Annotated in this window: 49 protein-coding genes and 1 tRNA gene (2 of these 50 cut by a window edge); 27 read left to right on the top strand and 23 right to left on the bottom strand. The window is 56.1% G+C overall.

Translation table 11 applies throughout. The features are described from left to right. Nucleotides 1–609: the end of an NADH-quinone oxidoreductase subunit NuoN gene (gene nuoN / locus AB1287_RS14750; RefSeq protein ID WP_312627125.1), read on the top strand. It extends 849 nt beyond the left edge of the window; the window shows 609 of its 1,458 coding nt (coding positions 850–1,458); its start codon lies off the left edge, out of view; the stop codon is at nucleotides 607–609. Nucleotides 610–793: 184 nt separating this feature from the next. On the opposite strand, the gene AB1287_RS14745 is transcribed toward nuoN, so the two are convergent. From AB1287_RS14745 to rnz, 4 genes are all read right to left on the bottom strand, one after another. Further along, the gene (locus tag AB1287_RS14745; protein WP_435618258.1) at nucleotides 794–1,132 is read right to left on the bottom strand and encodes a DUF1869 domain-containing protein; all 339 of its coding nucleotides are present in this window, start codon (nucleotides 1,130–1,132) and stop codon (nucleotides 794–796) included. Nucleotides 1,133–1,142: 10 nt separating this feature from the next. Next, a complete protein-coding gene (locus tag AB1287_RS14740) occupies nucleotides 1,143–1,475 on the bottom strand; it encodes a DUF1971 domain-containing protein (RefSeq protein ID WP_097161770.1) in 333 nt (110 codons plus the stop codon). A gap of 309 nt (nucleotides 1,476–1,784) precedes the next feature. After that, nucleotides 1,785–2,789 carry a chemotaxis protein gene (locus AB1287_RS14735; RefSeq protein ID WP_435618257.1) on the bottom strand — a complete coding sequence of 335 codons (1,005 nt, stop codon included), beginning with the start codon at nucleotides 2,787–2,789 and terminating at the stop codon, nucleotides 1,785–1,787. A 63-nt stretch (nucleotides 2,790–2,852) separates the two neighbouring features. Next, complete coding sequence (rnz, locus tag AB1287_RS14730; RefSeq protein WP_435618256.1) at nucleotides 2,853–3,773, bottom strand: ribonuclease Z; 921 nt, start codon at nucleotides 3,771–3,773, stop codon at nucleotides 2,853–2,855. 48 nt (nucleotides 3,774–3,821) lie between these two features. Here rnz and AB1287_RS14725 point away from each other — a divergent pair, with 48 nt between their 5' ends. From AB1287_RS14725 to AB1287_RS14680, 10 genes are all read left to right on the top strand, one after another. Next, entirely contained in the window at nucleotides 3,822–4,280 is a 459-nt protein-coding gene (locus AB1287_RS14725) for a GNAT family N-acetyltransferase (protein WP_312627116.1), read from the top strand. A 46-nt stretch (nucleotides 4,281–4,326) separates the two neighbouring features. Beyond that, a complete protein-coding gene (gene elaB, locus AB1287_RS14720; protein ID WP_312627114.1) occupies nucleotides 4,327–4,632 on the top strand; it encodes a stress response protein ElaB in 306 nt (101 codons plus the stop codon). A 96-nt stretch (nucleotides 4,633–4,728) separates the two neighbouring features. After that, nucleotides 4,729–6,018 carry an isochorismate synthase MenF gene (gene menF / locus AB1287_RS14715; RefSeq protein ID WP_435618255.1) on the top strand — a complete coding sequence of 430 codons (1,290 nt, stop codon included), beginning with the start codon at nucleotides 4,729–4,731 and terminating at the stop codon, nucleotides 6,016–6,018. A 78-nt stretch (nucleotides 6,019–6,096) separates the two neighbouring features. Then, nucleotides 6,097–7,767: a 2-succinyl-5-enolpyruvyl-6-hydroxy-3-cyclohexene-1-carboxylic-acid synthase gene (gene menD / locus AB1287_RS14710; RefSeq protein WP_435618254.1), complete on the top strand. Its 1,671-nt coding sequence runs from the start codon at nucleotides 6,097–6,099 to the stop codon at nucleotides 7,765–7,767. Further along, nucleotides 7,764–8,525 carry a 2-succinyl-6-hydroxy-2,4-cyclohexadiene-1-carboxylate synthase gene (menH, locus tag AB1287_RS14705; protein WP_435618253.1) on the top strand — a complete coding sequence of 254 codons (762 nt, stop codon included), beginning with the start codon at nucleotides 7,764–7,766 and terminating at the stop codon, nucleotides 8,523–8,525. Before menD ends, menH begins: the two co-directional genes overlap by 4 nt. A 15-nt stretch (nucleotides 8,526–8,540) precedes the next feature. Next, nucleotides 8,541–9,398 (top strand): 1,4-dihydroxy-2-naphthoyl-CoA synthase, encoded by an 858-nt coding sequence (menB, locus tag AB1287_RS14700; protein ID WP_435618252.1) that lies wholly within the window; start codon nucleotides 8,541–8,543, stop codon nucleotides 9,396–9,398. After that, entirely contained in the window at nucleotides 9,398–10,363 is a 966-nt protein-coding gene (menC, locus tag AB1287_RS14695; protein ID WP_435618251.1) for an o-succinylbenzoate synthase, read from the top strand. The genes menB and menC overlap by 1 nt, the downstream gene beginning before the upstream one ends. Continuing rightward, a complete protein-coding gene (gene menE / locus AB1287_RS14690) occupies nucleotides 10,360–11,727 on the top strand; it encodes an o-succinylbenzoate--CoA ligase (protein WP_435618250.1) in 1,368 nt (455 codons plus the stop codon). The genes menC and menE overlap by 4 nt, the downstream gene beginning before the upstream one ends. A 240-nt stretch (nucleotides 11,728–11,967) precedes the next feature. Further along, on the top strand, nucleotides 11,968–12,510 hold the full coding sequence (locus AB1287_RS14685; protein ID WP_312627105.1) for a YfaZ family outer membrane protein: 543 nt from the start codon (nucleotides 11,968–11,970) through the stop codon (nucleotides 12,508–12,510). Between the two features lie 88 nt (nucleotides 12,511–12,598). Further along, complete coding sequence (locus tag AB1287_RS14680; RefSeq protein WP_435618249.1) at nucleotides 12,599–13,801, top strand: nicotinamide mononucleotide deamidase-related protein YfaY; 1,203 nt, start codon at nucleotides 12,599–12,601, stop codon at nucleotides 13,799–13,801. Here the strand turns inward: AB1287_RS14680 and glpC are convergent, their stop codons facing one another. The 3 genes from glpC to glpA are packed head-to-tail and all read right to left on the bottom strand — an operon-like array spanning nucleotide 13,802 to nucleotide 17,863. After that, complete coding sequence (gene glpC / locus AB1287_RS14675) at nucleotides 13,802–15,001, bottom strand: anaerobic glycerol-3-phosphate dehydrogenase subunit GlpC (protein ID WP_435618248.1); 1,200 nt, start codon at nucleotides 14,999–15,001, stop codon at nucleotides 13,802–13,804. Continuing rightward, entirely contained in the window at nucleotides 14,998–16,245 is a 1,248-nt protein-coding gene (gene glpB / locus AB1287_RS14670; protein WP_435618247.1) for a glycerol-3-phosphate dehydrogenase subunit GlpB, read from the bottom strand. Before glpB ends, glpC begins: the two co-directional genes overlap by 4 nt. Continuing rightward, a complete protein-coding gene (gene glpA, locus AB1287_RS14665; protein ID WP_435618246.1) occupies nucleotides 16,235–17,863 on the bottom strand; it encodes an anaerobic glycerol-3-phosphate dehydrogenase subunit A in 1,629 nt (542 codons plus the stop codon). The genes glpB and glpA overlap by 11 nt, the downstream gene beginning before the upstream one ends. 267 nt (nucleotides 17,864–18,130) lie before the next feature. Here glpA and glpT point away from each other — a divergent pair, with 267 nt between their 5' ends. Both glpT and glpQ read left to right on the top strand, forming a co-directional pair. Next, on the top strand, nucleotides 18,131–19,483 hold the full coding sequence (gene glpT, locus AB1287_RS14660; RefSeq protein WP_312627101.1) for a glycerol-3-phosphate transporter: 1,353 nt from the start codon (nucleotides 18,131–18,133) through the stop codon (nucleotides 19,481–19,483). An 11-nt stretch (nucleotides 19,484–19,494) separates the two neighbouring features. After that, entirely contained in the window at nucleotides 19,495–20,556 is a 1,062-nt protein-coding gene (gene glpQ, locus AB1287_RS14655; RefSeq protein WP_435618245.1) for a glycerophosphodiester phosphodiesterase, read from the top strand. A gap of 83 nt (nucleotides 20,557–20,639) precedes the next feature. On the opposite strand, the gene yfaE is transcribed toward glpQ, so the two are convergent. From yfaE to ubiG, 4 genes are all read right to left on the bottom strand, one after another. Next, nucleotides 20,640–20,894, bottom strand: a complete 255-nt coding sequence (yfaE, locus tag AB1287_RS14650) for a class I ribonucleotide reductase maintenance protein YfaE (RefSeq protein ID WP_312627098.1) — start codon at nucleotides 20,892–20,894, stop codon at nucleotides 20,640–20,642. Beyond that, nucleotides 20,894–22,024, bottom strand: coding sequence for a class Ia ribonucleoside-diphosphate reductase subunit beta (nrdB, locus tag AB1287_RS14645; RefSeq protein WP_435618244.1), 1,131 nt, complete (start codon nucleotides 22,022–22,024; stop codon nucleotides 20,894–20,896). The genes yfaE and nrdB overlap by 1 nt, the downstream gene beginning before the upstream one ends. Nucleotides 22,025–22,126: 102 nt before the next feature. Further along, complete coding sequence (gene nrdA, locus AB1287_RS14640; RefSeq protein ID WP_435618243.1) at nucleotides 22,127–24,412, bottom strand: class 1a ribonucleoside-diphosphate reductase subunit alpha; 2,286 nt, start codon at nucleotides 24,410–24,412, stop codon at nucleotides 22,127–22,129. 346 nt (nucleotides 24,413–24,758) lie between these two features. After that, nucleotides 24,759–25,484 (bottom strand): bifunctional 2-polyprenyl-6-hydroxyphenol methylase/3-demethylubiquinol 3-O-methyltransferase UbiG, encoded by a 726-nt coding sequence (gene ubiG, locus AB1287_RS14635; protein ID WP_312627093.1) that lies wholly within the window; start codon nucleotides 25,482–25,484, stop codon nucleotides 24,759–24,761. A gap of 159 nt (nucleotides 25,485–25,643) precedes the next feature. On the opposite strand from ubiG, the gene gyrA reads away from it, so the two are divergent. Together gyrA and rcsC are read left to right on the top strand one after the other, a co-directional pair. Further along, nucleotides 25,644–28,283: a DNA topoisomerase (ATP-hydrolyzing) subunit A gene (gene gyrA / locus AB1287_RS14630; RefSeq protein WP_312627092.1), complete on the top strand. Its 2,640-nt coding sequence runs from the start codon at nucleotides 25,644–25,646 to the stop codon at nucleotides 28,281–28,283. Between the two features lie 117 nt (nucleotides 28,284–28,400). Continuing rightward, on the top strand, nucleotides 28,401–31,250 hold the full coding sequence (rcsC, locus tag AB1287_RS14625) for a two-component system sensor histidine kinase RcsC (protein ID WP_435618242.1): 2,850 nt from the start codon (nucleotides 28,401–28,403) through the stop codon (nucleotides 31,248–31,250). Nucleotides 31,251–31,324: 74 nt separating this feature from the next. Here the strand turns inward: rcsC and rcsB are convergent, their stop codons facing one another. Together rcsB and rcsD are read right to left on the bottom strand one after the other, a co-directional pair. Next, entirely contained in the window at nucleotides 31,325–31,975 is a 651-nt protein-coding gene (rcsB, locus tag AB1287_RS14620; protein ID WP_001061913.1) for a response regulator transcription factor RcsB, read from the bottom strand. A gap of 16 nt (nucleotides 31,976–31,991) precedes the next feature. Continuing rightward, nucleotides 31,992–34,670, bottom strand: coding sequence for a phosphotransferase RcsD (gene rcsD / locus AB1287_RS14615; RefSeq protein WP_435618241.1), 2,679 nt, complete (start codon nucleotides 34,668–34,670; stop codon nucleotides 31,992–31,994). Nucleotides 34,671–35,476: 806 nt separating this feature from the next. Here rcsD and AB1287_RS14610 point away from each other — a divergent pair. The 6 genes from AB1287_RS14610 (at nucleotide 35,477) to mgtE (ending at nucleotide 42,818) form a co-directional block, all read left to right on the top strand. Further along, entirely contained in the window at nucleotides 35,477–36,583 is a 1,107-nt protein-coding gene (locus tag AB1287_RS14610; RefSeq protein WP_312627086.1) for a porin OmpC, read from the top strand. Between the two features lie 100 nt (nucleotides 36,584–36,683). Further along, on the top strand, nucleotides 36,684–37,739 hold the full coding sequence (gene apbE, locus AB1287_RS14605) for an FAD:protein FMN transferase ApbE (protein WP_435618240.1): 1,056 nt from the start codon (nucleotides 36,684–36,686) through the stop codon (nucleotides 37,737–37,739). A gap of 76 nt (nucleotides 37,740–37,815) precedes the next feature. Further along, nucleotides 37,816–38,877, top strand: coding sequence for a bifunctional DNA-binding transcriptional regulator/O6-methylguanine-DNA methyltransferase Ada (gene ada / locus AB1287_RS14600; protein WP_435618239.1), 1,062 nt, complete (start codon nucleotides 37,816–37,818; stop codon nucleotides 38,875–38,877). A gap of 2 nt (nucleotides 38,878–38,879) precedes the next feature. Further along, nucleotides 38,880–39,518 carry a DNA oxidative demethylase AlkB gene (alkB, locus tag AB1287_RS14595; protein ID WP_435618238.1) on the top strand — a complete coding sequence of 213 codons (639 nt, stop codon included), beginning with the start codon at nucleotides 38,880–38,882 and terminating at the stop codon, nucleotides 39,516–39,518. A gap of 86 nt (nucleotides 39,519–39,604) precedes the next feature. After that, nucleotides 39,605–41,248: a multidrug ABC transporter permease/ATP-binding protein gene (locus tag AB1287_RS14590; protein ID WP_435618237.1), complete on the top strand. Its 1,644-nt coding sequence runs from the start codon at nucleotides 39,605–39,607 to the stop codon at nucleotides 41,246–41,248. A gap of 133 nt (nucleotides 41,249–41,381) precedes the next feature. Beyond that, nucleotides 41,382–42,818 (top strand): magnesium transporter, encoded by a 1,437-nt coding sequence (gene mgtE / locus AB1287_RS14585; protein WP_312627079.1) that lies wholly within the window; start codon nucleotides 41,382–41,384, stop codon nucleotides 42,816–42,818. On the opposite strand, the gene AB1287_RS14580 is transcribed toward mgtE, so the two are convergent. Next, nucleotides 42,781–44,028, bottom strand: coding sequence for a SulP family inorganic anion transporter (locus AB1287_RS14580; protein WP_435618236.1), 1,248 nt, complete (start codon nucleotides 44,026–44,028; stop codon nucleotides 42,781–42,783). The two genes, mgtE and AB1287_RS14580, sit on opposite strands and share 38 nt — an antisense overlap. Nucleotides 44,029–44,302: 274 nt before the next feature. Between AB1287_RS14580 and mqo the strand changes: the two genes are divergently transcribed. Next, a complete protein-coding gene (gene mqo, locus AB1287_RS14575) occupies nucleotides 44,303–45,955 on the top strand; it encodes a malate dehydrogenase (quinone) (RefSeq protein ID WP_435618235.1) in 1,653 nt (550 codons plus the stop codon). A gap of 116 nt (nucleotides 45,956–46,071) precedes the next feature. Here the strand turns inward: mqo and eco are convergent, their stop codons facing one another. From eco to AB1287_RS14550, 5 genes are all read right to left on the bottom strand, one after another. Continuing rightward, nucleotides 46,072–46,563: a serine protease inhibitor ecotin gene (eco, locus tag AB1287_RS14570; protein ID WP_435618234.1), complete on the bottom strand. Its 492-nt coding sequence runs from the start codon at nucleotides 46,561–46,563 to the stop codon at nucleotides 46,072–46,074. A gap of 190 nt (nucleotides 46,564–46,753) precedes the next feature. After that, nucleotides 46,754–46,852: a YoaK family small membrane protein gene (locus AB1287_RS14565; RefSeq protein WP_312627073.1), complete on the bottom strand. Its 99-nt coding sequence runs from the start codon at nucleotides 46,850–46,852 to the stop codon at nucleotides 46,754–46,756. 65 nt (nucleotides 46,853–46,917) lie between these two features. Further along, nucleotides 46,918–46,994, bottom strand: a tRNA-Pro gene (locus AB1287_RS14560). A 75-nt stretch (nucleotides 46,995–47,069) separates the two neighbouring features. Then, nucleotides 47,070–48,830, bottom strand: a complete 1,761-nt coding sequence (gene yejM, locus AB1287_RS14555) for an LPS biosynthesis-modulating metalloenzyme YejM (protein ID WP_312627072.1) — start codon at nucleotides 48,828–48,830, stop codon at nucleotides 47,070–47,072. Nucleotides 48,831–48,856: 26 nt separating this feature from the next. Continuing rightward, on the bottom strand, nucleotides 48,857–49,084 hold the full coding sequence (locus AB1287_RS14550; protein ID WP_312627070.1) for a YejL family protein: 228 nt from the start codon (nucleotides 49,082–49,084) through the stop codon (nucleotides 48,857–48,859). A 133-nt stretch (nucleotides 49,085–49,217) separates the two neighbouring features. Here AB1287_RS14550 and yejK point away from each other — a divergent pair, with 133 nt between their 5' ends. Next, a complete protein-coding gene (yejK, locus tag AB1287_RS14545) occupies nucleotides 49,218–50,222 on the top strand; it encodes a nucleoid-associated protein YejK (RefSeq protein ID WP_312627068.1) in 1,005 nt (334 codons plus the stop codon). 141 nt (nucleotides 50,223–50,363) lie between these two features. On the opposite strand, the gene rplY is transcribed toward yejK, so the two are convergent. Then, nucleotides 50,364–50,648, bottom strand: coding sequence for a 50S ribosomal protein L25 (gene rplY / locus AB1287_RS14540; protein ID WP_435618233.1), 285 nt, complete (start codon nucleotides 50,646–50,648; stop codon nucleotides 50,364–50,366). A 235-nt stretch (nucleotides 50,649–50,883) separates the two neighbouring features. Between rplY and AB1287_RS14535 the strand changes: the two genes are divergently transcribed. Continuing rightward, complete coding sequence (locus AB1287_RS14535; protein ID WP_312627140.1) at nucleotides 50,884–51,108, top strand: DUF7661 family protein; 225 nt, start codon at nucleotides 50,884–50,886, stop codon at nucleotides 51,106–51,108. A 5-nt stretch (nucleotides 51,109–51,113) separates the two neighbouring features. Here the strand turns inward: AB1287_RS14535 and AB1287_RS14530 are convergent, their stop codons facing one another. Continuing rightward, nucleotides 51,114–52,871: a DEAD/DEAH box helicase gene (locus tag AB1287_RS14530; RefSeq protein ID WP_435618302.1), complete on the bottom strand. Its 1,758-nt coding sequence runs from the start codon at nucleotides 52,869–52,871 to the stop codon at nucleotides 51,114–51,116. A 146-nt stretch (nucleotides 52,872–53,017) separates the two neighbouring features. On the opposite strand from AB1287_RS14530, the gene rsuA reads away from it, so the two are divergent. The 3 genes from rsuA to AB1287_RS14515 all read left to right on the top strand — a co-directional run bounded on the left by rsuA (nucleotide 53,018) and on the right by AB1287_RS14515 (nucleotide 55,595). Then, entirely contained in the window at nucleotides 53,018–53,725 is a 708-nt protein-coding gene (rsuA, locus tag AB1287_RS14525; protein ID WP_312627065.1) for a 16S rRNA pseudouridine(516) synthase RsuA, read from the top strand. 16 nt (nucleotides 53,726–53,741) lie between these two features. Next, a complete protein-coding gene (locus AB1287_RS14520; protein ID WP_312627064.1) occupies nucleotides 53,742–54,938 on the top strand; it encodes a Bcr/CflA family multidrug efflux MFS transporter in 1,197 nt (398 codons plus the stop codon). Nucleotides 54,939–55,250: 312 nt separating this feature from the next. Then, nucleotides 55,251–55,595, top strand: coding sequence for a YejG family protein (locus AB1287_RS14515; protein ID WP_312627062.1), 345 nt, complete (start codon nucleotides 55,251–55,253; stop codon nucleotides 55,593–55,595). A gap of 3 nt (nucleotides 55,596–55,598) precedes the next feature. Here AB1287_RS14515 and yejF read toward each other — a convergent pair whose 3' ends face one another. Continuing rightward, nucleotides 55,599–57,188, bottom strand: a complete 1,590-nt coding sequence (yejF, locus tag AB1287_RS14510) for a microcin C ABC transporter ATP-binding protein YejF (RefSeq protein WP_435618232.1) — start codon at nucleotides 57,186–57,188, stop codon at nucleotides 55,599–55,601. 1 nt (nucleotide 57,189) lies between these two features. Beyond that, nucleotides 57,190–57,524: the end of a microcin C ABC transporter permease gene (locus AB1287_RS14505; protein ID WP_312627059.1), read on the bottom strand. Its footprint extends 691 nt past the window's final position; the window shows 335 of its 1,026 coding nt (coding positions 692–1,026); its start codon lies off the right edge, out of view; it ends in the stop codon at nucleotides 57,190–57,192.

The following is a 57,524-nucleotide window of genomic DNA, read 5'->3' as shown; positions in this document are numbered from 1 at the left end:
GGTAACCTGATGGCTCTGAGCCAGACCAATATCAAGCGTCTGCTCGGTTACTCCTCCATCTCTCACCTGGGTTATCTGCTGGTGGCGCTGATTGCGATGCACAGCGGCCAGATGTCCATGGAAACCGTTGGCGTGTACCTGGCCGGTTATCTGTTCAGCAGCCTCGGCGCGTTCGGTGTCGTCAGCCTGATGTCCAGCCCTTACCGTGGCCCGGATGCAGACTCTCTGTACTCTTACCGTGGTCTGTTCTGGCACCGTCCGATTCTGTCGGCGGTCATGACCGTGATGATGCTCTCCCTGGCGGGTATCCCGATGACGCTTGGCTTTATCGGTAAATTCTACGTGCTGGCCGTGGGCGTTCAGGCGCACCTGTGGTGGCTGACTGCCGCGGTAGTTATCGGTTCCGCGATTGGTCTTTACTACTACCTGCGCGTAGCGGTGAGCCTGTATCTGGAAGCGCCGCAGCAGCTGAACCGTGATGCGCCGTCGAACTGGCAGTACAGCGCCGGTGGTATCGTGGTGCTGATTTCTGCGCTGCTGGTGCTGATCCTCGGTATTTATCCGCAGCCGCTGATTAGCATTGTTCAGCTCGCGATGCCGATGATGTAATCACGCGAAAGCCTGATAAAAGCCGCCGACTTGTTCGGCGGTTTTTTTTCGCCTGAACAAAAGCTAATCGTTGACGGTGAGCGTAGGGAGAAAGTGCTGTGAAAAGGCAGGGACAGGAAGATAGTGCGGATTAAGAGGCAGGGCACTGGCGCACAAACCAGTGCTCCCTGTCACAGAGAAGAGATCACCAGCCGCAGACGTTAACTTCTTCGTCAGTGTCGTAACCACGAACGATGTTGATCAAATCCTTCACGGTATCCGCCGCGGTGGTCGCATCATGCAGTTCAGCCAGCGTAGCCAGGTTTTTATCGACGGAAACGCCATTATTGTTGTTGGTAACCGTCACGACAAAACCTTTCGGGGCATTTTCTTTGCTCGCCAGATTTTCAACCAGCTCGTTGAGCGCTTGCACAGCAATGTCAGGGACATAGAGCGACATCGGTTTCAAATAAACTTTAGCCTGTTTCTCTTTGCTGGCGTAGTTAACGACTTCAAGCGTGTAGCCTTTGTTTTCGATATCCATTACGGACTCCTTAATCTTCGGTAAGGATTTTCGGGTCAACATAAAAGTCGACGTTAAAAACAGTGTCTTCGGTCAGCGCTTCAATACGGTGCCATTTTTCTGGAGGGAAAACACCAAACTGACCCGCTTCGATAGTTAATGTTTCTACGGGATCCGGGCTGGTCTCATCCGCATAGCCCAAATAACGGATGCACCCCTGCATGACGCTCAGGCGAGGGTAGACACCCTGACGGGTGCCTTTGTCCAGATGTCGTTGCCAGATAGCGGCCGGTGCTGTTTCTTTCGTCCAGAGTGGGGTTGCTCTGACATGAACATAATGAGTAGGGATAATGATTCTTTCCACAATTTATCCTCGGATTGTCAGGGTGATATTCGAAAGTGATACCTGTAACTATGGTACGCCTGTTCTATTGTGTTGAAAGCGCTTTGGAGGGAGCGTTAGGGGTAGCGAGGCGGTAACTCTTAGGGGGTGGTTAATTAGACAACTGATTGTTATTTAATGATAAAAGTTAAATTCGCCAGTTCCAGATTAAGTAAAAGAGGTGCTGCTTATGTGGGGAACGGTCCTGCTATTAAAAAAGAAAGGGCCAGACGAGAGTGCTTTCTCATCATGGCCCTGTCGTCGCTTAGCGCAGCTTCAGTCGTACCTGAATCATACGGACTGTAAGCGGCTAATCAGCGGTCCGTCTTCACGACGCTCCGCGCGCTCCAGCACTTCCTTAATCACCGACGACAGTTCGTTAATTTCGAATTTCGCCACGTAGCCGTCGGCTTTGACTTTGCGGATATGGTCTTCGTTGGCGTTCCCGGAGAGCGAGGAGTGGATCACCACAGGAATGGCCTTCAGGCGTGGGTCGGATTTGATTTTTCGGGTCAGGGTAAAGCCGTCCATCTCCGGCATTTCGAGGTCCGTCAGCACCAGCGCGATTTTATCGGTAACCGGCACGCCTTCCGTTTGTGCTTCCTTCGCCAGCTTTTCGATAGTTTCCCAGGCCTGCTGGCCGGTGACATGCATCTTCGCCGGGATTTCCATAGCGTGCAGGCCTTTCTCCAGCATCGCGCGCGCCACTTTTGAATCCTCCGCCACAATCGCCGTTGCGCCAGGCCTGATGCTTTGCTTCGGCGCGGTCAGACGAGTGGCGTGCAGATCGTGATCGGCCGGCACGATGTCATACAGAATCTGCTCAACGTCGATCACCATCGCCAGGTTGTTGCTGTCTTTGTCGTTGTCGAGACAGGCGATACTGGTGATGTACTGGCCGTTCACGGCTTTTTCCGCCGTATGTACCTGAGTCCAGTCGAGACGAATAATGTTTTCCACCGATTCGACTGCAAACGCCTGAACGCTGCGGGCGTACTCGGTGATCAGCAGAATGTTTAACCCGCTTTCCGCTTTGCAGCCGAGCACGGAAGGCAGATCGATGACCGGGATAATCTGGTCGCGAATGTTGACCATGCCCATCACCGGAGCCTTAATGCCCGCGGGTTTGGTGAACGCGGGCATCGGAACGATTTCGCGCAGTTTAAATACATTAATGCCGAAAAGTTCTGACTTGCCGCCCTCCGCCGATGCGCCCAGGCGGAACAGCAGCAGTTCAAAGCGGTTAGACAGGGTCAGATTGGCCCTGTCGTCGATATCTTTCTGGAAATTGTCCATTTTGCCCTCAAAGTGAAGAGAATGCTGAGCCTTTATTCTGTTATCGGCATTTGTGGGCAAAAGTTAAACCAGAGGGAATACGCTGAAATCTTCCGCCAGTTCGCAGGCTTCAAATACGCTGCGGCACTCAGCCAGCAGGTGCTGACAGCCTTGCCAGTCATAGCGGGAGCTCACGTGGGTGATGATGAGCTTGCCAGCGTTCGCCTCGCGGGCCAGCTCTGCTGCCTGCACGGATGATGAATGCCCACGACTGTTGGCTTTTTCCGCCATCGCATGTTCGAGAGTAGTTTCATGCACCATTACGTCTACGTTTTTGGCGAGTTCCAGCGCTGCAGGGCAGGGCGCCGTATCGCCGAAAATGGCAAGCTTAATACCCGGCGTGCTCGGGCCGAGATAATCCTTCCCATTGACGATACGCCCGTCCGGCATGGTGACCGTAAGGCCTTTTTTTAACTGCTGGAAAAGCGGACCGGCTTTAATGCCGTCAGCCAGCAATCGTGCGGCATCAAGGGGACCAGGCTTATCATGCTGTTCGATACGGTAGCCAAAGCATTCCACCGGATGGCTGAGCGGATATGCCGTCACGCGGAAAGCGCCGTCGTCAAAAACTTCACCCTCGCTGATTTCTTCAATCGTGAGCGGGTAGTCCGTCCAGGAGCCGCTCAGGCGCAGGGCAGTTTCAACAAACTCTCTGATGCCCTTTGGCCCGTAAATCGTAAGCGGTGAAGGATTGCCCTGCATCGAGCGGCTGCACAGCAGCCCCGGCAGACCGAAAAGGTGATCGCCGTGCAGATGAGTGATAAAGATTTTATCGAGCTTGCCGGGGTGGTGGCTGGTTCGCAGAAACTGATGCTGGGTCCCTTCTCCGCAGTCGAACAGCCACATCTGCGACAGCGTCGGTTGTTGCAAATTAAGCACTATCGACGTCATATTACGGTGACGGGTCGGAACGCCTGCCGATGTCCCGAGAAAAATCAATTCCATAACGCATTTTCCTTCTTGGCCAGAACACAGAGTATAACGGAGCGCACAATGATCCAGTGGCACGATCTTCACCACAGCCAGTTAACCGTCCAACAACTGTACGCCTTGTTGCAGCTACGCTGTGAGGTCTTTGTCGTCGAGCAGGCCTGTCCGTACCAGGATGTAGACGGCGACGATCTTGTCGGCGAGAACCGGCACATCCTCGGCTGGCGCGACGGTAAGCTGGTGGCGTATGCGAGGATTCTGAAAAGTGGCGATGAATTTGAGCCCGTGGTGATAGGCCGGGTGATTGTCAGCCAGGCCGTTCGCGGGGAAAAACTCGGCGTGAAGCTGATGGAGCAAACCCTCGCCAGCTGCGAGCAACACTGGCCGCAGAAGGCGCTGTATCTGGGGGCACAGGCGCATCTTCAGGCGTTTTATGCCCACTTCGGTTTTACTCCCGTTACCGACGTCTATGACGAAGACGGCATTCCGCACATCGGTATGGCGCGGGAAGCGAGATCCTGAAGCATTGTCTATAGTTAGCGGACAGGTTTAACCATGGAGAAAACTGATGGCATATCGTTCTTATGAATCACACATTGATGATGACCTGGCCCTGCTGAGTGACACTCTGGAAGAGGTCTTAAGCTTTTCCGGCGATCCCGCTGACCAGAAGTATATCGAGCTTAAGCTGCGTGCCGAAAGAGCACTGCAGGACGTTCAGTCCCGCGTAAGTCAGGCTTCTGACACCTATTACTACCGGGCGAAACAGGCCGTGACCCGTGCCGATGACTACGTACACGAAAAACCCTGGCAAGGTATTGGCGTGGGTGCCGCCGTTGGGCTGGTGTTAGGGCTGCTGCTGGCACGGCGTTAGGCTGCAAACTGCAAAAATCCGCTCCCTCGTCATGGGTACTGCTTTTTTAGGGCAGTACCCTTTATAATGCATGGTTTATATCAAAGGGAGATTCGCGTGCATTCCATTACCGCTGCGCTGGAAGGCCTGCTGGCTTTTCTGACTGACGACTTACCTGATGCGCCCGGCTCGCGAATTTTTGACACTCCCTTCCCTCTGAATGACGCCTTTGACCCGCTGAGCTGGTTAAGCAGTCAGTCTGCTTTCCCCCAATTTTACTGGCAACACCGCAACGGTCAGGAAGAAGCGGCGGCGCTGGGCGCCGTCTGTCACTTTTCTTCTCTTTCTGATGCCGCTGACTGTTTGCAGGAAGCCCAGGCCGATCTGCGAATCTGGGGGCTGAATGCCTTTGAACCTCGCGACGGGCAGCTGTTTCTTCCCCGGGTAGAGTGGCGTCGTCATGCGGGCAAAGCCTCGTTGCGGCTGACGCTCAGTAGTGACGTTTCCTTACGTGACGATGCCGCCGCGGCGCGGGAATTTTTGACCACTCTTCAGCCTTCACGTCCGCTGCCGTTGCTCAGCGGCGAGCTCAAAAATGAACGCCACTATCCCGATCGCGCAGGCTGGGTGCGTTTGATTCAAACGGCCACCGAGACAATCGCCAACGGCGTGCTGGACAAAGTTGTTCTCGCTCGCGCCACCGATTTACGTTTCGCTGCGCCCCTGCATGCGGGGGCGATGATGGCGGCCAGCCGCCGCGTGAACCTCAACTGTTACCATTTCCTGATGGCCTTTGACGCGCAAAACGCCTTTCTTGGCTCCACGCCGGAGAGACTCTGGCAGCGGCAGGGCACCCAGCTTCTCACGGAGGCGCTGGCGGGCACCGTAGCCAGCCATCCAGACGACAAGCAGGCAGATCATCTGGCAGATTGGCTCATGCAGGATGACAAAAATCAGCGGGAAAATTTGCTGGTCGTTGAGGACATCTGCCAGCGTCTCCAGCAGGACGTCAGCGCGCTGGAGGTGCTGCCGCCGCAGGTGATTCGCCTGCGTAAGGTCCAGCATCTGCGCCGTCGCATTCAGGCCGAACTCCAGGCACCGGACGACGCGCGCTGCCTGGTCCAGCTACAGCCTACTGCCGCCGTGGCCGGATTGCCGCGCGAGCAGGCTCGGCAGTTTCTCGAACAGCATGAGCCCTTTACGCGTGAGTGGTATGCGGGCTCTGCCGGGTATCTTAGCCTGCACCAGAGCGAATTTTGCGTTGCGCTGCGCTCTGCAAAAGTGAGTGGCGACGTCGTTCGGCTGTACGCCGGGGCGGGAATTGTTCGCGGATCGGACCCTGAGCAGGAGTGGCAGGAGATCACGCAAAAAGCGGCGGGGTTACGATCGCTGCTGCTGCCTGAATAACAGATAACCGACGCATATCAATAACCTGTCGTCATCGCTCATCTATAATTATTTGCAAAATTGATACCGGACAATCTCATGTCAGTAAGCGCATTTAACCGACGCTGGGCGGCGGTGATCCTCGAAGCTTTAACCCGCCACGGCGTGCAGCACGTCTGTATTGCGCCGGGTTCGCGTTCCACGCCGTTGACGCTGGCGGCGGCAGAAAATCGCGCACTGATTGCTCACACCCATTTTGACGAGCGTGGCCTGGGTCACCTGGCGCTGGGGCTGGCAAAAAGCAGCCGACAGCCCGTGGCGGTGATCGTCACCTCCGGTACGGCGGTTGCGAATCTCTATCCTGCGCTGATTGAAGCGGGTCTGACCGGTGAAAAACTGATCCTGCTGACGGCGGACAGGCCGCCGGAGCTTATCGACTGCGGCGCCAATCAGGCGATTCGCCAGCCGGGCATGTTCAGCTCTCATCCTTCTCAAACCCTTTCTTTGCCGCGCCCGAGCCAGGATATTCCCGCCCGCTGGCTGGTGTCGTCGATTGATAATGCGCTGGGGCAGCTGCACGGCGGTGGTGTACACATCAACTGTCCTTTCGCGGAGCCGCTATATGGCGAAATGGACGAAACCGGGCTTGAGTGGCAGCGGGCGCTTGGCAACTGGTGGCAGAGCGACAAACCCTGGCTGCGCGAAGGCCTGCTGCTGGAAAGCGAAAAGCAGCGCGACTGGTTCTTCTGGCGGCAAAAGCGCGGCGTTGTCGTGGCCGGGCGCATGAGCGCGGCGGAAGGTAAAAAGGTGGTCGAGTGGGCGAAAACCCTCGGCTGGCCGCTGATTGGCGACGTGCTGTCGCAAACCGGGCAGCCGCTGCCGTGTGCGGATTTATGGCTGGGCAATGCCAAAGCGGTCAGTGAACTGGCTCAGGCGCAGATTGTCATCCAGTTCGGCAGCAGCCTGACGGGCAAGCGCCTCCTGCAATGGCAGGCTACCTGCGAGCCGGATGAATACTGGCTGGTGGATAATCTCCCAGGCAGGCTGGATCCGGCTCATCATCGCGGGCGCAGGCTGGTCTGCGAAATAGATAAATGGCTCGACCAGCACCCGGCGGAGCACCGTCAGGGCTGGAGTGCGGCTATCCCGCGGCTTTCAGAGCAGGCGTGGAAAATGACGGTGGCGCAGCGCGAAACCTTCGGTGAAGCGCAGCTTGCGCACCGCATCAGTGACTATCTGCCGGAGCAAGGCCAGCTGTTCGTTGGCAACAGCCTGGTGGTGCGCCTGATTGACGCGCTGGGACAGCTTCCGGCGGGTTATCCGGTGTACAGCAACCGTGGTGCCAGCGGCATCGACGGGCTGATTTCCACCGCCGCTGGCGTACAGCGCGGCAGCGCCAAATCCACACTCGCGATAGTGGGCGACCTCTCCGCGCTTTACGATCTCAACGGTCTGGCGCTGCTGCGGCAGGTTTCCGCGCCGCTGGTGCTGATTGTGGTGAACAACAACGGTGGACAGATTTTCTCCCTGTTGCCGACGCCCGCCGAAGAGCGCGAGCGCTTCTACCTGATGCCGCAAAACGTCAACTTCGGGCACGCGGCGAAGCTGTTTGGCCTGCGTTATCACCGCCCCGAAAGCTGGGCTGAGCTGGAAGATGCCCTGAGCGGCGCGTGGCGACAGCCGGTGACGACGGTTATCGAACTGGTCGTCAATGACACAGACGGCGCGCAAACCCTGCAACATCTGCTCGCGCAGGTCAGCCAGCTATGACGCTAAACGCCGTTGCCCGTGGAGGTGAGAAAGAGCGGCCCTGGCTGGTTTTTCTGCACGGCTTTTCCGGCGATAACCGGGAGTGGCAAGCGGTCGGTGAATCGCTGAGTCAATTTCCCCGGTTGTATCTCGATTTGCCTGGCCATCACGGCAGCGCTGATGTTCCGGTGACGGGGTTTGACGATGTATCTCGGGAAATACAGGAAACATTGGCAAGCTACAACGTTGCGGCGTGCTGGCTGATTGGCTATTCGTTGGGTGGCCGCGTGGCGATGTATGCTGCTTCTCAGGGAGCGTTGCCTGGCCTGAAAGGCATTATTGTTGAGGGCGGTCATCCCGGCCTTCAGGATGAGGAAGCCCGCAAAATGCGCCTGGCTTCCGATGTACAATGGGATAAACGTTTTCGCACCGAACCGCTCACCCGAGTTTTTGATGCCTGGTACCGCCAGCCGGTGTTTGCTTCGCTGAATGAAAGCCAGCGTCAGGCTCTGGTGGGGCTACGTGCCAGCAACAACGGTTCACGGCTGGCTGACATGCTGATGGCAACGTCGCTTGCGGTACAGCCAGATTTACGCGCGGCGCTAAGCCAGCGTGACTATGCTTTCTGGTACTTATGCGGCGAGCGCGATGCAAAATTCCGCGCCATTGCGCAGGCGCTGGCCGCGCCGTATCACCTTATTCCTCACGCCGGACATAACGCCCACCGGGAAAATCCCGCAGCGGTCGCACACTGTCTGGCACAGATTCTGAACGACTGACGACAGGACAAACTGATGATTTACCCTGATGAAAAAATGCTCTACGCCCCGGTGGAATGGCAGGACTGCTCCGAAGGTTTTACCGACATCCGCTATCAGAAATCCGCTGACGGTATCGCTAAAATCACCATCAATCGTCCACAGGTGCGTAACGCGTTCCGTCCGCTGACCGTCAAAGAGATGATTCAGGCGCTGGCCGACGCTCGCTACGACGATAACGTTGGTGTGATCGTGCTTACCGGTGAAGGCGACAAAGCCTTCTGCGCGGGCGGCGATCAGAAAGTGCGCGGCGACTACGGCGGATATCAGGACGATGCCGGCACGCATCACCTGAACGTGCTGGACTTCCAGCGTCAGATTCGCACCTGCCCGAAACCGGTCGTGGCGATGGTGGCGGGTTACTCCATCGGCGGCGGCCACGTGCTGCACATGATGTGCGATCTGACCATCGCAGCTGAAAACGCGATCTTCGGCCAGACCGGCCCGAAAGTCGGCTCGTTTGACGGCGGCTGGGGTGCAGCCTACATGGCCCGCATCGTGGGGCAGAAAAAAGCGCGTGAAATCTGGTTCCTGTGCCGTCAGTACGACGCAAAAGCCGCGCTGGATATGGGCCTGGTCAACACCGTTGTTCCGCTGGCCGATCTGGAAAAAGAGACCGTTCGCTGGTGCCGTGAAATGCTGCAAAACAGCCCGATGGCTCTGCGTTGCCTGAAAGCAGCACTTAATGCCGACTGCGATGGTCAGGCAGGTCTTCAGGAGCTGGCCGGTAACGCTACTATGCTGTTCTACATGACCGAAGAAGGCCAGGAAGGCCGCAACGCCTTCAACCAGAAGCGTCAGTCTGATTTCAGCAAATTCAAACGGAATCCATAATGCGCAACGCCCAGGTATACCGCTGGCAGATCCCCATGGATGCGGGAGTGGTTCTGCGCGAGCGGCGACTGAAAACCCGCGATGGGCTCTTCGTGCGGCTGCGCCTGGGCGAAGCCGAAGGCTGGGGAGAGATCTCACCCTTGCCGGGATTCAGCCTGGAAACGTTAGAAGAGGCGCAGGTCGCCGTGATGGCCTGGGTCCAGGCCTGGCAGCAGGGGAATGATCCTGAACTTCCGCCGTTACCTTCCGCAGCCTTTGGCCTGAGCTGTGCGCTGGCAGAGCTGCACAACGAGCTACCGCTGGCCGCCGATTACCGCGCGGCACCGCTCTGTACCGGCGATCCGGATGAGCTGTTTGCCGTGCTTGAGGCGATGCCCGGCGAAAAGGTTGCGAAAGTGAAAGTGGGGCTCTGGGAAGCGGTTCGCGACGGCATGGTCGTCAACCTGCTGCTGGAAGCGATTCCTGACTTACAGCTGCGCCTGGATGCCAATCGGGCCTGGACGCCGCTCAAGGCTCAGCAGTTTGCGAAGTACGTTAATCCGGAATACCGCCCGCGTATCGCGTTTATTGAAGAACCGTGCCGCAGCCGTGACGATTCCCGTGCGTTCGCGCAGGAAACCGGCATTGCGATCGCCTGGGATGAAAGCCTGCGCGAAGCCGGTTTTACCTTCACGGCGGAACCCGGCGTAAAAGCGGTGGTCATCAAACCGACGCTTACCGGTAGCCTGCAGCGCGTATGCGAACAAGTGGCTGCGGCGCATGCGCAGGGATTAACCGCGGTGATCAGCTCATCAATCGAGTCAAGCCTCGCTCTCACTCAGCTGGCGCGTATTGCGGCCTGGCTGACGCCGGATACCATGCCTGGCCTCGACACGCTGAACCTGATGCAGGCTCAACTGATTCGTCGCTGGCCGGATAGCAATTTGCCCTGCATGACCTACGAGAGCCTGGATCCGCTGTTATGACCTTCCCTGATTTTCCGTGGCGTCACTGGCGCGCTGCGCGTCCGGATGCCCGGGCGGTGAGGCTGGGCGATGAAGTGCTGACCTGGCGACAGCTGTGCGAAAGTATCGATCGCTTGGCTGCCGGTTTTCTTTCGCAAAACCTCCAGCCGGGCGAGGGCGTGCTGCTGCGGGCCTGGAACTCTCCGCAAACTCTGTTGGCGTGGCTGGCATTGCTACAGTGTGGCGCACGCGTTTTACCGGTTAACCCGCAGCTGCCTCGTGAGCTGGTGGCCGCGCTGCTGCCTCAGTTTTCACTTCATCACGCGGTGCTGCTCACAGAAGAAGCCCCGTTTACAGATTTGCCGATGCTTGCCCTTCAGCAGGCTGAGGCCGCACCGGAATCGCTCTGGCAGCCCGAACGTCTGGCCACGATGACGCTCACTTCCGGCTCCAGCGGCTTACCGAAAGCGGCGGTGCATACGCTGCAGGCCCACCTTGCCAGCGCCAAAGGCGTACTGGCGCTGATGCCTTTTAGTGAATCTGACGACTGGCTGCTGTCGCTGCCGCTGTTTCATGTTTCCGGGCAGGGCATTATCTGGCGCTGGCTGCTGAAAGGCGCATGCCTGACGGTGCGCGAACGCATGCCGCTGGCGCAGATGCTGGCAGGCTGTACGCATGCTTCGCTGGTGCCGACTCAGCTCTGGCGTCTGCTGCACGACGGTGAAACCTCTACGCTTCACACGGTGCTGCTGGGCGGCGCGGCAATTCCTGTCGAGCTTGCCGAACGGTCGCGCTCCCGTGGCATTCAGACGTTCTGCGGCTACGGCCTGACGGAATTCGCTTCCACGGTCTGCGCCAAGGAAACGGATAGCGAAGCTGACGTGGGGCGTGCGCTGCCGGGCAAACAAGTGAAAATCGTTGACGGTGAAATCTGGCTGCGCGGTGACAGCATGGCGGCGGGCTACTGGCGCAACGGCGAGCTGATCCCGCTGACTAATGCCGAAGGCTGGTTTGCCACGCGCGACCGCGGTGAGTGGCATGGCGATCGTCTCAGCGTCCTTGGTCGAATGGATAATCTTTTTTTCTGCGGCGGTGAGGGGATTCAACCCGAAGAGGTTGAGCGGACCATTGTCCGTCATCCGCAAATTGAACAGGTCTTTATTGTGCCGCTGGATGACAACGAATACGGTCAGCGCCCGGTTGCGGTGGTGGAAGGTCGTGAAGGGTTTGACGTTGCCGGGATGCCTGAATGGGCGAAGGATAAGTTGGCCCGGTTCCAGCAGCCTGTTTACTGGCTTCAGCTGCCCGCAAGCCTGAAAACCGGCGGCATTAAAATTTCCCGCCGCGCGCTTCAGGAGTGGGTGAATGCCACGCTGAAAGGCTAAAATTTCTGATTCTCATCCGGGTGATAAACACTTTCTCTGTGAAGGGGCATTTAGCTGTTTTGTCTCACTTCTCCTTCATTACTGCTGAAATTCCCCTCAATATGCCTCGTATCACGTAGTGACTGGTTACAATCCTGTCGCCAATCGCCTTTTTAGTGTCTTGATTCCTGGGCATTCGGCAGTACAATTCTGCCGTTTTTGGGCATTTTTATTAATTTGTGTTTGCTGGAACGTTAAAAAATGAAAAAAGGTATCTTATTAGGTCTGTCCGGGCTGCTGTTTGTTTCTGCGGCGGCGAACGCGATCAGCGTGAGCGGTCAGGCGGGCGAGCATTACACCAACCTGGGTGTAGGTTTTGGAACGGAATCAACGGGTCTGGCGATGAGCGGTAACTGGACCCACAGCGACAACGACGGCGATGCCGCGAACCTCGGTCTGGGTCTGAATATTCCGCTGGGCCCGTTCATCGCGACCGTCGGTGGTAAAGGCGTCTACACCAATCCGAAGCAGGGCGATGAAGGCTATGCGGCTGCGGTAGGCGGTGGTCTGCAGTGGCCTATCGGCGACAGCTTCCGTCTGTTCGGTGAGTATTACTACTCCCCGGATTCCCTCTCCAGCGGTATCGAGAGCTATCAGGAAGCCAACGCAGGCGGTCGCTGGACCATCATGCGTCCGATCAGCATTGAAGCGGGCTACCGTTATCTGAATCTGGCAGGTAAAGATGACAACCGCGACAACGTCATTGCAGACGGCCCGTACGTAGGCGTAAGCGCGGCATTCTGATCTCCCGGCGCGGTATTCTGCCGCGCCTGTTTTCCTTTTCTTCCCGGCCTCCGCTATAGTAAATCGTCCTCTTCTTCAGGAGATAACGATGATAAATGTGGAGATGCTGTCCACGGGTGACGAAGTGCTGCATGGTCAAATCATTGACACCAATGCCGCGTGGCTTGCCGATTACTTATTTACGCAAGGAATGCCGTTAACGCGGCGCAATACCGTTGGTGACGATCTCGATGCGCTGGTATCCATCCTGCGCGAACGCAGCCAGCATGCAGATATTCTGATCGTTAACGGCGGTCTTGGCCCTACCAGCGACGATCTGAGCGCGCTGGCCACCGCCACTGCTAAAGGTGAAGGGCTGGTGCTGCACGAAGCCTGGCTCAAGCAGATGGAGCGCTTCTTCAGCGAGCGTGGCCGGGTGATGGCCCCGAGCAACCGCAAACAGGCGGAAATTCCCGCCAGCGCCGAGTTTATTGATAACCCGGTCGGTACCGCCTGCGGCTTTGCCGTTCAGCTGAACCGCTGCCTGATGTTCTTCACGCCGGGCGTACCTTCGGAATTTAAAGTGATGGTGGCTGAACAGATTGTGCCGCGCCTGCGTGAGCGCTTTACGTTGCCGGAGCCTCCGCTTTGCCTGCGGCTTACCACCTTTGGACGCTCCGAAAGCGATCTGGCCCAGAGCCTTGATCATCTGAACCTGCCGCCTGGCGTGACGATGGGCTATCGCTCATCCATGCCAATCATTGAGCTGAAGCTAACCGGGCCTGCCGCTGAGCGCGACGCGATGCTCGCCCTGTGGCCCGAGGTGCAGAAAGTCGCGGGAGAGAGCCTGATCTTTGAAGGTACCGAAGGCCTGGCGGCGCAGCTGGCCCGCACGCTGCATGAGCGGAATCTGAGCATCACCCTCAGCGAGCAGTTCACCTGCGGGCTGATTGCCCTTCAGCTTGGGCGGGAGAGTGCGCCTCTTCTGGCAAGTGAAGTGGTGCCGTGCCAGGAGGAAACGCTGGCGCAGACGGCGCACTGGACGGCGGAACGCCGGGTGAACCATTTTGCCGGACTGGCGCTGGCCGTCAGCGGACTGGAGCAGGATCATCTCAACTTCGCACTCTCAACCGCCGAAGGCACTTACGCGCTGCGGGTGAAATTTAGCAACTCGCATCACAGCCTCGCGGTGCGTCAGGAGGTATGTGCGATGATGGCGCTGAATATTCTGCGTCGCTGGCTGAACGGCAAATCGGTGGCCAGCGAGCACGGCTGGATCAACGTTGTCGACGACCTCTTCCTGCCAGCGTAATCAGTGTGGGCTTGCCAGCGCCTGAGCCAGAAGGGTAATGGGATGTTCACAGCGCAGGCTGGTGGACATCTCAATCTGCCATTTGCAGGTTTCACAGTCGGTAATCACCAGATCGGCGCCGCTCTCCTCAATTCGGGCAAACAGCGGGGCGCCGATGGCCTGCGAGGTGACGTAGTTTTCGGTTTTAAAACCGTAGGTTCCGGCAATGCCGCAGCACTGTGAATCCAGCACGATAACCTCCAGCTCCGGGATCTGACGCAGCAGCTCAAGGGTGTAAATCGACCAGCCCATTTTTTCCATATGGCAGGGCGTGTGATACACCACCTTCAGCGGCAACCGGCGTAACGGCAGCGTTTTCCCCGCATCCAGCTGTTTCCACAGCCAACGGGTAGCAAGCTCAATGCTGTCGCGAACGTCATGGTTATCAATATCCAGCAGATGTGGATATTCGTCGCGCAGGGTGAACGTGCAGGTTGACGACGTGGCAATCGCCGGCAGCTGTTTTTCCACCACCGCCTTGCGCAGTGAAGCGGTATTGATTTGCGCCTGTTTACGCGCCTTATCGACAAAGCCGTTGGCAATCAGCGGCACGCCGCAGCACTTCTCTTTATCGAGCAGCTGCACCCCGATGCCAAGTGCATTCATCACGCTGATTAAATCTTTGCCAAGCTGCGGGTTGTTGTAATTCACGTAACAGCCGTGGAAAAAGGCGACCTGTTCCGCATATTGCGCCTGCTGTTTTTCAATCCGGCGATACCAGCGTCGGAAGGTTCCCGTACCGTATTTGGGCAACTGGCGGCGATGGTCAATTTTCAGGGCGACGTCCAGCAGTCGACGAACCGGCTTCAGGCCCGTGGTGGCGTTGACGATCGGCGCAAACGGCGTGGAAAGCGTGCCCATTAAATCCGTGTGGCTGAGAATGGCATCGCGAAGCGTGGGCTTCTGCTGGCTGAACCGGGCCCGGGCACGCTGGATAATATCGCCAATGCGAACGTCTGACGGGCAGGCGACCTCACAGCGCTTACAGTTGATGCAATACTTCAGCGCTTCGTCATACAGCGCACCCTCTTTCAGGCGCAGGCGTTCACCGTCCGGGCCTGCCTGTTTCGGGCCCGGATAGTGAGGATTAACGCGGCTTACCGGACAGGCCGTGGTGCAAACGGTACATTTGATACAGTGGTCAAAACGGGTATCGTTCATGGCTGCTCTCCGCTGAGTTCAGTAATCTGGCGGGCAACGTGCAATGCCGTGACTGCGCTGACGCCGCCGGCGCAGCCCTGTGACAGGCCGTCAAAGCCGCTGAGGACACCGCCGATGGCGAAAAAGTTGTTGAAAGGCTGGCCGTTGAGTGAAGCGCGCAGCGCGTTATCCGTTTTAACGCCAAAGCGCTGCCAGGGTTGTGGCTCAAAGAAATCACGGCTGGTCCAGTTTTCCCGCCCGGGCGTTTGCAGCACGTCGAGGCCGAGGACGGGTTCGCTTACGTCCTGCCGACTGGCAACCAGGCCGCCGCTGAAGAAGCTGCCGCTGGCGAGTACGGCAAAGCGGGTGCGCAGCGGGATCTCGCCGTGGTTACGGGTCGAAATCGCGTTGACGCTTTGCCCGCTGTGGCTCACATCCGTCACCGCATCACCCGCCAGCCAGACGCCGCCGTTCTTAATAAACTGACGCTGTAACGCAGCGTGTAATCTGATGCCCGGCACCGACGGGGGCAGCGTCGGCAATAAAGAAAGCGGGCAGGGAAGGGATTCATTCAGCGCGCGCCACAGGCTGTTATCCTGCAGGCCAAAGCAGGCGGGCATGAGGATCCTGTCATACAGCTTTGCTATTGGCAGCAGCGCGGCCAGCAGGCTCTGCGCCTGATTGCCGCCATCCAGCACCCTGGCCAGATTTACCGAGCGGAACTCAGAGGCGTTATCGCGCAGGATGTCCAGCTGTGGGAGTTCGATTTCCAGCGCCTCAGCGTTTGCGCCGCTTTTCCGCAGTGAGGCTGCCGCCAGATGCGGCTGAAAATCGAGAAAGCCGCTGATACCGACGACCGCAATGCGCTCCCCCTTTTCCGGGGCAAGGGCAATGTCCTCAGACGTCAGCCATGCCTGGCGCAGGGTGCCAATGGGGGTAATGCGCTGATGCGGCTGCTCAACGCTGCCCTGCATAGCAATGCCGCATTCGCTCAGCAGCGCTTCGGTTTGATGTGCACAGGCCAACACCGCTGTTTTGCCGATCAGGCTATAGGGATGCGTGGGTTCGGTGGCCGCGAGCCTCTCCAGCGCAGCATCAAGGTGAATTTCCGATGAATGGGTCAGCAAATCAAGGGAGCCGGACGAAAAGTGCAGGCCGCTCTGGCCGAGGCTGATGATGGCGCACCGCAGGCCCTGGCGGGTCAGCTCCAGCCCGCACAGCAGCCCCGCGAGTCCGCCGCCGATGATGACGGTATCAAATTTCATCCTGGTGCTCCTTTTCCAGACCGCACAATCCCTGCCAGACCCAGCGCGTAAATTCGCTTTCCCGCAGCGCATCGCCCCAGGCGATGGGCTGCACGCCCCGCCAGCGCTCGTTCAGAAATTCAGAGAGCTGATTGAGCGATTGCGCAGGCGTGGTGACCTGATAACGCTGGAGTAAACCGGCTGCCCGGCAGGCGCAGAGTTCACCCTGGCAGGAGCCCATGCCAACGCGCGTACGACGACGCAGGTCGAGCAAATTCTTCACTGCCAGGTTGTCGACGGCATAGCGTACTTCCCCGGCGGTGACGGCTTCGCATTCACACACCAGGCTCCGGTGCAGTCGTGAATCGCCAAGCCATTCTGGCGTACGGTCGCCATGGCGATAAACAGCAGAACCGCGCAGCGGGGCAGGAAGGGAAATCATTTTGTGCAACGTGTTTTCGGTTGTTTCGCGTGAACCCGGCAAGGGAATGTCAGCCGTGGTGCAGGCTGCGCTGTGATTCAGTTTTCGGCAGACGGCATCGGTTGCCATTTCCGCCATCAGCCGATAGGTCATCAGCTTACCGCCGGTGATGGTGATAAAGCCCTCCATGCCGTCGCGTCTGGCGTGATCGAGCAGCACAATCCCTCTGCTGACGTTACGCCCGCTGGGATCGTCGTCGCTGGCGACCAGGGGACGCACGCCGCAGTACGCGCGAAGAATGCGCGTTGTCGCCATTATCGGAGCCAGTTTTTCCCCTTCACACAGCAGGATATCGACTTCTTCCGCTGTGACACGGTTGTAGTCGATATCGCGGTAATCAATGTGCGTGGAGGTCGTACCAATCAGCGAAATCGTATCGCCAGGCACGAGAATATCGGCATCCGCAGGCTTGCGGCAGCGGTTGATCACGTGCTGGTTAATGCGGTTTTCGAAAATGAGCAGTGACCCTTTTGCCGGGAACATGCGCACGGACAGGTCGGCGTATTCGGCAATACGCTGGCCCCAGATGCCGCCCGCGTTGACGATGACCTGGGCATGTAGCTGTTCGGTTTTTTGTGTTGTGCGATCCCATATCGTTACCCCGCATACGCGCGCGCCCTGGCGGATGAGCCCCGTCACTTCGCAGCCGGTACGAATGATGGCACCGTGCTCGCGGGCATCCAGCATATTGGCGGCCGTCAGCCGGAAGGGATCTACTGTGCCGTCGGGCACTTTCACCGCGCCGATAATTGCCGGGTTGACTGCGGGCTCCAGCGTCAGCGCCTGGGCGGGCGTCAGCGGTTGGGCATCAATATTTGCGCTTCGGCAGGCTTCAATAAACTGCTGCTGAAAGTCGAGAGAATCTTCCGGCAGGGTAATAAACAGCCCTTGTGTGGCTTCAGTACAGTGGCGGGCAATGCGTTTGAGAATAGCGTTTTCGGCGATGCATTCACGGGCAGATTCCGGGTCGGTGACCGCGTAGCGTGCACCGCTGTGCAGCAGACCGTGGTTGCGGCCAGTCGCCCCGGTGGCGATATCATCACGCTCGACAAGAATCGCTTTGAGGCCGCGCAGAGCGCAGTCCCTGGCGATTCCGGCACCCGTTGCGCCACCGCCGATGATGATGACATCGGCTTCATTGACCGTCGCGAAAGTCATACTGCTCCCTTCCTGTTCATTTTCGTCCAGTTAGCCACAATAAAACTGTGGTTTGTTTGATATCGCGCATAATCGAACATAAATCGAAAATGAAACGTGATTCCGTGCTCACAATGGAATATTTGTCATAATTCTGTAACATTTTGTGCGACATTTCACAGTACGCCCGCTACGCTTTGCCTACCATCCGCCCCGGATGATGACTCATCCCTGCTACTGATAATTCTCAGACGTTTGTATCTGATAACGATGGCCACGGAGGCTACCATGCTCAGTATTTTTAAACCTGCCGCCCACGCGGCGAGATTGCCTGAGGCGCAGATAGATGCGCACTATCGCCGACTGCGCTGGCAGATTTTCCTCGGGATCTTCTTCGGTTATGCGGCCTACTACCTGGTGCGCAAAAACTTTGCCCTTGCCATGCCTTATCTGATTGAACAGGGCTTCTCGCGCGGCGATTTAGGCTTCGCGCTGTCGGGCATTTCAATCGCCTATGGTTTTTCGAAATTCATCATGGGGTCGGTTTCCGATCGCTCAAATCCGCGCGTTTTCCTGCCTGCCGGGCTAATTCTTGCGGCGGCGGTGATGCTGTTTATGGGCTTCGTGCCCTGGGCAACGTCCAGCATTGCGGTTATGTTCGTGCTGCTGTTTATCTGCGGCTGGTTCCAGGGGATGGGCTGGCCGCCGTGCGGGCGCACCATGGTCCACTGGTGGTCACAGAAGGAGCGCGGTGGCATTGTGTCGGTATGGAACTGTGCGCATAACGTTGGCGGTGGTTTGCCGCCGCTGCTGTTCCTGTTAGGGATGGCATGGTTCAACGACTGGAAGGCGGCGCTGTATATGCCGGCTTTCGGCGCGATTCTGGTCGCGCTGTTTGCCTTTGCCCTGATGCGCGATACGCCGCAGTCCTGCGGCCTGCCGCCGATTGAGGAGTACAAAAACGACTATCCGGACGACTACAGCGAAAAGCATGAAGAAGAACTGACGGCAAAACAGATCTTCATGCAGTACGTGCTGCCCAATAAATTACTGTGGTATATCGCGGTGGCGAACGTGTTCGTGTATCTGCTGCGCTACGGCATCCTCGACTGGTCACCCACCTATCTGAAAGAAGTGAAGCATTTCGCGCTGGACAAGTCCTCCTGGGCCTATTTCCTGTATGAATATGCGGGGATCCCGGGCACGTTGCTGTGCGGCTGGATGTCGGACAAAGTGTTCCGCGGCAACCGAGGGGCAACCGGCGTGTTCTTTATGACGCTGGTGACCATCGCCACCGTTGTTTACTGGCTTAACCCGCCGGGTAATCCGGGCGTGGATATGACCTGTATGATTGTTATCGGCTTCCTGATTTATGGTCCGGTGATGCTGATTGGCCTGCATGCGCTTGAGCTGGCACCGAAAAAAGCTGCGGGTACGGCCGCGGGCTTTACCGGGTTGTTCGGCTATCTCGGCGGTTCCGTGGCGGCCAGCGCTATTGTGGGCTATACGGTCGACTTCTTCGGCTGGGACGGCGGTTTCATGGTGATGATCGGCGGTAGCGTACTGGCGGTGATTTTACTGCTGGTGGTGATGGCAGGTGAGAAACGTCATCATGCGGAAATGCAGGCGCGTCGACAATAAGGAGCATTGTGATGAAATTAACGCAATTAGCAACGGGCCTGCTGCTGGCCGGTTTAATGACGGGCTCTGCGCTCGCGGCCGATAAGATTGTTATCGCTCACCGTGGTGCCAGCGGCTACCTGCCCGAGCATACGCTCCCCGCGAAAGCGATGGCCTATGCGCAGGGTGCGGATTATCTGGAGCAGGATTTAGTGATGACAAAGGACGACCAGCTGGTCGTCCTGCATGACCATTATCTTGACCGCGTGACGGACGTGGCTGAACGTTTCCCGGACCGCGCCCGTAAAGATGGCCGCTATTACGCCATCGACTTCACGCTGGCGGAAATTCGTTCGCTGAAGTTTACCGAGGGCTTTGAGATTGAAAACGGCAAGAAGGTGCAGGTCTATCCGGGGCGCTTCCCGATGGGCAAGTCTGATTTCCGTATTCACACTTTTGAAGAGGAAATTGAGTTTGTTCAGGGGCTGAACCACTCAACCGGTAAAAATATTGGTATCTATCCGGAAATCAAAGCGCCGTGGTTCCATCATCAGGAAGGCAAGGATATTGCGGCGAAAACGCTGGCGGTGCTGAAGCAGTACGGTTACGCCAGCAAGAAGGACAAGGTCTATCTGCAATGTTTTGATGCCGCTGAGCTGAAGCGCATTAAAACCGAGCTGGAGCCGAAGATGGGGATGGATCTCAATCTGGTGCAGCTGATTGCTTATACCGACTGGAATGAAACCCAGGAGAAGCAGCCGGACGGGAAGTGGATTAACTACAGCTACGACTGGATGTTTAAGCCCGGCGCGATGAAGCAGATTGCACAGTACGCGGACGGCATCGGGCCGGATTACCATATGCTGGTGGCTGAGGGCTCCACGCCGGGCCACGTGAAGCTTACGGCAATGGTTAAAGAGGCGCATGCCAGCAGGATGCAGGTGCATCCGTATACCGTGCGTGCGGATCAGCTGCCGGAGTATGCAACGGACGTGAATCAGCTGTACGACGTGCTGTATAACCAGGCGGGCGTGGACGGGCTGTTTACGGATTTCCCCGATAAAGCGGTGAGTTTTTTGCAAGATAAGCGCTAAAAGCGTCGGGTGGTGATTGGGCCAGATCTGGCCTACAAACTGCGGTTTTGTAGGTCGGGTCAGCGAAGCGCCGCCCGACATCATCACATCTCGATTTCGATATCGCCCTTCGCTTTGCAGCAGCAGGGCAGAATTTCGCCCTGCTGAACAAAGGCCAGCGGCTCCATCAGCCAGTCAACCTGGCCGGAGACCAGGCGGCAACGGCAGGAGCCGCAGTAACCTTCGCGACACTGAAATTCCACCGCAACGTTATGCGATTCCAGCGCCGCCAGAAGGGAAGCGTGTTCTTCCTGGCACAGCAGCTGTGTGCCCGTCACGCGAAGGGTTACGCGGCTCATCAGAGCTGGAAGTTGCTCAGGTCGTCGGCATCGATTTCAGAATCAATCTGACCGACCAGATACGAGCTGACTTCCACTTCCTGCGGCGCCACCTGGACGTTATCGGACACAAGCCAGGTGTTAATCCACGGAATTGGGTTAGAGCGCGTCTGGAATGGCAAATCGAGGCCCACCGCCTGCATGCGAATATTGGTGATGTACTCGACGTACTGACAAAGGATGTCTTTGTTCAGGCCGATCATTGAGCCGTCACGGAACAGGTAGTCTGCCCACTCTTTCTCCTGCTGGGCCGCCAGCACGAACAGGTCATAGCACTCCTGCTTGCACTCTTCAGCTATCTCCGCCATTTCCGGGTCGTCCTGGCCCGAGCGCAGCAGATTCAGCATGTGCTGGGTGCCGGTCAGGTGCAGGGCTTCGTCGCGGGCAATCAGACGGATAATCTTGGCATTACCTTCCATCAGTTTGCGCTCGGCAAAGGCGAAGGAGCAGGCGAAGCTCACGTAGAAGCGAATGGCTTCCAGGGCGTTAACGCTCATCAGGCACAGGTACAGCTTTTTCTTCAGCTCGCGCAGGTTCACGGTGACGGTTTTGCCGTTCACGGTGTGAGTGCCTTCGCCCAGCAGGTGCCAGTAGCTGGTGAGTTCAATCAGTGAATCGTAGTAGTGGGAAATGCCTTCCGCACGTTTCTGGATCTGCTCATTGGTGACGATGTCATCAAACACGGTCGCCGGATCGTTGACGATGTTGCGGATGATGTGGGTGTAAGAGCGCGAGTGGATCGTTTCCGAAAATGCCCACGTCTCAACCCAGGTTTCCAGTTCAGGAATGGAAATCAGCGGCAGCAGCGCCACGTTCGGGCTGCGGCCCTGGATGGAGTCCAGCAGCGTCTGGTACTTCAGGTTGCTGATGAAAATATGCTTTTCGTGATCTGGCAGTGCCTGGTAGTCAATGCGGTCGCGGGAAACGTCGACTTCTTCCGGGCGCCAGAAGAAGGAGAGCTGTTTCTCAATCAGCTTTTCGAAGATGTCATATTTTTGCTGATCGTAGCGGGCCACGTTGACCGGCTGGCCAAAAAACATCGGCTCCAGGAGTTGGTTATTTTTCGTCTGTGAAAAGGTGGTGTATGCCATGAGTGGGATCCTGTCCTGGTATTATACGCCGGGTGGCGCTTCGCTAACCCGGCCTACAAGAGACCGTAGGCCCGGCAAGCAACGCGCCGCCGGGCAATATTATCAAATCTTACATGCGCCGCTTTCGCAGCCGTCGTCCTGGATGGACGGTGCCAGGTCGTCCTGGGCATCTTCTGCGCCATCACGGGTGTTGTGATAGTACAGGGTTTTCACGCCAAATTTATAGGCATTGAGCAGGTCTTTGAGCAGCTGCTGCATCGGTACTTTGCCAGACGGGAAACGCGTCGGGTCATAGTTGGTGTTTGCCGAAATAGACTGATCGATAAACTTCTGCATGATGCCGACCAGCTGGAGGTAGCCGTCATTATTCGGCATTTCCCACAGCAGCTCGTAGCCGTTTTGCAGTTTTTCGTAGTCCGGCACCACCTGGCGCAGGATACCGTCTTTCGAGGCTTTAATGCTCACGTGACCGCGCGGCGGCTCAATGCCGTTGGTGGCGTTGGAGATCTGCGAAGAGGTCTCTGACGGCATCAGCGCGGAGAGCGTGGAGTTACGCAGGCCGTGCTCTTTGATGGATTCACGCAGGGCTTCCCAGTTGTAGTGCAGCGGCTCGCTGACGATCCCGTCCAGGTCTTTCTTGTAAGTGTCGATTGGCAGAATGCCTTTAGCGTAGGTGGTTTCGTTGAACCACGGGCATGCGCCTTGCTCTTTCGCCAGCTCGTTAGAGGCTTTCAGCAGGTAGTACTGAATGGCTTCGAACGTTTTGTGAGTCAGGTTGTTGCCGCTGCCGTCGGAGTAGCGTTTACCGTGCTTCGCCAGGTAGTAGGCGAAGTTGATGACGCCGATACCGAGAGTACGACGGCCCATCGCACCGCGTTTGGCGGCCAGAATCGGGTAGTCCTGATAGTCGAGCAGGGCATCCAGCGCGCGGACGGCCAGGATGGCCAGCTCTTCCAGATCGTCTAGGCTGTCAATCGCACCGAGGTTAAACGCCGACAGCGTACACAGGGCGATTTCACCGTTTTCGTCGTTGACGTCGTCCAGCGGTTTGGTCGGCAGGGCGATTTCCAGGCACAGGTTAGACTGGCGCACTGGCGCTACCACCGGGTCGAACGGGCTGTGGGTGTTGCAGTGGTCGACGTTCTGAATGTAGATACGACCCGTGGACGCACGTTCCTGCATCACCAGTGAGAACAGCTCTACGGCCTTGATGCGCTGCTTGCGAATGGTGTCGTCTTTTTCGTATTTCACGTACAGGCGCTCGAACTCGTCCTGATCGGCGAAGAAGGCGTCGTACAGGCCCGGGACGTCGGACGGGCTGAACAGCGTGATGTCCTCACCTTTCAGCAGGCGGGTGTACATCAGCTTGTTGATCTGCACGCCGTAGTCCATGTGGCGCACGCGGTTCGCTTCGGTACCGCGGTTGTTTTTCAGCACCAGCAGGCTTTCCACTTCCAGATGCCACATTGGGTAGAAGAGGGTGGCCGCACCGCCGCGCACGCCGCCCTGAGAGCAGGATTTCACCGCGGTCTGGAAGTGCTTATAGAAAGGAATACAGCCGGTGTGGAACGCTTCACCGCCGCGAATCGGGCTGCCCAGCGCACGGATGCGACCGGCGTTGATGCCGATACCGGCGCGCTGGGAAACATATTTCACGATGGCGCTGGAGGTGGCGTTGATGGAGTCCAGGCTGTCGCCGCATTCAATCAGTACGCAGGAACTGAACTGGCGCGTCGGGGTACGCACGCCGGACATGATTGGCGTTGGCAGTGAAATCTTGAACGTCGACACGGCGTCATAGAAACGCTTCACGTAGTCCAGACGCGTTTCGCGCGGGTAGTTAGAGAACAGGCACGCGGCAACCAGAATATAGAGGAACTGGGCGCTCTCATAGATTTCGCCCGTAACGCGGTTCTGAACCAGGTACTTCCCTTCCAGCTGCTTAACGGCGGCGTAGGAGAAGTTCATGTCACGCCAGTGGTCGATAAAACCGTCCATCTGCTTGAACTCTTCTTCCGTGTAGTCTTCCAGCAGATGACTGTCGTATTTACCCAGCTCTACCATGTTGACGACGTGGGTGTAGAGCGCCGGTGGCTCGAACTGGCCGTAGGCCTTTTTACGCAGGTGGAAAATCGCCAGGCGCGCGGCCAGGTACTGGTAGTCCGGTGCGTCACGGGAGATCAGGTCGGCAGCAGCCTTGATGATGGTCTCATGGATATCGGCGGTTTTGATACCGTCGTAGAACTGGATATGCGAGCGCAGTTCAACCTGAGAAATGGAAACGTTGTTCAGCCCCTCGGCCGCCCAGTCGAGCACGCGATGAATTTTATCGAGATCGATACGCTCGGTCCCGCCATCACGCTTAGTCACCATCAGACTCTGATTCATGTGCTTTTTACCTGTCCGTGAAAGAAAAAATATCCCCCGTTTATCCACAGAACGCCGCTGTGACTAACTCTGTGGATAAATACTATATATTGGGGGTGTGCGATAAGTTAAACGCTATATGGTGAGTATTCTAGTAAGGATTCATTTGAGTACAAGGGTTGATTTTGACGTTAACTTGAGGTTGTCAAAGCGTGAAAAAGGCTAAGTCCTCGAACTGTAAGGCCTGGACGTGATGTCAATAATGTAGAAAAAAAAATGAAAATTTGATCGAGTGCTGATTTCTTCAACGAGGGAAGGATTTGCGCAACGGGATGCTGCGCAAACTTTATAAAAATAACTTATGACGTCAGACGTTTTTTGCGGTTGTATGCAACATATAGTTAACATCAACACCCGGTGCGAGCTTGAAGTGATTGGTCACCGGATTGTAGTGCAGGCCCGTCATGTGGCGTTCCTGAAGGCAGGTGTCGTCTACCCAGCTCAGCAGCTCGGCAGGCTTAATGAATTTCTTCACGTCATGCGTACCTTTCGGCACCATCTTCAGCACATACTCTGCGCCGACGACCGCCATCAGCCACGCTTTGCCGTTACGGTTTATCGTCGAGAAAAAGACCTGGCCGCCTGGCTTCACCAGCTTTGCACAGGCGTTAACCACGGATTGCGGGTCCGGCACGTGCTCCAGCATTTCCATGCAGGTGACCACGTCATACTCCTGCGCGTGTTTCGCCGCGTGATCTTCGACGGTTTCCTGCACATAGTTCACGTGAATGCCGGTTTCCAGCGCATGCAGGCGCGCGACCTGAAGCGGCTCAAAGCCCATGTCCAGCCCGGTTACCTCGGCGCCTTCCCGTGCCATGCTTTCGGCGAGGATGCCGCCACCGCAGCCTACGTCCAGCACTTTTTTGCCAAACAGACCGTCGGAGCGGGTGGCGATATAGCCTAAACGCAGCGGATTGATGCGATGCAGCGGTTTGAATTCCCCTTCGAGATCCCACCAGCGTGAAGCGACAGCTTCAAATTTTGCAATTTCGTCGCGATCGACGTTAGCCACCGGCTGTTTTTCAGCATTCATGGGCGCATTGACTCCTTTTCTTATCAGGCCTGTGAGTATATCAGCACCCCGGCGCGAATAAAGCGCCGCGCGGGTGCTATTGATTTACCTCAATCCTGTCTGCTGTGTTATAATTTGCGACCTTTGAATCCGGGAAACATGTAGAGGGATAGCGGTTAGATGAGCGACCTTGCGAGAGAAATTACACCGGTCAACATCGAGGAAGAGCTAAAGAGCTCCTATCTGGATTATGCGATGTCGGTGATTGTTGGCCGTGCGCTGCCAGATGTCCGTGATGGCTTAAAGCCGGTACACCGTCGCGTACTTTACGCCATGAACGTACTGGGCAATGACTGGAACAAAGCCTATAAAAAATCCGCCCGTGTCGTGGGTGACGTCATCGGTAAATACCATCCCCATGGTGATTCCGCAGTGTATGACACCATCGTACGTATGGCCCAGCCGTTCTCGCTGCGCTACATGCTGGTCGATGGGCAGGGTAACTTCGGTTCCGTTGACGGCGACTCCGCGGCGGCGATGCGTTATACGGAAATCCGTATGTCGAAAATCGCCCATGAGCTGATGGCTGACCTGGACAAGGAAACCGTCGATTTCGTGGATAACTATGACGGCACGGAAAAAATTCCGGACGTCATGCCAACCAAAATTCCAAACCTGCTGGTGAACGGTTCGTCCGGGATCGCGGTGGGTATGGCCACCAACATTCCGCCACACAACCTGACGGAAGTGATCAACGGCTGCCTCGCCTACATTGATGATGAAGACATCAGCATTGAAGGGCTGATGGAGCACATTCCGGGGCCTGACTTCCCGACTGCCGCCATCATCAACGGTCGTCGTGGTATCGAAGAAGCCTACCGCACCGGTCGCGGCAAAATTTACATTCGCGCCCGCGCGGAAGTGGAAGCCGACGCGAAAACCGGTCGTGAAACCATCATCGTGCATGAAATTCCGTATCAGGTGAACAAAGCTCGCCTGATCGAGAAAATCGCCGAGCTGGTGAAAGAGAAACGCGTAGAAGGGATCAGCGCGCTGCGTGACGAGTCTGATAAAGACGGTATGCGCATCGTGATTGAAATCAAACGTGATGCGGTGGGGGAAGTGGTTCTCAACAACCTTTATTCCCAGACCCAGCTGCAGGTTTCCTTCGGTATCAACATGGTTGCGCTGCACCATGGTCAGCCGAAGATCATGAACCTGAAAGACATTCTTTCGGCGTTCGTGCGTCACCGCCGTGAAGTGGTGACTCGCCGTACCATCTTCGAACTGCGTAAAGCGCGCGACCGTGCGCACATCCTTGAAGCTCTGGCCATCGCGCTGGCGAACATCGATCCGATCATTGAGATGATCCGTCGTGCGCCAACCCCTGCGGAAGCAAAAGCCGCGCTGATCGCGCAAAGCTGGGATCTCGGCAACGTGGCTGCGATGCTGGAACGCGCAGGCGACGATGCGGCACGTCCGGAGTGGCTGGAGCCGCAGTACGGTATCCACGACGGCAAATACTTCCTGACCGAGCAGCAGGCTCAGGCGATTCTGGATCTGCGTCTGCAGAAGCTGACCGGCCTGGAGCATGAAAAGCTGCTCGATGAGTACAAAGAGCTGCTGGAGCAGATCGCTGAACTGCTGCACATTCTGGGTAGCGCAGACCGTCTGATGGAAGTGATTCGCGAAGAACTGGAACTCGTTCGCGAGCAGTTCGGCGATGAGCGTCGCACTGAAATCACTGCCAATAGCGCCGACATCAACATCGAAGACCTGATTAACCAGGAAGACGTTGTGGTCACGTTGTCGCATCAGGGCTATGTGAAGTATCAGCCGCTGACCGATTACGAAGCTCAGCGCCGCGGCGGCAAAGGCAAATCTGCCGCCCGTATTAAAGAAGAAGACTTTATCGACCGCCTGCTGGTGGCCAACACCCACGACACCATTCTGCTGTTCTCCAGCCGTGGTCGTCTGTACTGGATGAAGGTTTATCAGCTGCCGGAAGCCAGCCGTGGCGCGCGTGGACGTCCAATCGTCAACCTGCTGCCGCTTGAAGCCGATGAGCGTATTACCGCTATTCTGCCGGTGCGTGAGTACGAAGAGGGCGTCAACGTCTTTATGGCAACCGCCAGCGGTACCGTGAAGAAAACGGCGCTGACCGAGTTCAGCCGTCCGCGTTCTGCCGGGATCATTGCGGTGAACCTGAACGAAGGCGACGAACTGATTGGCGTTGACCTGACCAACGGTAACGACGAAGCGATGCTGTTCTCTGCCGCCGGTAAGGTGGTGCGCTTTAAAGAGAGCGCTGTGCGTGCCATGGGCCGTACGGCAACCGGCGTTCGCGGTATTAAGCTTGCGGGTGAAGACAAAGTTGTTTCGCTGATCATTCCTCGCGGTGAAGGTGCCATCCTGACCGTTACGCAGAACGGCTACGGTAAGCGTACCGCAGAAACGGAATACCCAACTAAATCACGCGGCACGCAGGGCGTTATCTCGATCAAAGTGACCGAGCGTAACGGTTCCGTGGTTGGCGCGGTTCAGGTTGTGGATACCGATCAGATCATGATGATCACCGATGCCGGTACGCTGGTGCGTACGCGCGTGTCGGAAGTCAGCGTGGTTGGTCGTAACACCCAGGGCGTTATCCTCATCCGCACTGCGGAGGATGAAAACGTGGTGGGCCTGCAGCGCGTGGCTGAGCCGGTTGACGAAGAAGAGCTCGACGCTATCGACGGCACCGTTGCCGAAGGTGACGACGAGATCGCGCCTGAAGCGGAATCTGACGACGACGTGGCGGATGACGCCGACGACGAATAATCGTCTTAAATCATTGCCAAAGGGTCAGCGAATGCTGGCCCTTTTTCTTAGAATATTGCGAGGGGTGCGATTTACCGCTACCTTAATCGCATCTTTACGCATCCACACGGCTAAACGTTGAAATACCTTGTCTCCTTTCGCACGACTCTGAAAGTCTCCCGCTATCTGTTCCGGGCCCTGGCACTGCTGGTCTGGCTGCTGATTGCTTTCGTCTCGGTGTTCTACATCGTCAATGCGCTGCACACCAAAGAGGCTGAGATTCGCCAGGAGTTTAACCTCAGCTACGATCAGGCTCAGCGCTATATTCAGCGCACCTCAGACGTGATGAAAGAGCTGAAATACATCGCGGAAAACCGCCTCAGCGCGGAAAACGGCGTGCTTTCGTCACGTACGGTAAAAGACGACACCGAAGTGCCGGAGTTTGAGCCTCTGTTCCAGGATTCTGACTGCGGTGCGTTGAGCAACAACTGGCGCGGATCGCTGGAGTCGCTGGCGTGGTTTATGCGTTACTGGCGCGACAATTTCTCTGCTGCCTACGATCTGAATCGCGTGTTCCTGATTGGCAGCGACAATTTATGCATGGCGAACTTTGGCCTGCGCGATATGCCGATGGAGCGCGACCAGGCGCTGAAAACCCTGCATGAGCGTATTGTGAAATACCGCAATGCGCCGCAGGACGAGCGCGGCAACAATCTGTTCTGGATAAGCCAGGGCCCGCGTCCTAGCGTGGGTTATTTCTATGCGCTGACGCCGGTTTATCTCGCCAATCGCCTGCAGGCGCTGCTGGGCATCGAACAAACTATCCGCATGGAAAACTTCTTTACGCCGGGCAGTATGCCAATGGGCGTGACGATTCTCGATGAAGGCGGCCAGCCTTTGATTGCGCTCACCGGTGGGGAAAGCAAACTCAACATCGACCCGCACTGGATGCAGGAGCGGGCGTGGTTTGGCTACACTTCCGGCTTCCGCGATTTGGTGCTGAAGAAAAGCCTGCCGCCGTCGTCACTGAGCATTGTTTATTCGGTGCCGGTCGATCTGGTCCTCGAGCGCATCAGAATGCTGATCCTCAATGCCGTACTGCTGAATATTCTCACCGGCGTGGCGCTGTTTACGATGGCGCGCATGTACGAGCGGCGAATTTTCCTGCCCGCAGAAGCGGACGCGCAGCGTCTGGAAGAGCATGAGCAGTTCAACCGCAAGATTGTGGCCTCGGCGCCCGTTGGGATCTGTATTCTGCGTACGCTGGACGGCACCAACATCCTGAGTAACGAACTGGCGCATAACTATCTGAATATGCTCACCCACGAAGACCGGCAGCGGCTGACGCAGATTATCTGCGGGCAACAGGTGAACTTTGTGGACGTGCTGACGAGCAACAATACCAACCTGCAAATCAGTTTTGTTCATTCGCGCTACCGCAATGAAAACGTGGCGATTTGCGTGCTGGTTGACGTCTCGTCGCGCGTAAAAATGGAAGAGTCGCTACAGGAAATGGCGCAGGCCGCGGAGCAGGCGAGTCAGTCGAAGTCTATGTTCCTTGCTACGGTGAGCCATGAGCTGCGTACGCCGCTCTATGGCATTATTGGTAACCTCGATTTACTGCAAACCAAGGAGCTGCCGAAGGGCGTTGACCGCCTGGTGACGGCGATGAACAACTCGTCGAGCCTGCTGCTGAAAATCATCAGCGATATTCTCGACTTCTCGAAGATTGAGTCTGAGCAGCTGAAAATTGAGCCGCGTGAGTTTTCCCCGCGCGAAGTGATGAGCCATATCACCGCCAACTATCTGCCGCTGGTGGTACGTAAACAGCTCGGACTTTACTGCTTCGTTGAGCCGGACGTCCCGCAGCAGCTGGCGGGGGATCCGATGCGTCTGCAGCAGGTCATCTCTAACCTGCTCAGCAATGCGATTAAATTCACCGATGTGGGCTGCATTATTCTGCATTTGCAGCGCGACGAGGATTACCTCAGCATCAGCGTGCGCGATACCGGCGTCGGTATTCCGGCCAAAGAAGTGGTGCGCTTATTCGATCCGTTCTTCCAGGTCGGCACCGGCGTGCAGCGCAATTTCCAGGGTACCGGACTGGGGCTTGCGATTTGCGAGAAGCTCATCAGCATGATGGACGGTGACATTTCGGTCGATACCGAGCCGGGAATGGGCAGCCAGTTCACGATTCGTATTCCGCTTTATGGCGCGCAAAATCTCAAGCCGGTGACCATTGAAGGCCTCGCCGGTAAACGCTGTTGGCTTGCGGTGCGTAATGCCTCGCTGGCGCAGTTTGTTGAATCGCTGCTGGCGCGTCACGGGGCGGAAGTGCTGCTGTATGAAGGCCAGACGCCGCAGTCAGAGGATATGCTCATTACCGATGATGAACTGGCGGAGCCGTGGAAAGGGCGCGGGGCGATCGTTTTCTGCCGTCGCCATATCGGTATCCCGCTGGAGCGTAAGCCCGGTGAATGGATCCACAGCGTCGCGTCCCCGCATGAGCTGTTGACGCTGCTGGGCCGTATCTACAGCATTCAGGTCGATGATGCCGAACGTGGCGGAGATCTGCCGTCGGCAGACAATATCACCACCGCGAATGATGACATGATGATTCTGGTGGTGGACGATCATCCGATTAATCGCCGCCTGCTGGCCGATCAGCTTGGATCGCTCGGCTATCAGTGTAAAACCGCCAACGACGGCGTTGACGCGTTGAATGTGCTCAGCAAGAATCACATCGATATCGTGTTAAGCGACGTGAACATGCCGAACATGGATGGCTATCGCCTGACGCAGCGCATTCGCCAGCTTGGGCTGACCTTGCCGGTGGTGGGCGTGACGGCTAACGCTCTGGCTGAAGAGAAGCAGCGCTGCCTGGAGTCTGGCATGGACAGCTGTTTATCGAAACCGGTGACGCTGGATGTGATAAGCCAGACGCTGGCGGTCTACGCTGCGCGGGTCAGAAAAAGCAGAGAGGCGTAGTCCTGTAAAACCTGGCCCTGAAAAAGAAAAACCCCGACGAGTCGGGGTTTTTTGTGCGTAGCCTTGGCAAGGAACTAGTCTTTGTCCGCCGGGCTCAGCGTCACGGAAGAAAGGTAGTTCAGCAGGGCGATGTCGTTTTCCACGCCAAGCTTCATCATTGCCGACTTCTTCTGGCTGCTGATGGTCTTGATGCTGCGGTTGAGCTTCTTGGCGATCTCCGTCACCAGGAAACCTTCTGCGAACAGACGCAGCACTTCACTCTCTTTCGGAGAGAGACGTTTGTCGCCGTAGCCGCCTGCGCTGATTTTTTCCAGCAGGCGGGAAACGCTTTCCGGGGTAAATTTCTTCCCTTTCTGCAAAGCGGCCAGCGCTTTTGGCAGATCGGTTGGTGCGCCCTGTTTCAGGACAATCCCTTCAATATCGAGATCCAGAACGGCACTCAGAATCGCCGGGTTATTGTTCATGGTCAGCACAATAATCGACAGGCCCGGGAAGTGGCGTTTGATGTATTTGATAAGCGTAATGCCATCACCGTACTTGTCTCCGGGCATGGAGAGATCGGTGATCAGCACATGGGCGTCCAGTTTAGGCAGATTATTAATAAGCGCAGTGGAGTCTTCAAATTCGCCGACGACATTCACCCACTCGATTTGCTCAAGTGATTTGCGAATACCGAACAGTACAATCGGGTGATCATCGGCAATAATAACGTTCATATTGTTCATGTATTAGGCTACCTTGCTACATCAAGCTTTTGACGTAGGCGTCAATGTCGCTGATATATTTCTCTGTGCCGGGCGCATCTTTTTCGCGAATCAGATGCTCCAGCGTTTCACATAGCTGCTTGCCGGGTACCAGATTAAGCATGGCAAACACCCCTTTCAGGCGGTGAGCCGTCTGTGCCAGCGCAGCAAAATCATTTGTCGCTGATTCAGTATACAACCTCTTAACATCATCCGGAACCGTGTCAACAAACAGCGCATAATAACCGCTGGCATGAAGCTCGGCGTTTTCATTTACACCCGCAGGTGTGGTTCCCAGTAACTCTCCCTGTGCCAGTTGTTCTTCTATAAGTTGCAGCACGGCTTCCTGCATGGCATTACTGATATTGAAATTGACCCGCAGAAGGCCAGGGCCCATTTTGTGAATACCAGCCTCATCATCGCTTAAAAGTAAGCCAGGCGCAGTAAGATTAGACGGATTATCCGTTAAAAACAGATCATATTCTTGACTTGTCAGGCGTTCATCCGGGGAAATGCAGCTTGCGCCCCAGTTTTCCAACTGCCTGACCACCACGCTGCGTACTTCATTGGAGGTGATGTCGATCATCGCGACCACGTCATCAAGCAGCTTCTCCTCTGACTCAGACTCCTGCTCGCGCGGCGTCATTTTGACATGCAGAGAATAGCGCGTGCCTAAGGATTCTCGCGCTTTAATATTCAGGTGTCCACCGAGCTTGCGCGCCAGCTGATCGCACAGCCAGAAGGTCAGGGCGTTCGCTTTGCCAAACCTATCTTCCTGGGTTTCGTTCAGGAACGGGAAATGAAGATTGTCGATTTCACTGTTGCTGACGCCGTTACCGGTATCGAGAATACGGAAGGTCAGGCGATCCTCTGCGGATTCATCTTCAGCTATTTCCAGCGTCACTTTGCCTATCTGGGTTGTCGTGACGGCGTACTGGATCAGCAGCAGCAAAATACGTTTAAGCGCTTCACGATCGCCATGGCGCTGTTCGCTGGCGGCCAGATGATTGTTGATGAGCAGCTGCAAGCCTTTGCGCCTGATAGCCGGTAACACCTCTGGCACCACTTCATCGATCAGATCCTGAATGGAGAACAGGGTCGATGTCACTTTCCAGCCATCACCTTCGAGCATGTTCGCGAGCTGAATCTCATCCACCAGATGCACAAGCGTATCGGCCTGCTGAACCAGCTTATGGTGCGCATCGCCCGGCAGCGCGGCGGCTTCTTCCGCGAGTGAACGAACAGGTTGCTTAAGCGCCTCGCCGATGTTCTGCATAAAGGCCACGCGGCCCTGCTGGTTTTTCTCATACAGACGCTGCGCCTGTTTGAGCTTTTTGTTTACCAGCACTTCTTTATCCTGATCGCGAATGATGAAAATCTGAGTGCGCGGTGACACCTGGCTTCTGAACTGACGAATTTCGTACAGCTCGTTATTGATGGTGGCCTGAATGACGCCCTGATGCTGATCCGCCATGCTGGTGATGTTTTGCAGATTGAGATGCGGCAGCAGGTGGTCGGCAATTTTATTGCTGATAACCGTCCGGTTGGACTCCTGATCGTGTACCAGGAGCCCCAGAGGCAGTACGGAAATAATCTCTTCGTTGATGGCCTTCAGCACGCGCAATTCGGTGTTTGCAGCGCCCGAAGCGCCGGTATCGGTCTGGCGACGCCCGGAGTAGTACCGGAAGGTGTTAAACCCGAACAGCGCCAGCGCCAGCAGGCCAATATTCAGCAGCAGCGGCAGCAGTATGTTTTGTAGCGTATCAAGCAGCAGCGTGCCGAGCGGCACCTGCCAGATAAGACGCATGCCGGTGGAGTTCACCGAAGAAGCAATTTCGATACGCGAGCTATTGAAATTGATCGTCACGCTGTCTGCGGCTTCTTTATCCTGGCTGCGCAGGTTCTTCTGCGATGGATCCGGTTCGAGGCGGAAGCTGTCCAGCGCCATACCCGGTGGGATCAAATCATTTATCGGTAAGTCGAAGGCGACCACCGTGGCCAGATGACCCGGCTGATTGAACGTGGTGCGCAGCGTGAAGTAATGGCCGTTTTGCCAGGCGAGACGGCGCAGTGAAGAGAACGTTTCCCGCTCATCCAGCGTGTTGGCTTGCTGAAGCATCTCTGCGCGACGCGAGTCAACGATGCTGCCGACGGTGGACTCTTTAAATCCGGCGGATAAATCCTTCAGCGGCAGCGTGGAAATCAGAATCAGGCTGTTGTCCTGGCCATTGAGGTAGTACATCGACCACGGTACGGTTTCTGCGCCCCACAGCGTGTCCAGGTAATTCGACATTTTTTGCGTCATGTCGAGTGTCGTACCGTCATGGGAGCCAAAAATCAGTGCTTCCGTTTTGCGACGAGGTTTCTCCAGGTAATAGACATCCTGCTTGAGGCGAGTTTCCTGCAAGCCCTCATTCGCGGAAGGCGCCGTGGCTGATGCAGCGATGTTGTCATAGATTTGCCAGGTGGCGTAGCGCCAGGTGTCGATCCGTTTATGAATCGAATGTGTCATGTCGACAATCTGGTAGCTTTTATCCTTCAGCCAGGCGTTTACCGCGCTCTGGATCATGACCCCCATGGTGACCAGCAACACGACGATCAATAAAAGGAAGAAACGGGTAATGCTCCCGGGGATGAGGGAGAACTTGTTGGGGAACGTCGTGTCGGAATGACTCATTAGTGTGTGTAATCCATGATGACTGCACCAGAAAAACGCGTTGAAGCCCCCGCTTGCTGCTCAGAGTGAAACCCGGATAGCAGGTTTCCGCGGTGGATTGTCAAGGCAACGCCAGCAGGCAGTATAAAGGGTAATGCGCCAATTTCCACATTCTCCAGCTTGCTGCTGGTTTTCTGAACAATATCCACATTCTGCAGTACAAAGATGTACATGGTTACATTTTTTGTACAAATATTTACGCGAAGATTCGAAAGAATAGCACTAATTAACAAGAGATTATTTAAGCGCTAGCCCTAAAGGGAAATTTTTCAAGTTCAAGTGATTAATTAATAGTCGTTACAATTTCACTGCGTTAGCACAGAACTATTAATTTTGCGTAAAGAAAGGTAAAAAAAACCGGATGCGAGGCACCCGGTTGAAATATGAGTAAACAGACATTCAGAACTGAATGACGGTAATAAATAAAGTTAATGATGATAGCGTTGATTATTTTAGAGATCGTTCCTGATTTTGTTTTGTCATTCAGTGCTATAAACTCATTATCAATAATGGCATTGATTTTATTGTGTTTTTTAATGTTTTTGATTATTGGTGCTATATTTTTTGCCAATTTGTGTCGCTAAAAAGTTCCCTCTTATTTACAAAATGAAACATTTGGTGGGTGATTTGAAACACCTTAAAAGTTCTCGTATCATTTTCTTGTTGGATATTTCTGTATTTTGCAGCACAATGGGTTTGCCGACTGATTAGAGGGTTAATCAGTAAGCAGTGGCATATAAAAAGGCATATAACAGAGGGTTAATAACATGAAAGTTAAAGTACTGTCCCTCCTGGTACCAGCACTGCTGGTAGCAGGCGCAGCAAATGCGGCTGAAATTTATAACAAAGATGGCAACAAATTAGATCTGTACGGTAAAGTCGACGGCCTGCACTATTTCTCTGACGACAAAGGCGCTGACGGCGACCAGTCCTACATTCGTTTCGGCTTCAAAGGCGAAACTCAGGTTAACGACCAGATCACCGGTTACGGCCAGTGGGAATACAACGTTCAGGCGAACAATACTGAATCTGCAAGCGATCAGGCATGGACCCGTGTTGGTTTCGCCGGTATCCGCGTTAAAGACGCAGGTTCTTTCGACTACGGTCGTAACTACGGCGTAGTTTATGACGTGAACTCCTGGACCGACGTCCTGCCAGAATTCGGCGGCGACACCTACGGTGCAGACAACTTCATGCAGCAGCGTGGTAACGGCTACGCAACTTACCGTAACACCGACTTCTTCGGTCTGGTTGATGGTCTGAACTTCGCTATTCAGTACCAGGGTAAAAACAGCGGTAGCGGTGAAGGCGGCACGAACAATGGTCGTGATGCTCTGAAACAGAACGGCGACGGCGTTGGCGGATCTCTGACATACGATCTGGGTGAAGGCTTCGGTATCGGTGCTGCGGTATCCAGCTCCAAACGTACCTCTGACCAGAACTCTGCTGCATACCTGGGCGATGGCGACCGCGCTGAAACCTATACCGGTGGCCTGAAATATGACGCGAACAACGTCTACCTGGCAGCACAGTACACTCAGACCTACAACGCAACCCGCTTCGGTAATAGCGATTCTGCTGTTGCTGGCTGGGCTAACAAGGCACAGAACTTCGAAGTGGTTGCTCAGTACCAGTTCGACTTCGGTCTGCGTCCATCCGTGGCTTACCTGCAGTCTAAAGGCAAAGATATCGAAGGTTATGGCGACCAGGATCTGCTGAAATATGTTGATGTAGGCGCGACTTACTACTTCAACAAAAACATGTCCACCTATGTTGATTACAAAATCAACCTGGTTGATGACAACAACTTCACCCGCGCTGCTGGCATCGGTACCGATGACATCGTAGCACTGGGTCTGGTTTACCAGTTCTAATCAACTGCTAAGCTGGCAAAAGGGTCCTTCGGGGCCCTTTTTTATTCTTTGTTTAACCTGGCTGGTGTACCCTTGCGCGCAAACATGAGGGGCATTAAGTATGGATATCACTTCTTTCCGCGCGGCGCTGATTGCCGTCACGCTCGTCCTGACCGGCTGCGATAACGGCACGCCGTCTCCCGCTGCACCAAAGGTTGCATCCACCGTCCTGGAAGGCAAGACGATGGGAACGTTCTGGCGCGTTAGCGTCATCAATCTTGATAATGACAAAGCCGCTGCGCTGCGCCAGAAGGTGCAAACCCAACTTGACGCCGACGATCGGCTCCTGTCGACATGGAAAAATGATTCTGCGCTCATGCGCTTTAACCATTCAGCGAGCACCACGCCGTGGCCCGTTAGCGAAGCGATGGCGGATATCGTGACGGAATCCCTGCGCATTGGGGCGAAAACGCAGGGTGCCATGGACATTACCGTCGGGCCGCTGGTGAATTTATGGGGATTCGGTCCGGACAAACAGCCCGTCAAAACGCCGACTCAAGCCCAGATCGACGCGGCAAAAGTGCGGACCGGCCTGAAGCATCTGCGCGTGATCAATCACTCCGGCAGCCAGTACTTACAAAAAGATCTGCCCGATCTGTATGTCGATCTCTCGACCGTTGGGGAAGGTTACGCCGCCGATCATCTGGCCCGCCTGATGGAACAGGAGGGGATCTCGCGTTACCTGGTTTCCGTGGGTGGCGCGCTGGTGAGCCGCGGCATGAATGCTGAAGGGCAGCCGTGGCGCGTGGCTATCCAGAAGCCAACCGATCGGGAAAACGCCGTGCAGGCGATCGTGGACATCAACGGACATGGGATTAGCACCTCCGGCAGCTATCGAAATTATTACGAGCTTGACGGAAAACGTATTTCTCACGTTATCGATCCGGTGAGTGGGGCGCCGATCCAGCATAAGCTGGTGTCGGTGACGGTCATCGCAACCACGGCGCTGGAAGCGGACGGCTGGGATACCGGGCTAATGGTATTAGGCCCGGAAAGAGCTAAAGAAGTGGTGCGCGAGCAGGGGCTGGCGGTGTATATGATCGTTAAAGACGGCGACGGCTTCAAAACCTGGATGTCGCCGCAGTTCGAAACCTTCCTCGTCAGCGGCAAAAATTAAAAAGCAAGAATGGCGGTTTTTTTCACCGCCGTCTGCGCCAGACTCAGGCTACGCTAAACAGAGAGCCGGAGCAGGTATGAAAACGAAAGCAATCCTCAACGACGAGTTCTGCTGGCAGGCGGTACTCGAAAGAGATAAAGATGCCGATGGTCAGTTCGTGTTTGCGGTACTGACTACCGGAATTTACTGCCGCCCATCCTGTCGGGCACGCCATGCATTGCGCCAGAATGTGTGTTTCTATACGGATGCCGCCGCCGCCGAACATGCCGGGTTTCGTGCCTGTAAGCGCTGCCAGCCTGACAAAGCCGATCCTCAGCAACAGCGTATTGATAAAGTGGCGCAGGCCTGCCGTTTGCTCGAACAGGAGCGTACGCTGACGCTTGACGAGCTGGCGCGCGAAGTGGGCGTAAGTTCGTACCATTTTCATCGTTTGTTCAAATCCGTTACCGGGATGACGCCGCGGGCATGGCAGCAGGCGTGGCGAGCCCGCAGGCTGCGCGAAACGCTGGCGTCCAGCGAAAGCGTGACTGGTGCCGTTTTGGCGGCAGGGTTCCCGGCGAGCAGCAGCTATTACCGCCAGGCCGACAGTACGCTCGGCATGACGGCAAAACAGTACCGGCGTGGCGGGGACGATCTCCCGGTACGCTACACGCTGCAATCCTGTTCGCTGGGCCGCTGTCTGGTGGCAGCAAGCTCGCGTGGAATTTGTGCTGTTTTACCTGGCGACAGCGATGACAAGCTGATAAACGAGCTGGAGCAGATTTTTCCCCACGCTCAGCGTGAAAGGGCGGATGAAGCATTCAGCCAGCAGGTCGCTGAGGTGATAGCCGTGCTGGACGGTAAGCGGGAAGCGTTCACCTTACCGCTGGATATCCGCGGCACGGCCTTTCAGCAGCAGGTCTGGCAGGCGCTGAGAAACATCCCCGCCGGCGAAACCCGTAGCTATCAGCAGGTGGCGGAAAGCATCAACAAGCCGAAAGCGGTGCGTGCAGTGGCGAACGCCTGCGCGGCCAATACCCTGGCGCTGATCGTTCCCTGCCATCGCGTTGTGCGGCAAAGCGGGGCGCTGTCCGGCTATCGCTGGGGCGAAGCGCGCAAGGCCCTGCTGTTACAGCGCGAAGCAAAACAGGAAAACTGAAGATGCTGGATCTTTTTGCCGACACGCCGCCCTGGCAGGAACCTCTCGCGCCGGGGGCCGTCATTCTCCGCCGTCGGGCACTGGCCGATATGGACTCGCTGATGGCGGGCATCCGTGACGTGTCAGCGCAGTCGCCGTTTCGCCGGATGATCACGCCCGGCGGCTACACCATGTCCGTGGCGATGACCAACTGTGGCAACGTTGGCTGGACGACCGATCGTCACGGTTACCTGTATGCAGGGATCGATCCGCAAACTCAGAAACCCTGGCCTGACATGCCAGAGGTCTTTCTGGTGCTGGCTCAGGTTTGCGCCCTGGAAGCCGGTTACGTCGATTTTCGGCCGGATGCCTGCCTTGTTAACCGCTATGCGCCCGGTGCAAAGCTGTCGCTGCATCAGGACAAGGACGAGCAAACGCTGAGTGCGCCGATTGTTTCTGTTTCGCTGGGGTTGCCCGCCGTGTTTCAGTTTGGCGGCCTGAAGCGCAACGATCCTCTGCAGCGCGTACTGCTTGAGCATGGCGATGTGGTGGTCTGGGGCGGTGAATCCCGATTGTTTTATCACGGCATTCAGCCATTAAAAGAGGGACAACATCCGGTGACGGGGGCCTTCCGCTACAATCTCACCTTCCGTCACACCTGAAACAGCAATAAAAATAAGAATTATTCTTGATGTGGTGCGCAGGGCGTTTAAACTGCTGGCTGTTTTAGCTGTCCGGAATGGTGTGTATGCAACTTCTTCTTCTGGTCTGGCGGCAGTACCGCTGGCCCTTTATTGCCGTCATGGCGCTGAGCCTGCTGAGTGCGGCGCTGGGCATCGGCCTTATCGCCTTCATCAATTTGCGCCTTATCGAAAGCGTCGACGTGTCGCTGGCCGTACTGCCGGAGTTTCTCGGCCTGCTGTTGCTGCTGATGGCGGTTACGCTGGGCTCACAGCTGGCGCTGACCGTGCTCGGCCATCATTTCGTTTACCGCCTGCGCAGCGAATTTATCAAACGTATCCTCGACACACAGATTGAACGGGTGGAAAAACTCGGCAGCGCTGCGTTGCTCGCTGGCCTGACCAGCGATGTGCGTAACATTACCATTGCCTTCGTACGCCTGCCGGAGCTGGTACAGGGGATCATCCTGACCTTCGGCTCTGCGGCATATCTGTTTTTCCTGTCGGGCAAAATGCTGGCCGTCACCGTGCTGTGGATGGCGTTGACCATCTGGGGCGGTTTTGTGCTGGTGGCGCGAGTCTATAAGCACATGGCAACCCTGCGTGAAACGGAAGACAAGCTGTATCACGATTACCAGACCGTGCTGGAAGGGCGCAAAGAGTTAACCCTCAATCGCGAGCGCGCCGAACACATTTTCAACAATCTCTACATTCCGGACGCCAAAGAGTATCGCCATCACATTATCCGTGCCGATACGTTCCACCTGAGCGCGGTGAACTGGTCAAATATCATGATGCTCGGCGCGATTGGCCTGGTGTTCTGGATGGCGAACAGTTTAGGCTGGGCGGACACCAACGTGGCGGCAACCTATTCATTGACGCTATTGTTCCTGCGTACGCCGCTGCTGTCTGCCGTCGGCGCATTGCCGACGCTGCTCAGCGCCCAGGTAGCGTTCAACAAGCTGAATAAATTCTCTCTTGCGCCTTATCGAGCGGAGTTCCCCAAACCAGAGCCGCACCGGGACTGGCAAACGCTGGAGCTGCGCGATGTGGAATTCCACTATCAGGACAACACCTTTGCCGTCGGACCCATCAACCTGACGTTAAAACGTGGCGAGCAGGTGTTCCTGATTGGCGGAAACGGCAGTGGAAAATCGACGTTGGCGATGCTGCTGACCGGGCTTTATCAGCCGGTATCCGGGCACATTCTGCTCGATGGCCAGCCGCTGGCGGCAGAGAAGCCGGAAGACTACCGGAAGCTGTTTTCGGCGGTGTTTACCGACGTCTGGCTGTTTGACCAGCTGCTGGGCCCGGAAGGGCAGCAGGCGAATCCGGTGCTGGTGACTAAATGGCTTGAGCACCTGAAAATGGGCCATAAGCTGAAGCTGGAAAACGGTAAAATTCTCGACCTTAAGCTGTCGAAAGGGCAGAAAAAACGCGTGGCGCTGCTGCTGGCGCTGGCGGAAGAGCGGGATATCATTCTGCTTGATGAGTGGGCTGCTGACCAGGACCCACACTTCCGCCGTGAGTTTTACCAGGTGCTGCTGCCGCTGATGCAGCAGATGGGCAAAACCGTTTTTGCCATCAGCCATGACGATCACTACTTTATCCACGCCGACAGGCTGCTGGAAATGCGTAACGGCAAGCTCAGCGAGCTGACCGGCGAAGAACGCATCGCAGCCTCCCGCGATGCGGTTGCCCGCACCGCCTGAGCTCTGGCGCCCCTTTTTTAGGGGCGTTTGCTCTCTTTTTCACCGCTCCGACCGGCCGTTTATTATTTTTTACATCCACTCGCGCTATGCTTAGGGCCAGAATACCGTCTCTCCCTTCAAGGATTGCCAACCCATGTCCGTGTTTCATAAAAACAGCGCCAGGCTACGCGACCAGGAACGTGCCCGTCTTATCTGGCTGTTAACCACCGATAAAGCCATCACCTCGGCGCTGACCAACAAGCTGACGCTGGCAGAACAATACGACGAAGGACAGCTGGCGGATGACATCGCCGAAGTGGGTGCACTGGTGGCACACTTGCCTGCGCCCGATCTGGCTGACACCCTTGAAGCGTTGCCTTCCGACGAGCGCCATGCGCTGTGGGGGCTGGTGGACGACAGCAAGCGCGGGAACGTGCTGCTGGAAGCCTCTGAAAGCGTTTATGACGATCTGATCGACGGCATGAGCGACAAGGCGCTGCTCGACGCGCTTGAAAGCCTCGACATTGATGAGAAAATCTATCTCGTTCAGCACCTTCCACGCGATCTGACCGGGCGCCTGCTGGCAACGCTGCCGCCTGATGAACGGGCCCGGGTGCGTCAGGTAATGAATTACGCCCATGACAGCGTCGGCGCGATCATGGAGTTTGAGGTCATCACCATTCGCCCGGACGTCACGCTTGGTGCGGTACAGCGCTATCTGCGCCGCCTTGGTAAAATGCCGCGTAACACCGACAAGCTGTTCGTCACCGATCGCCATAAAACGCTGCTTGGCGAGCTGGAGCTGCAAACTATTCTGCTTAACCCCGCGCAGCGCAATGTCGTGGAGGTCATGGAAGCGGAACCAGTGACCTTTCATCCGTCGGAAGATGCCGAGAAGGTGGCGCGAACGTTTGAACGTGATGACCTCGTGAGCGCCGCGGTAATTGATGCCGAAGGCAAACTGATGGGGCGTCTGACCATCGACGAAATCGTGGACGTGGTTTACGAAGAGACCGATAACGACATTCGCCAGATGAGCGGCCTGAGCAATGATGAGGACGTGTTCGCGCCGGTCAGTAAAGCGGTAAAAACGCGCTGGGCGTGGCTTGCTATCAACCTTTGCACCGCGTTTATTGCCTCGCGAGTGATTGACGGATTTGAACACACGATTTCACAGCTGGTGGCGCTGGCCTCCCTGATGCCTATCGTCGCCGGTATCGGCGGCAATACCGGCAATCAGACCATCACGATGATCGTCCGTGCGCTCGCATTGCAGCACATCCAGCCGGGAAACTTCTCTTTCCTGATCCTGCGCGAAATGGGTGTGGCGCTGATCAACGGCCTGGTGTGGGGCGGCATTATGGGCTGCGTGACCTGGTGGCTGTATGACGATCCGCAGCTCGGCGGCGTGATGATGCTGGCGATGGTGCTGAACCTGCTGGTGGCATCGCTGATGGGCGTGCTGATCCCGATGATCATGACCAAACTTGGACGCGATCCGGCGGTCGGTTCGAGCGTGATGATCACCGCCATCACCGATACCGGCGGCTTCTTTATTTTCCTTGGCCTGGCGACGGTGTTTCTGCTTTAAGCGCATGACGCTTGCGGATGTGGCGTGGCACCAGCGCCAGCAGCGAAATGCCTGCCAGCACGCCAATCGCCAGGTTGCCGGTACCCACCGTGGCGACAACCGTTGCCAGCATAACGAGCGTGGCCGACCACGGCATTTGCTTCAGCGCTGAAGGCTGAATGCTGTGCCAGCTGAAGGTTTTAACGGCCACAATGGCCATGATCCCTGCCAGCACCGCCATGGGGATCTTCGCCATCACCTGGCTTAAGCCCGTGACCAGCAGCAAAAGCACCAGGCCTGCGACGAGGGTGGAGAGGCGGCTGCGGCCTTTCCCCATCTCGACGTTCACGATGGTCTGGCCGATCATCGCACAGCCCGCAATCCCACCGTAAAAACCGGCGAGAATATTGGCGAAGCCGAGCCCGGCACTTTCGCGGGTTTTGTTCGACGGCGTGACGGTTAAATCATCGACAAGCTTTGCCGTCAGCAGTGACTCCATCAATCCCACGAAGGCGATGCTCAGCGCACAAGGCCAGATAATTTGCAGCGTTTGCAGATTCAGTGGTACCTGCAGTTCAGTCAGTCCCGGTAGTCCACCGCCCATTGAACCTTCATCACCCACCGTCGGCAAAATCTGGCCGCTGAAAACGGTATATAGCGTGAGGAGAACGATGGCAATAAGCGGCGAGGGAATGCTTTTGATGACCCGTGGCGCCCAGAGAACAATCAGCAGCGTGGCGGCAAACAGCGCCAGAATCAGCGGGTTCTTGCTCCAGAAATGCGGCACCTGGGCAAAGAAGATCAGAATGCCGAGTGCGTTTACAAACCCGGTCATCACCGCCTGCGGAATATGGCGCATCAGCTTCGCCATGCCGAGCAGGCCGAACGCAACCTGAATGACGCCTGCCATCACTACTGCGGGCAAAATGTATCCCACGCCGTGCTGATGCACCATCGGGCCGATGACGAGCGCCACGGAGCCTGCGGCGGCGGTCACCATCGCCGGGCGGCCGCCCAGTACCGACATTGCCAGACACAGAACGACGGAAGCAATCAGGCTCACTTTCGGATCCACGCCCGCAATTACCGAAAACGAGATGACTTCCGGGATGAGCGCGAGGGCGGTAATCACGCCCGCAAGAGATTCGCGCAGCAAAAGGGCAGGTGAGCGCACGACGTGAGTCAGCGCAGCGGATTCAGCAGCAGTGAGGGTAGGACGAGTATCAGGCATAGTAAATGTAAGGTTATAGAAGCAGGACTTAACATAAGCAATGGTGCGTGCGGCAAGTCACAAAACGGGCGATATTACCGCTTTGTGTCACACTTCGCCAGTACCAATACTCATTTATGAGACACATTTATTAAACATTTTTATAACAGTTATCAAAACAGAACTTAAATTTTAAACAATATTTAAATCTTTCATCGTCAGTGCTAACGTGTTTTTCCCCGAATCGTTTCACCTGCGCTAAAACAAAAAACGCGAGTACAGTAAGGCTCATTAAATGACGAAAAAGATGGCCGTACGTCGCTCACAGGCGGTGGGTTTGCATGCCGAATCGCTGGCAGACAACACCCAGGCCCCTCAAGAGCACCAGACGGATGTATTGTTGATTGGCGGTGGCATCATGAGCGCCACGCTGGGAACCTGGCTTCAGGAACTGGAGCCGGACTGGTCTATTACTCTGGTCGAACGGATGGAAAGCGTCGCCGAGGAGAGCTCCAACGGCTGGAACAACGCCGGTACCGGCCATGCCGCCCTGATGGAACTGAACTATACGCCGCAAAAAGCGGACGGTTCCGTCAGCATCGACAAAGCCATCGAGATCAATGAAGCCTTCCAGATCTCGCGCCAGTTCTGGGCGCATCAGGTCACGCGCGGCGTGCTGCAGCAGCCGAAGACCTTTATCAACACCGTGCCGCACATGAGCTTCGTCTGGGGCGAAGAGAACGTGAATTTCCTGCGCGCCCGCTACGCGGCCCTGCAGCAGAACTCCCTGTTCCAGGGAATGCGCTATTCCGAAGACACCGAACAAATTAAAAAGTGGGCGCCGCTGGTGATGGAAGGGCGCGACCCGCAGCAAAAGGTCGCGGCTACCCGAACCGAAATTGGCACCGACGTGAACTACGGCGAAATCACCCGCCAGCTTATCGCCGGGCTGCGCAGCCATGATAGCTTCTCGCTTCAGCTCAACACCGTCGTGCGACGCTTTAAGCGCAATGCCGATAACAGCTGGACGGTGACCGTCTCCGACGCCAACGACCGTAAGATTCGCCGTAAGATCCGTGCGAAATTTATCTTTATCGGCGCAGGCGGCGCGGCGCTCAAGCTGCTGCAACAGACGGGCATTCCGCAGGCGAAAGAGTTTGCCGGCTTCCCGGTCGGCGGGCAGTTCCTCGTCTGTGAAAATCCGGAGGTGGTAAACCACCATCTGGCGAAAGTGTATGGTCAGGCTTCCGTTGGTGCACCGCCCATGTCGGTGCCGCACATTGATACCAGAATTATCGACGGCAAGCGTGCCGTGCTCTTTGGACCGTTCGCGACGTTTTCCACTCGCTTCCTGAAAAACGGCTCGCTGTGGGATCTGCTGGCTTCAACCAATAAATCGAACATTCTGCCGATGATCAACGTCGGGATGGATAACTTCGACCTGGTGAAATATCTGGTCGGGCAGGTTATCCAGAAGGACAAAGATCGTCTGGCGGCGCTGAAAGCGTATTACCCGATGGCGAAGAAAGGCGACTGGCGCCTGTGGCAGGCAGGCCAGCGCGTTCAGATCATCAAGCGCGATGCTGAGAAAGGCGGCGTGCTGCGCCTGGGCACCGAAGTGGTCAGCGACGATGAAGGCACCGTTGCCGCGCTACTTGGCGCATCACCGGGCGCATCAACGGCGGCCCCCATTATGCTGCAGCTGATGGAGCAAGTGTTTAAAGAGAAAGTGAAATCTGCGGCGTGGCAGGAGAAGCTGCGCGCGGTGGTGCCGACTTATGGCCATCGTTTAAGTGGCGATCCGCAGGCAATTCAGCAGACTCTGGCGTACACCAGTGAAGTATTGGGGCTGCGATACGATGCGGATACCGTCGTGGATCCGGTTCCACAGGTTCAGTTCACGCCTCCATTGGTTGAATTAAAACCCGTGGCAGACATTGCCCTGTAGTTTGAGGTAAATGCCCGGCAGTACTGCGTTTGCCGGGCCTGCAATCCGCAACGGTTAGCAGGCCCGGTAAGGCAAGGCCACCACCGGGCAATCAGCGCCTTCGGTATAACGACGTCTTAACGCTGTTCTGCGTTCTGAACGGCGTCTTCCGCTTTCCAGATGCGGTACTTCACATCGACGTTGTCCGGGGTATAAACGACAATCGGCAGCTTGCTGTTGTAGCGCACCATTCCGTCATCACCCAGGTATGCCGTCACAAATTTCTGCGTTTTCTTGCCGTCCGGACAGGCCATCATGGTCGACACCGGCGAGCTTACCTTATCCACTACGTAGTAGTTATAGCCCCAGCCTTCCAGAGTTTTGCTTTCCAGTTTTGCGCCGAGGCGATGGTGGTTACAGTCCACTTCCAGCGTCTGACCAATCAGAAACTCCACTTTGTAAGCGGATTCATCTTTCTGCTCCGGCAGCGTAATCACCTGGCGCTTCATGCCTTTTTCCGCTTTCGGATAAGGTGCGACCTTTTCCAGCGGCGTGGTGGCCGCCGTGGCGCTGGCGGAAAGGCAGGCGAGAGAGAGTATAGCGGCAGTAATGATCGATCTGTTTTTCACTGTTAATCCTTTTATTCCAGTTAGCAACCGGCGGATCGTATCATTATTACGCTGAATAATAAGTCAGGTTTACTCTTATTTTAATAATAAGTGGTGATAAATGCTGAAAAAGGTAGGAGGGGGAGAATCCCTGCGACGAGGTGTCGCAGGGAAGGGGCATTACGGCGTAACAAACGCTGCCCGAAGAGTATTAAGAGCCCGGAGTAGCGTATCCGCCGATAACAAACCATGCCAGAAACGCGACGGCGACGATAAAACAAAGAATGGGAAAAGCGATACCAATGCGCATAGAACCTCGCTGAGCCACAGAAACAAAAAAGCCAACCCGGAGAGGCTGGCCCATTGCGAAGAAGTTGGTCGGCACGGAGAGATTCGAACTCTCGACCCTCGCCACCCCATGACGATGCGCTACCAGGCTGCGCTACGTGCCGAAACAGGTGAATAATAGTACCGCTTTCCGTTTCGAATGCAAGATGACCCGGGTTAATTGATTCAAAATTAATCAATCAGTTAGCGATAAACCGTTTCTCTTCGGTCAGTACCTGAAGCAGCAGGCTGAGCTGCGGCTTCTCGTTATCGATCCTCTGATCCTGACGATCCCAGGTTTTGTAGCTGCCGTTATGATTTAACACCACGGTCACCTGCGGAGTGGTGATGGCCAGATCCGAATTGCTTGATGCCGTCACCCAGTTATGACGACGTGCGGCGCTGAACAGATCCTGACCCTGCGAATATTCATTTGCCGGCGTGCTGACGTGCAGCAGGCGCTGCATCAGCGTCGTCATCACGTCTTTATGATCGGTAAGCGTTGTGATGTTCTGTGCAGGAGTGCCCGGCCAGTGAATAACCAGTGGTACCTGAAGCGCTTCACGGGACCATTCAAAACTGCTGCCGGATTTATTCATCGGCACGCCGTGTGCACCGGTAATAATGACCACCGTTTTATCGAGCTTGCCGGAGTCTTTCAGCGCGGTCAGTACGCGTGAGATTTGCGTATCGACACTCGCCGCCGCGCGGGCGTAACGGCGGTTAAAGTTCTGCTTCTGGCCGTCATCAAGGGTAGTGCCGTTAAGCGAAATCCACGAGAACCAGCGGTTCTCTTCCTGCGCATAGCTGCCAAGCCAGTTTATCCACTGGCTGGCGGTATCGGCATCACTTTGTGTTTTTGACGGCGGCAGCGAGAAATCTGAGAGCAGCGCCTGGCGATACATCGGGCTGCTGAAGCCGTCAGAGGAGAACAGGCCAAGCTGATACCCTTGCTGGTTTAGGGAGGTGATCAGCGCCGCCGGAATACGTGCGGACAGCACGCCGTCCATGTAGCTTGGCGAAATCCCGTAGAACAGGCCAAAAATCCCGCTGTCTGCGGCGTTTCCGGCACTCATGTGCTGGGTAAAGTTAAGGTTTTGCTGCGCAAATTCTGCCAGGGCAGGCATCTGCTTCTCAAAGCGGGAATAGTTCAGGCTGTCGACTGTAATTAGCAGTACGTTCTGACCTGTTCCCATATCGCGATAGCGCAAATCGCTAAGCGGATACTGAACGGAAACGGCTTCCGGATCGCCTTGCTCCACCAGACGACGCTGGTAATCCTGCGCATCAAGCAGGCCATGTTTCTCCAGAAACTTACGCGCCGTCATCGGATAGGAGAGCGGTAGATTCGCGCGCTGCATGGTCACCGGACGATAGAAATTAGCATCGGCCCAGATATACATCACATGCGTGGCAACGAACGAGGCAAACAGAAACCAGGCGATAGGGCGAGCATAATGACGCCGCCGCGTAAGGCTGCGCAGCTTCTGCCAGCTCCATGTGGCGAACAGCATTTCTATCAGCAAGATAACCGGGACGCTGATGAACATCAGCTGCCAGTCACGGGCCATCTCGTTTTGATCGGGGTTAATGACCAGCTCCCAGACGACCGGATTAAGGTGCAGGTGGAAGCGGGTAAAGACTTCGCTGTCGATAAGCAGCAGCGTCATGCCCACGGTAGCAAGAATGGCGGAGAGGAACCGCATCAGCCGTTGGGAAATGACAACAAACGTGAGCGGGAAGAGGATCAGCAGATAGGTAGCGAAAACCAGAAAGCTGAAATGGCCGAGGAGGCTGATGTACGAGTACACGCGGCCTGACAGCGTCGTCGGCCAGTCGGCGACAAACAGATAACGGCTACCGAGTACCGAGGCCAGCAGAATGTTGAACAGGGCAAACCAGTGCCCCCAACTGACCATCTGAGACACTTTTTCGCGGTAGGGCTGACGATGAGTCACCATAAACTGTTTGTCGTCTTCCTGTGTGCTTAGTGCGCCGGATCGTCGCTAATTGAGGATTGCAGCGCCTGCGCAAAGGAGCGGGCAATCGCCGTGCGCTGGGCTGGCGCGACGCTTGTGTTAATCAGGTTAGTCACCATATTGCCTAACACCATCAGTGAAAGGTCGGTCGGTGCCTTGTGTTTTTCCAGCACGTTGGCAAGCTCAGTCAGCAGTTGTTCAACGTGTTCATCGCTGTAGCGGGAGATTTGCGGCATAAATCCAGAATCTGTTTGTTCATGAAAGGGCAACATATTACCGTAGCAGCAGCATTTTTTCCGCTTTTTTTCGACTTTACACGGCTGCGCCTGCGGTGGTTGAATACCGCCCGGTCTAAAAGGAGAGTTTAACATGAGTCTGGATATCAACCAGATTGCCCTGCATCAGATGATCAAGCGTGATGAACAAAACCTTGAGCTGGTGCTGCGCGATACGTTACTGGAGCCGACGGCAACGGTCGAAGAGATGATGGCCGAGCTGCACCGCGTTTACAGCGCGAAGAACAAAGCCTACGGCATGTTCACCGAAGAGAGCGAGCTGGCCGAGTCTCTGCGCCTGCATCGCAAAGGCGAGGAAGATTTCCTGGCCTTCAGCCGTGCGGCAACCGGGCGTCTGCGCGATGAGCTGGCGAAATATCCCTTTGCCGACGGCGGCATTGTGCTGTTCTGCCACTATAAGTATCTGGCGGTGGATTACCTGCTGGTGGCGGTGCTGAACAACCTGAGCAGCATGCGCGTTAACGAACAGCTGGATATCAGCTCCACGCACTATCTGGACATCAACCATGCGGACATCGTGGCGCGCATCGATTTGACCGAATGGGAAACCAATCCGGAGTCCAGCCGCTATCTGACTTTCCTGAAAGGGCGAGTCGGGCGCAAAGTGGCCGACTTCTTTATGGATTTCCTCGGGGCCAGCGAAGGCCTGAACGCCAAACAGCAGAACCGCGGTTTATTACAGGCGGTTGACGATTTCACCGCGGAAGCGCAGCTCGACAAGTCTGAGCGCCAGAACGTGCGTCAGCAGGTTTACACCTACTGCAACGAACAGCTGCAGGCTGGGGAAGAGATTGAGCTGGAGTCGCTGTCGAAAGAGCTCTCTGGCGTTTCTGAAGTGAGCTTCCACGAGTTCACCGCTGATAAAGGCTATGAGCTGGAGGAGAGCTTCCCGGCGGATCGCAGCACGCTGCGCCAGCTAACCAAATATGCCGGCAGCGGCGGGGGGCTGACCATTAACTTTGATGCTTTGCTGCTGGGCGAACGTATTTTCTGGGATCCGGCCACGGACACCCTGACCATCAAGGGCACGCCGCCAAACCTGCGTGACCAGCTGATGCGCCGCACCAGCGGAAAATAAGCCCATATCGGCATTATGCCGGGTGGCGGCTTCGCCTTGCGCCTGCCGGCGAAATCGCCAGGCCTGGCAAGCGTCGCGTCGCCGGACAAAGGCCATAAAAAAACCCCGCCGAAGCGGGGTTTTTCACAACTTTGCAAGCGATTAAGCGCGAACGAAGTCGATGTGAGTCAGTTTTGGCTTGAACGCGTGACGCTGAACAGCCTGAACCTTCACTTTCTCTTCTTTGCCATCAACAACAATGGTCAGAACTTCAGCATAAAACTCTTCTTTGCTCTGCAGGTTCCACAGTTTGTCGTGGTCCAGTTCGATAGCAACTGGAGCAGCTTTGCCACCGTAAACGATAGCCGGGAACTTGTTAGCTGCGCGCAGGCGGCGGCTCGCACCCTTACCCTGCTCTTTACGTACTTCTGCGTTAATAGTAAACATTGACGTCTCTCTATAAGTAATCCTGTTACAGGCGACCCAGCAACAGGCAAATGATCTGCTTTGCACATGCAAAAGCGGGCGGCATTATAGCCTTCAATCCACATCGGGGCAATGGAAACTGCACCTCTTGTAGCCATCCATGAGCGGGTGGCAATCGGATACGGTGTCTTGATATTGATCCTCAGGGAGGTCTGCGGGGCGCAACGTTACAGAAATTGGCAAAGGAGAAATGGCGATGCTGATTTACGATGTATTTGGTCGACACATAGGGGTACAGCGTAAAGACGGGCGCTGGCTGGTCTTTCGAGTTGACATGTCAGAACGAAAATTCTCCCGACTATATGACGTTATTATTCCTGATGACCTGACAGAAGTTGAGATTTCGGGTTGGCTGGATGATATTTTTCACGAAGCCGCAACGGCAACTCATCCTGATGTAAGACGGATGCACAAAAAATGAAAAAATTATCGTAATTCGTTCGCCCGGCGAAAGCGGCCTTCATAATCAAAGACTTTTTCCCGCACCTGCCAGAACTGGCCTTTTTTACGGGCGACGACAAAGTCCGGATGCCGCAGTAAAACCTGTTGGGCGAGGATGTCGGCAGGCGTTATCCAGCGCAGCGGTACGCCGGGCGTGCGAGTGTGCGGGCGCATGAACAACTGCTCGAATGCCGTTTTCTGCGCGGGTGTTTGCAGACGGAAGCGCTCACTGACGTCTGTGCCATCTTCATCGTAATAAGTGATTTTCAGCCACGGGCCTTTTTCATCTGCGCCGTGCTGAAGTGACATACCGCTGCAGCGTAGTACCAGCGCGTCTTTTAGCTTCAGCGCGGCTTTTAGCATGTCGTCCGGGTCAACCAGCACCGTGTCACATTCCCGGCAGCGGCGGGCAGCAATGTCGTTTTCCGCATTGCACTGCGGGCAATTTTTGAAACGGAAACGAAAATCACACTGCTCGCGATGGCCTTCGTCATCCTCCAGCCAGCCCTGACAGCGACGGCCAAAATGTTCGATGAGCGTACCGTCGCTGGTGGTTTTGCCCCAAAAAGTATTGGCAAACCCACACGATGGACAAAAAACCTGCACGGGGACGTTGTCACTTTTGCCCTTCGGCACGCCGATTTCAGGGGCGAAAAGGTCGTGCGGGTTTCCGGCGTAATCCAGAATCAGGCAATCGGTCTTACCGGGAGCAAGGCGCAGGCCGCGGCCGACAATTTGCTGATACAGGCTGACGGACTCCGTCGGGCGCAGAATGGCAATCAAATCGACGTGGGGCGCATCAAACCCGGTGGTCAGCACCGCGACGTTCACCAGGTAGCGGAATTTTTGCGCCTTAAAGGCTTCAATCAGCCGATCGCGCTCAGGCGTTGGCGTCTCGCCGGTGATAAGTGCTGCGTCCTGAGTCGGAAGCAGGCCGGTGATTTCTTTCGCGTGTTCTACCGTGGAGGCAAAAATCATCGCCCCTTTACGGCTCTGGGCAAACTCCACAATCTGGCTGACGATGTGCGGCGTGATGCGCTGCTGTTTTTTCAGCTCTTTATTAAGGTCGGCTTCGCTAAACAGGCCATTGCTTTGGACCTGCAACCGGCTGAAATCATACTGTACGACCGGCATATCCAGCCTTTCCGGCGGAGTGAGATAGCCATGTTTGATCATATAGCGCAGCGGCAGTTCATAGATGCAGTCGCGGAACAGCGCTTTTTCGTCGCCGCGCACCATGCCGTGATAATGAAAACGGTAAATCCAGCCCTTGCCCAGGCGAAAAGGCGTGGCGGTCAGCCCCAGCAGGCGTAAGTGAGGGTTCACCTTTTTCAAATGGGTAAGGATTTGCTGATACTGGCTGTCGTTGTCGTCGCTGATGCGGTGACACTCATCGACAATCAGCAGGGAGAATTCGCCCTGAAAGTGTTCAAGATTGCGCGCCACCGACTGCACGCTGCCAAATACGACTTTTCCGTGGCTCTCTTTGCGCTTCAGCCCGGCGGCAAAAATATCCGCCTCCAGTCCCAGTGCGAGATACTTGCCATGGTTTTGTGCAACCAGCTCTTTCACGTGAGCAAGCACCAACACACGCCCGCGCGCCAGGCGAGCCAGTTCGGCAATCACCAGGCTTTTTCCGGCGCCGGTTGGCAGAACGATGACGGCGGGCTGCTGATGCTGACGAAAGTGGGCGAGGGTGGCATCCACCGCTTCCTGCTGATAGGGGCGAAGCGTAAAGGTCATGGTTTCAGTATCTTCATTAACAGGCAAATAGTATGCCACGAATCTTTTCGCTTGAGTGGCATAGCAGGGCCGTTATACTTGAACGCTGATATCGCTTCATTTCGGACGTCAGTCCGCACCGCACTTTTACAGGCTAAACAGACTTCATGCGACTTGATAAGTTTATCGCTCAGCAGCTCGGCGTCAGCCGCGCCATTGCCGGGCGTGAGATCCGCGCCAGCCGCGTTACCGTGGACGGCGAGATTGTCAAACTCACCGCTTTTAAAATCCTGCCGGAACACGATGTGGAATACGACGGTAACTCGTTGACCCAGCAGACCGGCCCGCGCTACTTCATGCTCAATAAGCCGCAGGGGTATGTCTGTTCGACGGATGATCCCGATCACCCGACGGTGCTCTACTTCCTCGATGAACCCGCCGCGCACAAGCTGCATGCCGCAGGGCGTCTGGATATCGATACCACCGGCCTTGTGCTGATGACTGACGATGGTCAGTGGTCGCACCGTATCACCTCGCCGCGCCACCACTGTGAAAAAACGTACCTTGTCACGCTGGAATCGCCGGTAGCCGAAGACACCGCCGAACAGTTCGCCAAAGGCGTTCAGCTGCATAACGAAAAAGATCTGACTAAACCGGCACAGCTTGAGGTCATCACCCCAACGGAAGTGCGCCTGACCATCAGCGAAGGACGCTATCACCAGGTGAAGCGTATGTTTGCCGCGGTGGGGAACCACGTTGTCGGCCTGCACCGCGAACGCATTGGTGAGATCAAACTTGATGATGATTTAGCGCCGGGCGAATACCGCGCGCTGACGGAAGATGAAATTGCAAGCGTGGGCTTGCCGCCACGCTAACCTCAGGAGTGAATCAGTGACGACCAGGCAGCACTCATCGCTGGGTATTGTGTTCATCCTTGGCCTGTTAGCCATGCTGATGCCGCTTTCCATTGATATGTATCTCCCGGCGCTGCCGGTGATCTCCGCCCAGTTTGGCGTTCCGGCGGGCAGCGCGCAGATGACGCTCAGCACCTACATTCTGGGATTTGCTCTCGGTCAACTGCTGTATGGCCCGATGGCGGACAGCATCGGGCGTAAGCCGGTCATTCTGGGCGGCACGCTGGTGTTTGCGGCGGCGGCAGTCGCCTGCGCGCTGTCACAGACTATCGATCATCTGATCGTCATGCGCTTTTTCCACGGTCTGGCCGCAGCGGCGGCGAGCGTGGTGATCAACGCCCTGATGCGCGACATTTATCCGAAAGAAGAGTTTTCCCGCATGATGTCGTTCGTCATGCTGGTCACGACTATTGCTCCGCTGGTGGCACCGATGGTCGGCGGGGCGGTGCTGGTGTGGTTCAGCTGGCATGCGATTTTCTGGATCCTCGCTATTGCCGCGCTGCTGGCCTCAACGATGATCTTCTTCTTTATCAGTGAGACGCTGCCGCCGGAGCGCAGGCAAAAGTTCCACATTCGCACCACGATGGGCAACTTTGCCTCGCTGTTCCGTCACAAGCGCGTACTGAGCTATATGCTGGCGAGCGGCTTCAGCTTTGCCGGGATGTTCTCGTTCCTGAGCGCCGGGCCGTTTGTTTACATCGAGCTCAATCACGTTTCACCGCAGCATTTTGGCTACTATTTCGCGCTGAACATCGTGTTCCTGTTCATCATGACCATCATCAACAGCCGCTTTGTACGCCGCGTTGGGGCGCTGAATATGTTCCGGGCCGGTCTGTGGATCCAGTTTGTGATGGCTGCCTGGATGGTGGTGTGCGCCTGGCTTGGCGTCGGGTTCTGGTCGCTGGTGCTCGGCGTAGCGGCATTCGTCGGCTGCGTATCGATGGTCTCGTCGAATGCGATGGCCGTCATTCTTGATGAATTCCCGCACATGGCCGGCACCGCGTCGTCGCTGGCGGGCACCTTCCGCTTCGGCATTGGCGCTATTGTCGGTGCGCTGCTGTCGATGGCTACCTTTACCACCGCCTGGCCGATGCTGTTCTCCATCGCTTTCTGCGCCACCTGCTCAATAGCCTTCTACCTCTACGCCAGCCGTCCACGTAAAACGGCCTGCTAATTCACTTTTGCTGAACAAAAAGGGGCAAAATACCGCCCCTTTTTTGATGTACCTCAAGCGATAAGCGTTTTGTACTACTTGACTTTGTTTCTTTTATGTAAAATCAATTAGTGTAAAAAGTCACATTGTTGTAGATAAAAAGATTGTTTTAGATCACAGAAACGGGTACATATAGCGCCTTTCTGCTTCCTGAGCAGTCAAGTAACACTAAAAACGGCTTTGCCCACTGCTGGATGCAGGACGATTTGTCAACAATGTGTTAATATAGATGTGAAATATTTGTGAAGCATTTTGCTTCCGGGGAATAAAGACGTGAATACACCGCAACTCTCAATCGTACATCGCCTGCCGCAGAGCTATCGCTGGTCTGCGGGTTTTGCAGGTTCAAGAGTTGAACCGATTCCGCAAAACGGCAGCGCCGACGATAATTGTCTGGTGGCGCTAAAATTACTGAGTCCGGACGGCGATACCGCCTGGCCTGTGATGCAGAAACTGAGCCAGGCGCTGACGGATATCGAAGTGCCAAGTTCCGTGCTGGAGTGCGAAGGCGAGCCGTGCCTGTTTGTTAACTGTCAGGATGAATTTGCCGCGACCTGCCGGCTGAAAAATTTCGGCGTAGCCATTGCGGAGCCGTTTTCCGGCAACAATCCTTTCTGAACGTCAGCTTAGGGTAATCAGCTGACGGGTATACTCCTGCGCGGGTGCAGCGAACACGCGCTCACACTCTCCCTGTTCAATCACTTCCCCTTGCCTTAGCACAATCACCTGATGACAGAGCGCACGTACCACGTGAAGATCGTGGCTGATGAAGATATAGGCCAGTCGGTGTTTTTGCTGAAGCGACTTCAGCAACGCCAGTATCTGCGCCTGCACGGTTCTGTCCAGCGATGAGGTTGGCTCATCAAGCACGATAAGCTGCGGTTTTAAAATCAGTGCACGTGCGATGGCGATACGCTGGCGCTGACCGCCGGAAAACTCTGCCGGGTAACGCCAGCGCGTCTCAGGGTCGAGACCCACTTCCTTCATGACCTTGATGACTTCCGCTTCCCGGGCCTGCGCACTCAGGGTTTTTTGATGAACGCGTAAACCTTCCTCAACGATCTGCAATACGTTCAAACGCGGATTGAGCGAGGAGTTAGGATCCTGAAAAACGACCTGAATGCGGTGGCGCAGCGGCAGCATTTGCTGGCGGGTGCGGCCCTGAACGGGCTGTCCGTCAAAGATAATGTCGCCCTTTGAGGCAATCAGGCGCAGCAGCGCCAGCCCGGTGGTACTTTTGCCGGAGCCCGATTCACCGACCAGGCCGAGCGTTTCACCGGTATTCAGCGTAAAGCTGACGTTTTTTACCACCGGATTTTCGTCAACCACGCGGCGAAGAATCCCTTTGCGGACAGGAAAAGCGACCTGCAAGTTGTTGACCTGCAACAACGGCACGCTGTCGGGCGGCAGCGGGACGGGCGCGCCTGCGGGTTCGCTGTCGAGCAATTTGATGGTGTAAGGATGGCATGGAGCGGCGAGCAGCGCACTGGCCTGGCCTTGCTCCACGCAGCGTCCGTTTTGCATAACGGCGATGCTGTCTGCCAGCTTGCGCACGATGCTCAGGTTATGGGTGATAAACAGCAGGCCCATATTCAGCTCCTGGCGCAGCTCCCGCAGCAGTTGCAGGATCTGCGCTTGGACGGAGACGTCGAGCGCGGTGGTGGGTTCGTCGGCGATTAGCAGCTCCGGCCGCGTCAGCAGCGCCATGGCAATCATCACTCGCTGACGTTCACCGCCGGAAAGCTGGTGCGGATAGTTATCGAGCCGCCGACGGGCGTTGCGGATCCCTACACGATCCAGACAGCCTAAAATCTCTCCGCGTGCGGCCTCTTTGCGCATTCCCCGGTGAAGAGACAGCACTTCATAGAGCTGTTTTTCCAGCGTATGCAGCGGGTTAAGTGAGACCATTGGCTCCTGAAAAATCATGGCGATGCGGTTACCGCGAATGCCGCGCAGGACACGTTCGTCAGCATGTAGCAGTGACTGGTCGTGGAAACGAACGTCACCGGTCGGATAGCTGACCGGCGGCGTCGGCAGCAGGCGTAGTATGGAGAGCGCCGAAACGCTTTTGCCTGAGCCGGATTCCCCCACCAGCGCCAGCGTTTCCCCGGCGTCGATTTTCAGTGACAGCTCGTTGACCACGGTTCGGGCTTCGCCTCGCGCCGTGAAGGTAATGGAAAGGTTATCGATCTCTAACAACGGAACCGCCATATTACACCGCCTTAGCCGGGTCGAAGGCGTCGCGCACGGCTTCACCAATAAAGATCAGCAGCGACAGCAGCACCGCCACGGATAAAAATGCCGTGATCCCAAGCCACGGCGCCTGCAAATTGTTTTTCCCCTGCAGCAGTAGCTCGCCGAGCGAAGGCGAACCGAGCGGCAGGCCAAAGCCAAGGAAATCGAGTGAGGTGAGGGTGGTTATCGAGCTGCAAAGAATAAACGGCAGAAACGTCAGCGTCGCCACCATCGCATTCGGCAGCATGTGGCGAAAGATGATGCCGCGATCGCTCACGCCCAGCGCCTGCGCGGCGCGAATATAGTCGAAGT

The organism is Scandinavium sp. UTDF21-P1B, assembly GCF_040750395.1.
GTDB lineage: Bacteria > Pseudomonadota > Gammaproteobacteria > Enterobacterales > Enterobacteriaceae > Scandinavium.
Note: the sequence above shows the minus strand (reverse complement) of the source record. Positions and strands in the feature narration are given on the sequence as shown.

What these genes read in the sequence shown, in the direction of transcription:
- AB1287_RS14745 (WP_435618258.1), bottom strand. Translation starts at nt 1,132, where the DNA reads ATGGATATCGAAAACAAAGGCTACACGCTTGAAGTCGTTAACTACGCC.
- AB1287_RS14735 (WP_435618257.1), bottom strand. Translation starts at nt 2,789, where the DNA reads ATGGACAATTTCCAGAAAGATATCGACGACAGGGCCAATCTGACCCTG.
- rnz (WP_435618256.1), bottom strand. Translation starts at nt 3,773, where the DNA reads ATGGAATTGATTTTTCTCGGGACATCGGCAGGCGTTCCGACCCGTCAC.
- AB1287_RS14725 (WP_312627116.1), top strand. Translation starts at nt 3,822, where the DNA reads ATGATCCAGTGGCACGATCTTCACCACAGCCAGTTAACCGTCCAACAA.
- elaB (WP_312627114.1), top strand. Translation starts at nt 4,327, where the DNA reads ATGGCATATCGTTCTTATGAATCACACATTGATGATGACCTGGCCCTG.
- menD (WP_435618254.1), top strand. Translation starts at nt 6,097, where the DNA reads ATGTCAGTAAGCGCATTTAACCGACGCTGGGCGGCGGTGATCCTCGAA.
- menH (WP_435618253.1), top strand. Translation starts at nt 7,764, where the DNA reads ATGACGCTAAACGCCGTTGCCCGTGGAGGTGAGAAAGAGCGGCCCTGG.
- menB (WP_435618252.1), top strand. Translation starts at nt 8,541, where the DNA reads ATGATTTACCCTGATGAAAAAATGCTCTACGCCCCGGTGGAATGGCAG.
- menC (WP_435618251.1), top strand. Translation starts at nt 9,398, where the DNA reads ATGCGCAACGCCCAGGTATACCGCTGGCAGATCCCCATGGATGCGGGA.
- menE (WP_435618250.1), top strand. Translation starts at nt 10,360, where the DNA reads ATGACCTTCCCTGATTTTCCGTGGCGTCACTGGCGCGCTGCGCGTCCG.
- AB1287_RS14685 (WP_312627105.1), top strand. Translation starts at nt 11,968, where the DNA reads ATGAAAAAAGGTATCTTATTAGGTCTGTCCGGGCTGCTGTTTGTTTCT.
- AB1287_RS14680 (WP_435618249.1), top strand. Translation starts at nt 12,599, where the DNA reads ATGATAAATGTGGAGATGCTGTCCACGGGTGACGAAGTGCTGCATGGT.
- glpC (WP_435618248.1), bottom strand. Translation starts at nt 15,001, where the DNA reads ATGAACGATACCCGTTTTGACCACTGTATCAAATGTACCGTTTGCACC.
- glpB (WP_435618247.1), bottom strand. Translation starts at nt 16,245, where the DNA reads ATGAAATTTGATACCGTCATCATCGGCGGCGGACTCGCGGGGCTGCTG.
- glpA (WP_435618246.1), bottom strand. Translation starts at nt 17,863, where the DNA reads ATGACTTTCGCGACGGTCAATGAAGCCGATGTCATCATCATCGGCGGT.
- glpT (WP_312627101.1), top strand. Translation starts at nt 18,131, where the DNA reads ATGCTCAGTATTTTTAAACCTGCCGCCCACGCGGCGAGATTGCCTGAG.
- glpQ (WP_435618245.1), top strand. Translation starts at nt 19,495, where the DNA reads ATGAAATTAACGCAATTAGCAACGGGCCTGCTGCTGGCCGGTTTAATG.
- yfaE (WP_312627098.1), bottom strand. Translation starts at nt 20,894, where the DNA reads ATGAGCCGCGTAACCCTTCGCGTGACGGGCACACAGCTGCTGTGCCAG.
- nrdB (WP_435618244.1), bottom strand. Translation starts at nt 22,024, where the DNA reads ATGGCATACACCACCTTTTCACAGACGAAAAATAACCAACTCCTGGAG.
- nrdA (WP_435618243.1), bottom strand. Translation starts at nt 24,412, where the DNA reads ATGAATCAGAGTCTGATGGTGACTAAGCGTGATGGCGGGACCGAGCGT.
- ubiG (WP_312627093.1), bottom strand. Translation starts at nt 25,484, where the DNA reads ATGAATGCTGAAAAACAGCCGGTGGCTAACGTCGATCGCGACGAAATT.
- gyrA (WP_312627092.1), top strand. Translation starts at nt 25,644, where the DNA reads ATGAGCGACCTTGCGAGAGAAATTACACCGGTCAACATCGAGGAAGAG.
- rcsB (WP_001061913.1), bottom strand. Translation starts at nt 31,975, where the DNA reads ATGAACAATATGAACGTTATTATTGCCGATGATCACCCGATTGTACTG.
- rcsD (WP_435618241.1), bottom strand. Translation starts at nt 34,670, where the DNA reads ATGAGTCATTCCGACACGACGTTCCCCAACAAGTTCTCCCTCATCCCC.
- AB1287_RS14610 (WP_312627086.1), top strand. Translation starts at nt 35,477, where the DNA reads ATGAAAGTTAAAGTACTGTCCCTCCTGGTACCAGCACTGCTGGTAGCA.
- apbE (WP_435618240.1), top strand. Translation starts at nt 36,684, where the DNA reads ATGGATATCACTTCTTTCCGCGCGGCGCTGATTGCCGTCACGCTCGTC.
- ada (WP_435618239.1), top strand. Translation starts at nt 37,816, where the DNA reads ATGAAAACGAAAGCAATCCTCAACGACGAGTTCTGCTGGCAGGCGGTA.
- alkB (WP_435618238.1), top strand. Translation starts at nt 38,880, where the DNA reads ATGCTGGATCTTTTTGCCGACACGCCGCCCTGGCAGGAACCTCTCGCG.
- AB1287_RS14590 (WP_435618237.1), top strand. Translation starts at nt 39,605, where the DNA reads ATGCAACTTCTTCTTCTGGTCTGGCGGCAGTACCGCTGGCCCTTTATT.
- mgtE (WP_312627079.1), top strand. Translation starts at nt 41,382, where the DNA reads ATGTCCGTGTTTCATAAAAACAGCGCCAGGCTACGCGACCAGGAACGT.
- AB1287_RS14580 (WP_435618236.1), bottom strand. Translation starts at nt 44,028, where the DNA reads ATGCCTGATACTCGTCCTACCCTCACTGCTGCTGAATCCGCTGCGCTG.
- mqo (WP_435618235.1), top strand. Translation starts at nt 44,303, where the DNA reads ATGACGAAAAAGATGGCCGTACGTCGCTCACAGGCGGTGGGTTTGCAT.
- AB1287_RS14565 (WP_312627073.1), bottom strand. Translation starts at nt 46,852, where the DNA reads ATGCGCATTGGTATCGCTTTTCCCATTCTTTGTTTTATCGTCGCCGTC.
- yejM (WP_312627072.1), bottom strand. Translation starts at nt 48,830, where the DNA reads ATGGTGACTCATCGTCAGCCCTACCGCGAAAAAGTGTCTCAGATGGTC.
- AB1287_RS14550 (WP_312627070.1), bottom strand. Translation starts at nt 49,084, where the DNA reads ATGCCGCAAATCTCCCGCTACAGCGATGAACACGTTGAACAACTGCTG.
- yejK (WP_312627068.1), top strand. Translation starts at nt 49,218, where the DNA reads ATGAGTCTGGATATCAACCAGATTGCCCTGCATCAGATGATCAAGCGT.
- rplY (WP_435618233.1), bottom strand. Translation starts at nt 50,648, where the DNA reads ATGTTTACTATTAACGCAGAAGTACGTAAAGAGCAGGGTAAGGGTGCG.
- AB1287_RS14535 (WP_312627140.1), top strand. Translation starts at nt 50,884, where the DNA reads ATGCTGATTTACGATGTATTTGGTCGACACATAGGGGTACAGCGTAAA.
- AB1287_RS14530 (WP_435618302.1), bottom strand. Translation starts at nt 52,871, where the DNA reads ATGACCTTTACGCTTCGCCCCTATCAGCAGGAAGCGGTGGATGCCACC.
- rsuA (WP_312627065.1), top strand. Translation starts at nt 53,018, where the DNA reads ATGCGACTTGATAAGTTTATCGCTCAGCAGCTCGGCGTCAGCCGCGCC.
- yejF (WP_435618232.1), bottom strand. Translation starts at nt 57,188, where the DNA reads ATGGCGGTTCCGTTGTTAGAGATCGATAACCTTTCCATTACCTTCACG.